Consider the following 51,061-nt stretch of genomic DNA (forward strand, 5'->3'; position numbering starts at 1 on the left):
CGTCGAGGAGAAGGCCATCGTCGGTGCGCCCGTTGACGCCCTCGTCGACCTCGCCGAAGAGGTCAAGGCCGACCTGCTGGTCGTCGGCAACGTGGGGCTGAGCACCATCGCAGGCCGCCTGCTGGGATCGGTGCCCGCCAACGTGGCGCGACGCTCCAAGTCCGACGTGCTGATCGTTCACACTTCCTGATCCACGCGCTCGTGTAACACTCGCGCTGACGAGGGAGTCAATGATGACGCCAACAGTCAGTCGGACCGGCATTGCGCGGCGCGACAACGGCGCGCCACCCCCAGACGTCCCGCTCGATGACATCGATCTCGGGACCATCGACTTCTGGGAGTGGGACGACGACCACCGCGACGGTGCGTTCGCGACGCTGCGGCGCGAGTCGCCCGTCACGTTCTTCGAGGTTCCCGAGTTCGCCGGCTTTCCGACGGGGGCCGGCCATTGGGCGTTGACGTCATTCGAGGACGTCCACCACGCCAGCCGTCACCCCGACGTGTTCAGCTCGAGCCCGACCAGTACGTCGCTGAACGACGTGCCCGTCGAGATCGCCGAGTTCTTCGGGTCGATGATCACGCTCGACGATCCACGGCACCTTCGGCTCCGGTCGATCGTGAACCGGGCGTTCACGCCGTCGGTGCTCACCCGGATCGAACAGAGCGTCGCCGACCGGGCCCGGCACCTCGTCACCGAACTGGTGGCCGCTCACCCGGATGGGCACGCCGACTTCGTCGCCGAGGTGGCCGCGCCGCTGCCGCTGCAGATCATCTGCGACATGATGGGCATCCCGCACGAGGACGAACAGAAGGTCTACCACTGGACGTCGGTGATCATGGGCGCCGGCGACGACGAAGCCTCCGGTGGGATGGACGAAATCACCGTCGTGGCAACCGAATTGGCCGCGTACGGGATGCAGCTCGCGGAGGACCGTAGGGCGCACCCCGCCGAGGACCTCACCACGAACCTGGTCCTGGCGGAGGTCGACGGAGAACGGCTGACGTCGGCGGAGATCTCGTCGTTCTTCATCCTGCTGTGCGCGGCCGGGAACGAGACAACGCGCAACGCCATCAGTCACGGCATGGTCGCCCTCACCCGTTACCTCGACGAGCGGGAAAAGTGGTGGGCCGACTTCGACGGCGTGGCCAACACGGCCGTCGAGGAGATCGTGCGGTGGGCCTCGCCCATCATCTTCATGCGTCGCAACCTGAATCAGGACGTCGAAATGAGCGGCGTCCGAATGAAGGCGGGAGACAAGGTGTCCATGTGGTACAACTCCGCCAATCGCGATGAGCGAAAGTTCGGCAACCCGTGGCTCTTCGATGTGACGCGCTCGCCGAACCCGCACATCGGTTACGGCGCGGGCGGTGCGCACTTTTGCCTCGGCGCCAACCTGGCGCGGCGCGAGATCCGGGTGCTGTTCCGCGAATTGCACCGGCAGCTCCCCGACGTCGTCGCGGTCGAGGAACCCGCGATCCTGCGGTCGGCGTTCGTCCACGGGATCAAGCGGCTCGCAGTGGAGTGGACGCCGCGCACCTGAGCGTCACCAGCCGCGTGCGCGCCACTCCGCGAGGTGCGGCCGCTCGGCGCCGATCGTCGTGTCGTCGCCGTGGCCCGGATAGACCACGGTCGAGTCGTCGTAGACGTCGAACACCTTGGCCGTGACGCCGTCGAGCAGGCGCTCGAAGTCGCCGTCGCGCCACGTCTTGCCGACGCCGCCAGGGAACAGGCAGTCGCCAGTGAACAACTGCACCGCGTCGCCCGCCGCAGGCCCGCTCAACGCCAGCGCGACGGAGCCCTCGGTGTGGCCCTGCAGGTGGATGACGTCGAGGCTGAGGTCGCCGACGGTGATGGTGTCGCCATCGGCGAGGATCCGATCCGGTGTGACCGGCAGCGGCTCGGCGTCCAGTTGGTGCGCGGCGGTCGGCACGCCGGTGGCCTTCGCCACCTCCTCGAGGGCCAGCCAATGGTCGGGATGCTGGTGGCTGGTGACGATGAGCGACAGCTTGGGGGCCTGCTTCGCGATGAGGTCGAGCAGGATCGATGCGTCGTTCGCCGCGTCGATGAGTAAGGACTCGCCGGTGCGGGAACAAGAGATGAGGTAGGCGTTGTTGTCGTGCGGGCCCACTGACACCTTCACGATCGACGCTCCGGGAAGAACGCGACGGGCGGCGGTGCCTGGCTCGACATGGCCTGAGTAGTTGTCGTCGACGTATTTCATGCCTCGACTCCCGCTCGCTCCGGTCCTCGCTCGTGCCTCGCTGCGATCCTCACTCGTGCTCGTCTTCGGGTGGTCATGTCCGTCACGGTATCGGGCTCGGCTGGGGCTTGTCGGTGGGGCGACATAGCATGGGCGCGGACAGCGTTCCGCTGGTTCGGACCAGGAGAGTAGTTAGTTGGCTGACCGCCTGATCATCAAGGGTGCGCGCGAGCACAACCTGCGCAGCATCGACCTCGAACTGCCGCGCGACGCGTTGATCGTCTTCACGGGTTTGTCGGGTTCGGGCAAATCGTCGCTGGCGTTCGACACGATCTTCGCCGAGGGCCAGCGGCGCTACGTCGAGTCGCTGTCGGCGTACGCCCGTCAGTTCCTCGGGCAGATGGACAAGCCGGACGTCGACTTCATCGAGGGCCTGTCCCCAGCGGTGTCCATCGACCAGAAGTCGACCAACCGCAACCCGCGCTCAACCGTCGGCACCATCACCGAGGTCTACGACTACCTGCGCCTGCTCTACGCCCGCGCCGGCACACCACATTGCCCAGTGTGTGGTGAGCGCATCGCCAAGCAGACGCCGCAACAGATCGTCGACCAGGTGCTGGCCATGGACGAGGGCATCAAGTTCCAGGTGCTCGCCCCGGTCGTGCGCACGCGCAAGGGGGAGTTCGTCGACCTGTTCGACAAGCTCAACACTCAGGGCTACAGCCGCGTCCGCGTCGATGGGATCGTGCACCCGCTCACCGACCCGCCGACGTTGAAGAAGCAGGAGAAGCACGACATCGAGGTGGTCGTCGACCGGCTCACCGTCAAGGCCAGCTCCAAGCAGCGCCTCACCGACTCCATCGAGACGGCGCTGAACCTCGCCGACGGCATCGTGGTGCTGGACTTCGTCGACGAACCCGAGGATTCACCGCACCGCGAACAGCGGTTCTCCGAGAAGCTCGCGTGCCCCAACGGTCACCCCTTGGCCGTCGACGACCTCGAGCCACGGTCCTTCTCGTTCAACTCGCCCTACGGCGCCTGCCCGGAGTGCGCCGGCCTCGGCATCCGCAAGGAGGTCGACCCCGACCTCGTCGTGCCCGACCCCGACCTCACGCTCGCTCAGGGCGCCATCGCCCCGTGGGCGATGGGACACACCGCCGACTACTTCACCCGCATGCTCGAAGGTCTGGGGGAGGCACTCGGCTTCGACGTCGACACCCCGTGGCGCAAGCTGCCGGTCAAGGCGCGGAAATCGATCCTCGAGGGCTGCGACGAGCAGGTCCACGTGAAGTACAAGAACCGCTATGGTCGCACCCGGTCCTACTACGCCGACTTCGAGGGCGTCATGGCGTTCCTCTCGCGCCGGATGGAACAGACCGAGTCCGAGCAGATGAAGGAACGCTACGAAGGCTTCATGCGCGACGTGCCGTGCCCCGTCTGCGAGGGCACGCGGCTGAAGCCGGAGATCCTCGCGGTGACGATGGAGGCGGGCCACTACGGTGCCAAGTCCATCGCCCAGGTCACCGAGCTGTCCATCGCGGACTGCTCGAAGTTCCTCAACGCGCTCACGCTCGGTATCCGTGAGGCGGCCATCGCCGGTCAGGTGCTCAAGGAGGTGCAGTCGCGGCTCGGCTTCCTGTTGGACGTCGGCCTGGACTACCTGTCTCTGTCGCGGGCGGCTGGCACGTTGTCGGGCGGTGAGGCACAACGCATTCGGCTCGCCACGCAGATCGGCTCGGGCCTCGTCGGCGTGCTGTACGTGCTCGACGAGCCGTCCATCGGCTTGCATCAGCGCGACAACCGCAGGCTCATCGAAACCCTGGTGCGGCTGCGCGACCTCGGCAATACGTTGATCGTCGTCGAGCACGACCTGGACACCATCGCGCACGCCGACTGGGTGGTCGACATCGGCCCGGCCGCGGGTGAACATGGCGGCCAGATCGTCCACAGCGGCTCCTATGCCGACCTGTTGACCAACCCCGAATCCATCACCGGCGCTTACCTTTCCGGCAAGGAGAGCATCGAGGTCCCCGCGATCCGCCGTCCGTTCGACCGCAAGCGACAACTCACCGTGGTCGGCGCCCGCGAACACAACCTTCACGAGATCGACGTGACGTTCCCGCTCGGCGTGCTGACCTCCGTCACCGGCGTTTCGGGCTCCGGAAAGTCGACGCTCGTCAACGACATCCTGGCGTCGGTGCTGGCCAACAAGCTCAACGGCGCACGTCAGGTGCCCGGGCGGCACACCAGGATCAACGGCGTCGACCAGCTGGACAAGCTGGTGCGGGTGGACCAGTCGCCGATCGGTCGGACGCCACGGTCCAACCCGGCCACCTACACGGGGGTGTTCGACAAGATCCGGACGTTGTTCGCGGCCACCACCGAGGCAAAGGTCCGCGGTTACCAGCCGGGCCGATTCTCGTTCAACGTCAAGGGCGGTCGCTGCGAGGCCTGCTCGGGCGACGGCACCATCAAGATCGAGATGAACTTCCTGCCCGACGTCTACGTGCCGTGCGAGGTCTGCCACGGGGCGCGCTACAACCGCGAGACGCTCGAGGTGCACTACAAGCACAAGACCATCTCCGAGGTGCTCGATATGTCCATCGAGGAAGCCACCGAGTTCTTCGAGCCGATCTCGTCGATTCACCGGTACCTCAAGACGCTCGTCGACGTCGGGCTGGGCTACGTGCGGCTCGGCCAGCCGGCGCCCACGCTGTCCGGCGGTGAAGCGCAGCGCGTGAAGCTCGCCGCCGAGCTGCAGAAGCGTTCCACGGGGCGCACCATCTACATCCTCGACGAGCCCACCACCGGCCTGCACTTCGAGGACATCCGCAAGCTACTCAAGGTCATCAACGGCCTGGTCGACAAGGGCAACACCGTGATCGTCATCGAGCACAACCTCGACGTGATCAAGACGTCCGACTGGATCGTCGACATGGGTCCCGAGGGCGGTGCCGGTGGCGGCACCGTCGTCGCGGAAGGCACGCCGGAGGACGTCGCGGCCAGCCCGGACAGCTACACCGGTCAGTTCCTCGCCAAGATGCTCGACGCGCCCGCTCCGAAGAAGCGGCGCCGCAAGGTCAGCGCCTAACCAGACTTCGACAGCGGGGACGGGAACCTCGGGGCGATCCGCACGCCGCCGAGCCACTCGGTGAGCTCATCGGCCTTGCGCGCCAACGCCTTCGCAGCGGACCGGCCCACGTCCTCGAGCAGACGCAGCGATACCTTGGTGTCGGCATCCTGTACCCAGGCGCCGACGACCCTGCCGTTCACCCACGCCGTGGGGCCGGCATTGCCGCGGTTGTCGAACACCATGGCCCGGTGTTCGCCGAGGTACCAATCGCGTTCCTGCCAGCCCATGGTCGTCACGTCGAGGCCCGGCAGCAGTGCGCACCACGGGTCGACCGCGGGTTCGGCCTCGAGGTCGTCGGGCATCGCGACGCCGGGGCTGCCGTGCAGGTCGACCTCGACGGCGCCCGCTGCACGCAACGCCTCCCTGGCCCACGTCAGGGTGTGGCCGAACCACCACTTCACGTCGTTGACCGTCGCGGGACCGAACGTGTGCAGCCAGGTTCGCACCAGGTCGGCGCTGGCCTCGCCGTGGTCGGCGGCAGTGCGCTCCGTCGCCAACCAGTCCGCGGCGGCCACCCAGCGCGGTCGCGACGTCGTCCACGACCCGTCGTTCGGACCGCGTAGCAACTCACCACGCGCATCCAGCACGGTCAGGACTCGCGGGCCGATGGGTGTCGGTCCACCCCAGGGCCTTCCGGGTGCAGGGTCGTAGTGACCGGCGAGTTCGGGTAGCGCGGTGCGCAATTCGCGGGCGCTGGCGTGGCCGTGCTCGGCGAGATGACGCAGCACGGCGGTGCTCGCGCGTTCCAGCCACACGTCGCCGTCCGGGGCGATACCCGCCTTCACCACGTCGGCGGCGAGCTTCTTGTGCTCGGACGCCGCGACACGGTCGCTCGACGCCACCTGCACGGCGGACACGTCCGCGGTGTCGACGACCCAGAGGGTCCTTCGCATCGCGAGGGATCTCACCACCGTGCGTGACGTGTAGAGCGCATCGTCGAGGTCGGTGCGCGTGAACCCGTTCAGGCGCGCCCACAGCGTCAGATAGGGCGTCGCCGGATCGGTGGCGTGCAAGCCCACGAAGTGGTGCGCGACCTCGGCCACCGATGCGTGGGGCGGGTCGGCGAGGAAGTGGCGACGCGCGAGCCGGGCCCGTCGCTCTTCGACGGTGAAGGAGCGCACCACTCAGGTGTTGTCGGACGCGTCGCCGTGCATCGACTCGCGGATCTGCGCCAGTCGTTCCGCAGCCGCCTTCTGGCGGGCCTCGTACTGCTCCTCGACGGTGCGGCCCTCGGGCGTCTCCGACGCAAGTTCGTGCGCTCCGATCGCGGTGCCGTACCGCGTCTCGATCTTCTCGCGCGCGTAGTCGAAAGTGGGCACCCCACTGGCCGTGTAGCCCGTCTCCTCCGGGGCAACGGGCAGCGGGGTGACGGGCGTGGCGGTGGCCGGAACCGATTCCGGCTCGGCGGGCACCAGGTCGTGCAGCGCTACGTCGTCGGGCGTGACCTCGCCTGAGGTGGGCACTTTGGGCTCTTCGTCGGGCACGTTGCCAACGGTACTCCCGGCGATAGTTGGGATCGGTAGCGATTCGCACTGGCTCTACTTGCTTCACGACGACGCCATCGGGGCGACGCGAAAATGAAGGGAACACCATGAAGCGAGTAGTCACGGCGGGTGTCGGCCTGGCGGCGATTGCCCTGGCATTGGTCGGATGTTCGGACGACAAGGGTTCGACGACGTCGAGTTCCTCGAGCACCAAGGCCGAAACCGGTAGCTCCGAGGTGAGCACCGGCGGTGGCAGCACCTCGGTGAAGGTGGAGGGCAGCGACCTCCAAGGCCTCGACCTGAACTCGGTGACCTGCGTCAAGGCGGCGGGGAAGATCAACATCGCCAGCGCTCCGATCGGTGGCGGCGCCCAGGGGCTCGGCGTCGTGATGACCGACGAGGCCACCCCGAAGGTGGAGTCGCTCGGCCTGGTGTACGACGGCAGCGCGCTGGCGGTCTCCGAGATGGGCGGCATGAAGACCGGTTCGGCCGACGTGTCCGTCGACGGCAGCAGCTACACCATCAGCGGTGAGGCGCAGGGCGCCGACATGAAGAACCCGATGGCGGGAATGATCACGAAGAAGTTCGAGATCAAGGTGACCTGCAACTGACGGTCCCCTCCGCGGGCGGGGGACGCGCACGGCGCGACCGCCGCTTTCGGCCGTCCATGGTGCGCTCGACCTATGATTTGGCCGTGTCCATCCCCGGCGAGCTGGAGCGGGCCCGCCACCTCATCCACGCAGACTCCGAGGAGGCGGCCAAGCGGCTGCTGCTGAAGCTGCTGGACGAGGTCGACCGCGATGACTGGCTGCTCGAGGCGCTCGCCCAACTCGGCGAGTTGTACCTCGCCCGGACGGCATACGACGGCGTGCGAGAGGCCGTGCGCCGCATTCGCGAATGCCTCTCGGTTTACACCGCAACCCTCGATGGCACGGCGCCACCCGACATCGCAGCGGAGTCCACGTTCACCGAGGCCGAGACACGCCAGCTGGTCTGTCGGTACTCGCGTCGCGCTCAACACCTGGAAACCGGACTGGCCGCCGCGATCGGCGACCACGAGGGTGCTGCCGTGGCGTTGACCGTCCTCGACGGAATGACCGCAGACCATCCGGATCTCGCCGACGAGTTCGTGTATCTCCGCACCCACGCGCGGGTGATGTGCGCGGGGGCGCTCTGCGAGGACGACCTCCACGTGCGCTCGGTTCCGCTGTGGCAGAACGTCATCGCCGAGTTGGAGGCGCCATCGACCGGCACCGAGGCCGCCGACCGCATCCGGGTGATCGGGGGACTGGGCTACGCCAGGTTCTGCATCGAGACGGGCCGCCGCGCCGAGGCCGACCCGTGGTTGCGGCGCGCAGGTGCCCGCGCCGCGGAGCGCGGATGGGAACTGATGAGCGCGCGCACGCTGCTGGAGCGGGCCACCGCGCGCTGGGCGGCAGGGGATCGCAGCGGTACCGAGGAACTGGTCAGGGAGGCCTACCCGGTGATCGCGGAGTACATGAGGGCCAATGACGTGTCGAGGTGCTGGCTCTACTTCGGACTGACCAGGATGGCGGCGGGCGGGCTCCAAGTCGCCGACGAGTGCTGGGGGCACGCCGAACGGCACTGGCGTGAGCTCGGTCGGCCACTCCACATTCACCGCATCCTGTTGCAGCGCAGCTGGATCGCCATCTTCCGCGGCCGGTATCAGGACGCGATCGACATGATCGAGCAGGCCAGGGACTGCCTCGACTCCTCGCCGCGCAGCAGCTGGCTGGCGTACGCCCGCCTCGACGATCACCTCGGCAACGTCTGGCGCGCACACGCGCTCGCCGACCTCGGGTTCGACGGCGCAGGAGATCCCGAGGAGGACTGGGCGGCGGCCGAGCGCCGCTACGGCTCGGCACTGGGCGTCACGAACGCCGAGCCCGGCAGCCCGGGTCATCGCGATGCGATGGACAAGCTCACCAAGGCGGCCGACCTGAAGATTCCGGCCGCGCTCGCCGTTGACTCGGTGCGGTACTCGATCGTCGACGCCGAGGCGCGCGCGCAGTGGGCGACCTGCGTGTCCGCGCCGCTGCTCGCCTCGGCGTTCGCCGTGGCTTGGGAGTCGGATCGCGACGATCTACTCGGCGAGCTCATCGAATATCACAGCGCGCGGGGCACTTTCAGCGCAGAGCCACCGTCCGCGTCGGGATTGGAGTTCGCCCGCGTGGCAACGGCGCCCGCGCCGATCGAGGATCTCGATCAGCTGGCGATGGTGGCGGGCGGACCTGCGCCCGAGTCGGGCCCCTCCTTGATTCGTCTTGGTCCACTGCCGCCGCTGAAGATGGATCCGACCCTCGGCGAGCTGCTGAACGAGTACCGCGCTCTCGCATCCGCGCGGTATGGCCAGCACGTGACGTCGGACGAGCCCGCCTGGTCTACGTGGCCGTGACCGACTCCCAGCCGCCAACGCTGGTCCTTCGCTTCGCGGACCTGGGGACGGCCACGTACGGGAGCCTTCGCGTCGTCGGGCAACCAGCTCGCACCGTCTCTTGGGTCGTCGAGGAGCCGCTGCTGCTCGCTTCGCTGGCCGAGCTCGACGCCGCGCTTCCGGAACCGCGGCCGGGGGAATCCGTCACCGACGCACTGGCCCGGGCCCTCGCGGTGGGACCGTTCGCGACGCCGGCGACCGAGCTCGTGCTGGCGTATCGACTCGGCGTGCTGTTGCTCTCCGATGCCGCGTGGCAGCTGCTGCTCGACCTCGTGGCGTCGCCGCGGGCGGTGTTGTTCGTCTCGCCGAGCGCACGGTTGGCGCGGGTTCCGTGGGGGCTCTTGGCGTTACCCGCGGTGCGACCTCCGGCCGAGGAACTGATTCGGGCGCGGGTGGCGGCCGTGACGCAAGAGGGTCCGACCGCGGCCCGGATTCCCTGGCCGAGTGACGACATCGGCGCGCTGACCGAGGGCTACCGACTGATCGAGTTGGTGGACGTGTTGATGGCCGTGCCCGCCAACATCGCCAACGGCGCACGTACACCCGTCGCGTGGGCGCGCCGCGCCGACCGGCCCCCGTTGCTCGTGCTCGATCCGCGAGTTCCGAACCAACGCCCAGACTCCGCGCTCGGCTCGGTCCTGGGCCGCCCCTCGCCAGATACGCCGTTGGCGAAGCACTTCGAGCGGCTGGTGGCGGGTGGCACCGTTCGGCCAGCCGTCGCCACCGCGGTCGAGCTGTTCCGACGTACCGACGCCGATGGGGCCTGGCTCGCGAGCATGCTCGCGGACGCGCCGAGCCGATTGCTCTTCGTCGGCCACGCCACGGCCGACGACGCAGGCCGGGCGGACCAGGCCGCGCTGCACGTCGCCGACGACCGGCCGTTGACGGCGTCGGACCTCATGTCGCTGCGCATGTCGATGCCTCCGCGAGTTGCGCTGCTGGCCTGTGCTTCTGGCGGGGACTACCGCTTCGACGAGGCCACTGGGCTGGTGGCGGCGGTGGTGCTGGGCGGAGCCGAGCTGGTCACCGCGACCCTCTGGGCGCTGCCGACCACTGCGGGGCACCGCCAGTTCGCCCACGCGCCCGCCGGCGACCCGATGGCCGACGTCATCGTCGCGGTGGACGAGGCGCATCAGTCCAGCGAGGCGGGCCGAGCGGTCAATGCGTGGCAACGCGCGCAGATGCGACGCTGGCGCGACGGCGACGCGGAGGCCAGCCCGGTCTACTGGGCGGCGCTCGTCACGTACACGGTCGACGGTGCCAGGTAAGCCCTCAGCTGGGCGGCACGCACACCGCGACGGCGGATTCGTCGTCGCGCCAGTAGTACGTGTCGATGACGCTTCCCGGCGCGACCTCGGTCAGCGACGACGCGGGCACCAGGGCGGTCTCGTGGGCGGGGAATTGCCCGCCCTCGGGTCTGCGGACCATCAGGTCGAGCTCGACCTCGCGGTAGTCCTCACGAGCGTCTCCCGTCGCCCTCATGGCCGTCACCACGCCACTGGCCTTGATGCCGAACCGAATCAGCTCGAGTTGCTCAGCGGTGACCAGGCCCTTGCGAACCAACATCTGATCGAAGGCGGACCGAACCGCCGCGATGTCGTCAGCCAGGGTGAGTTGTTCCCGGGCGGCCGGATCGAACGCCACCAGGAGGACCACCCCGGGCTGCAGCTCGGACACCGCCGGGCCGTCGCCGTCCCGGCGCAGGCGACCGACGAAGCGGTGACCAGACACGCTCTCGACGTCGACGGTGATCGGCGCGACGGTGCGGACGGTCCCGATCGCAACGGCCGAGGTTCCTCCGGTGGGCGCTTTCGGGTACTCCCGGCCACGCAGCCGGCGGGTCAGCGGCCCGCCCAACGCCGCGCCGAAGGCGACGCTGACGAGGAAGACGAGGGCGATGGACGCGGCATCGGGCATGTTCACAGCTTCGGCCAGAGCGTCGGCTACCGAACCCAACTTTCCGTGCGTCCTATCCTTGGCTGATGGACACGGGGCCGCAGCTGGTGGCGAGGGTGGCCGCCGCCGCACCGCGCCGCGCGGTCCTCGACCATGCCTGGCGCTCGATCGGACCTGGAGTCGAGCTGCTCAGCGGCACCGACGGCGGTCCGCTCCGACGCACCGTCAAACGCATTCTCGACCCGCTGGTACTACGGCTGAGGTCCAACCCGCAGTACTCCGCACCGGTGCTCGCGCCGGACGTCGCGGCCGCCATGTGCGACCTGATCGGCGCCCATGCCGACCAGCTGCGTGCCGCAGCAGGCTGGTTCGCGCTTCTGAAGGCCGAGCGGAGGCGGCTGCGGATCACCACCGGCAACGCCCAGGAGTTGTACTTCCCGGTGTGCTTCGAACTCGCAGTCACTAGGGGAGCGCCGTCACCCGACGACCAGCGCACGGCGGAAACGGTATTGCGGGACCTTCACGACGACCGGGACCGCACCGCCATCGAGCACCTGAACCGTTATGTGCGGGATGGTCGGGTGATCGACGCGCTGGCCGGACAACTCGAGCGGAGCTGGCGCGACGTCAGCGCCGGGACGGCCATTTCGGGCCCGTTCATGGCCGGCCTCACCACCGTGCTCGGCCCCGCGGAGGGGCACAACGCGCGGACGGCGCGTCAGCGGGTCTGGTCTGCGCTCATCGCCGATGCGACGCCGTACAACATCGGCGCGCGCGCCCGGATCGAGTTCGCGGACCTTCCGTGGTCGATCGTCGAAGTGGGACTGAGTTCCATTGCACCGCAACAGAAGCCACAGGTGGTCGGCGGGACCGACCGTGACCGGCCGCTGGACCGGAGCGTGGTCGATCGGGTGCGAGCGACGTTGCGGCGGGCCATGGATCGTGGCGACCTTCCCGACATTCCGCTGCTGTGTTCGGAGGAGGTCGACCGGGCCTGTGCTCCGTGGGGGTTGCTCGCCGAGGACAAACAGGCGACGTTGGTGGCGGGCATGGAGGTGGCCGTCGAACTTGCACCGCTGCGCGAATCAGCCGTCGCCCGTTACGAATTGGCCAGGCTCATCCAGGCGCGACTGCGCAAGGAGGCCTACGTGTTGCACGCGCGGCGATACCTGGCCGAGGGCGCTCCGCTGCACCCACGTCAACGCCAGGTCATCGACGATCTCACCGCCTTCGCCCGCCCGTACACGATCCGGCTGTGGGCGCGGCTGCACGGACGCGACGTGTGGCAGGAGTCCTGCGCCGACGTCGACGACATCCGGTCGCTGCTCGAGGGAGTCGCCAGATCGGTCAGCCTGGACCACCGTCAGCGCATCAAGGCCATGCTGGAAATCGAGGTGACGCAATGAAGTTGGTCGCCGAATCCGGGTTGTGGACCACGGGACCCGCGGTCGCGGCGGCGCCCGCCGTCGCGGTGCTGGAGGTCAGTGGGGCCGTATTCGCATGGACGGTCGACGACCCGTCGGCTGAAGCGGTTCACGTCACGTTCACGAACATCGCTGCCGCAGAATGGCTTTGGCGGGTGGTTGGAGAGGACGGCCACGTTCGCCTGCTCGCGGCATTGGATACCGTACCCGAAGCGGTTGCCGCGCTCGACGTGCCGGAGGCCGAGCTCTCGCCCGCAGCGCTCGCTCCGCTTCGCCAGCTCGCCGTTGGCCATTGGCTGCGGCGATGGTGGCCTGCGAGCGCCCGCGACGGCATCGTCGGGCTGGACCCGGTGGTGCTGGACGGCGAGCTCGCGCTGCTGACGTCGGCAGCTCAGGACTTCTTCACCGAGGACACCTTCGATTCGGACGTCGCGGAACTCCTTCGCCCGCACCGGGCGGAGCTGGCCGAGCGGATGCGCAACGACGATCCCAAGGTCGCCGAGCTCGCCGAAGCGTGTGCCGAGCTGGCCGACGAGTTCGGGGTGCCGAGCGCTGACCTCGCGGTTTCACTGCCGAACGGGCTTGGTCGGCGGGACGACTACGCGCTGGCGGCCGGATCGGACGGGGCCCCCACGTCGAAGGAGTCGATCGCCACGGGCGTCGGATCCGTCAACTGGGTCGCAGTACCGCCGGGCATGTTCGACGCCGCCGACCGCACGGTCGACTGGACCGTCGAGCGGGCGGGGTCATCGGCCGTCGCGGCGGTGCGGGTGGCCACCAACGCGTCCGCAGGCGGCATCGAGGTGCGACTGCGCTCCGGGACCTTCAGCGCGGCAGGCGTCCTCGACGCGGACGGGCGTGCGACGTTGCCGTTGTTCGGGTCGGACCAGCGGCCGGTGTCCGAAACCCAGGCGTGGGACCATGATTGGCGCTCGGTAACGGTCACCGTCGGCGCCGACGTGGTGGACTCCGCCGAAGCCGCCCAGCTACGGGCCCGGCTGCGCGACTTCGCCCGCGCCCGGCTGGCCCGACCGGGTGAGGACGCCTTACTGGCCGAAGTCCTCGCCGCCGAATCCGACTACTGAGCAGGCGTCACTTGCCCGCTGCTTGTGCGGTGGGCGGGGGCGCAGCGGATGCGGGCAGTCCCACGGGCTGCACTCCGGGGGTACCGAGTTGACTGGACAACCAGGGCAGCGCCGCGGCGAATGCGTGCGCCGCGAATGGCCAGTCGTGCTTGCCGGGCTGTGACACCACCGCGCACGAGATGCCGTTGGCGGTGCCCGTGCCGCACAGCGACGTCGCTGCCGACGTCTGATCGCTGGTCCGGCCCGCGGGGTCACGCCCGCCGAGCCCGCTGCCGCCGTTGTTGTTCGCGTTCACCACAGTTGGACCGTTGGTGACCGACGCCGTTCCGCTGATGTCGAACCAGCCCGCGACGCCGGTGTACGGCCCGTGCTGGGTGATCACGGCCGTCGGGTCGAAGCGCGCATAGGCCGTCTTGTCGCCGCCGAACAGCCGGTCGATCGTCTGTTGCGGAGTGCCGGAGTTCGGGGCGAGATCCCCGGCGATGTCCTCGAACGTGCTGAATTCGTTGGGGTGCATCACGGCAAGGTCGACCGCGCAGGTGCCGCCCATCGACCAGCCCACGACGCCCCAGTTGGCCGGGTTGGCGCTCACCCCATACGTGGACTCCATGAAGGGCGGCACGTCCTTGGTCAGGTGGTCGGCGGCATTTCCGCGGGTGCCATTGACGCATTCGGTGTCGTTGTTGAACGCGCCGCCGGAGTCGACGAAGACCATGACGGGAGCGTTGCCGCCGTGCCCGGCGGCGAAGTCGTCGGCGGTCTTGATCGCGTTGCCCGCCCGCAGCCAGTCGGCGGGCGTGTTGAACTCGCCGCCGATCATCATCACGGTCGGCAGCTTCGGCGGCGGGTTGCTGGCGTACCAGGCGGGCGGCAGGTAGACGAGCTCGCCGCGGTGCTTGAAGCCCGACGCCACGGAGCTGATGGTCACCGGGACGACGGTGCCCTTCGCCGGGATCTGGCGGGATTTCTGCATCGAGACGACGGTGGCCTGGTCGGTCTGGTCGGGCAGCGGCCCGGCAGTGAGCTGGTTCCAGGCCGTCTGCACGGTGGGGAAGTAGCCCACCCAGAGGTTCAGCGCCAGGGCCGCGCACAGCAGCGCCAGCGGCACTGCGACCACGGACGCGCCGCGCCGCCACCAACGGGCGCCGCGCCAGCCCGCCACCAGCACCACCAGCGTGGCGCCCGTGACCGTCGTCCAGATCCACAGCAGATTCGGAGCAGGGTCGCCCGCGAGCCCCTCCGACGAGACGTACCAGTAGGCGGTCGCCGTCAGGATTCCGCCGACCGCGATGGCCGACGGCAGCCAGAACCGTCGCCAGGTCCGGCTGCGCCAACCGACCGCGACGATGATGACCACCGCAGCGACGGCCTGCACGGCGAGCGGTACCCACCCGTGCATCAACGAAAGATGTTGTTGGCGAAAATCTCCCGCAGCGCTCACCAATGAGGTCACGGCAACATGGTGGATGCCCTACCTCGTGGCAACCTGTGAGTTCGGTCTAGCGTGGCTTCGCCAGCGGGAACGGCAGGGTCTCACGGATGCTCCGTCCGGTGATGAGCATGACCACGCGGTCCACGCCGACGCCCAGCCCGCCGGTGGGCGGCATGGCGTACTCCATCGCCTGCAGGAAGTCCTCGTCGAGCTCCATCGCCTCGGGATCGCCGCCCGCGGCGAGCAGCGACTGCTCCTCGAGCCTGCGCCGCTGCTCCACCGGGTCGGTCAACTCGCTGTACGCGGTGCCGAGTTCGACTCCCCACGCCACCAGGTCCCAGCGTTCGGCGACCCCAGGAAGGCTGCGGTGCGGCCGGGTCAGCGGAGACACCGACGTCGGGAAGTCCTTGTAGAACGTCGGACGTTCGGTCTGGCCCTCGACCAGCCGTTCGTACAGTTCGAGCACGACGGCGCCCGCGTCCCAGTGGGTGAGGTAGGGCACTCCGGCCCCGTCGCACAGAGAACGCAGTTTGGCGAGGTCGGTGTCCGGGTCGATCGGCTCGCCCAGCGCCTCGGACACCGCGCCGTGCACGGTCTTCACGGGCCACTCACCGGAGATGTCGACGGCGAGCAGGGCTCCGTCGGGTTCTCCGGGCCGCATGACCACCTGGCTGCCGTTGGCGGCCTGCGCGGCACTCTGGATCAGCTCGCGGCACCCGTCGATCCACACGTGGTAGTCGGCGTGCGCCTGGTAGGCCTCCAGCAGGGTGAATTCGGGGTTGTGACTGAAGTCCACGCCCTCGTTGCGGAAGGCGCGGCCCAGTTCGAAGACGCGCTCCACGCCGCCGACGCAGAGCCGTTTCAAGTAGAGCTCCGGTGCGATCCGCAGGTAGAGGTCGAGGTCGTAGGCGTTGATGTGGGTCATGAACGGTCTGGCGTTGGCACCGCCGTGGATCTGCTGCAGGATCGGCGTCTCGACTTCGAGGAAACCCTTGCCGACCAACGTCTCCCGAATGGAGTGCAAGATTCTGCTGCGGGCCGTGATGAGGTCGCGGGACTCGGTGTTGATGGCCAGGTCGACGTAGCGCGTGCGGACCCGCGCCTCCGGGTCGGTGAGGCCCTTCCACTTGTCGGGCAGTGGGCGCAGGCACTTGCCGATCAGGCGCCAGCTGTCGACCAGTAGCGATGGGGTACCGGACTTGCTCGTCCCCATCGATCCGGTGACCTCGATCAGGTCGCCGAGGTCGATCGCGTTGGTGAAGTCGGCGGTGCGGCCCTCGGTGAGTCGGGAGTTGTCCAGCAGCAGCTGAACTTCGCCGGACCAGTCCCGAAGTTGCGCGAAGAGCACGGCTCCGTAGTCGCGCATCCGCAGCACGCGCCCGGCGACGCTGAGGGTGATCCCGTCGGTGTCGACGGCCTGCGCGACGGTGTGGCTGGGGGCCTGTCCCACGGGGTAGGCGTCGACGCCGTTGGCCTGCAACGTCTTCAGCTTGGCCATGCGCACCCGCACCTGTTCGGGTAGCCGGGCGGCAGCGGCGTCGTCGTCGGCGATGGCGAGGGCGCTGAGATCGGGCGCGCTGCCATCGTCGTGAAGGAGGCCCGTCTTGACCAGGGTCTCCGGCACCGAGGAGTGGTGACCCGTGTGCTGCTTGGCGCGACGGCTGAACGGCAGCACCAGGAAGCCCTCGGCGATGACCGACGCGATACCGACCCGCGGGATGAGCCGAGCATCCTCGTAGCACGCGAAGCGAGGCACCCATTCGGGCTGGTACTTCATGTTCGACCGGTACAGCGTCTCCAGTTGCCACCAGCGGGAGAAGAACACCAAAAGGGCGCGCCACAGCCGCGCGATCGGGCCAGCGCCGAGTTGGGCGCCCTCTTCGAAGGCGGACCGGAACATCGCGAAGTTCAGCGAGATGCGGGTGATGCCGATGTCCTCGGCTTGCAGGCACAGCTCGCTGACCATCAATTCGTTGGTGCCGTTGGGGGATTGGGGCGAGCGGCGCATCAGGTCAAGCGACACCCCGTTGGTGCCCCACGGCACCAGGGACAGCATCGCGACGACCTCCGACTCACCCTGCACCGCCTCCGCCAGCAGGCAATCACCGTCGGCTGGGTCGCCCAGCCGGCCCAGCGCCATCGAGAAGCCGCGCTCGGTCTCGGTATCGCGCCAGGCGTCGGCGCGCTTGGTCACCTCGGCCATCTCGTCGGTGGACAGGTCCCGGTGACGACGCAGCCGCACCGTGAGTCCGGCGCGTCTCGCCCGGGTCACGGCCTGGCGCACCGGCTTCATGTCGGGTCCGGAGAGCTTGAAACGGTCGGGGTACAGAATCGCCTCGTCGCCGAGTTCGAGCGCATTGAGGCCGGCTTCGCGGAATGCTTGTGCGGCAGCCGAACTCGCGCCCATCACGCCGGGCGCCCAGCCGTAGGATTCGCACAGTTTCAACCAGGCGTTGATGGCCGCCGGCCAGGACTTCGGGTCGCCGACCGGGTCGCCGCTGGCGAGGCAGACCCCGACCTCGACGCGATACGTCACCGCGGCGCGTCCGTTGGGGGCGAACACCACCGACTTGTCGCGGCGGGTCGCGAAGTACCCCAGTGAGTCGTTCTTGCCGTACATCTCGAGCAGGCCCCGGATGGCGGACTCGTCCTCGCCGGTGAGCGCGTTCTCGGCCCGCTGAGATCGGAACAGGACGATCGCCGCGACCATCAATGCGAGCGCTCCGAACAAGCCGAGGAGGGCGTTCACGAAGACGTGCGGATGGCCGGTGAAGTTGTTCGAGTCCGCACCGGCGAAGGCGAGCACGCGGTTCAGTGCGTACAACGGACGGTCCGACTGGGCAAGGGATCCGGGGAAGAGTTCGAGCAGACCCCACCCGGTCAGGGTGCCGATCGCCATGCCCGCAACGAGCGCGAGCGCGGCCTTGATCAGGGCGCCGCGGCGTACCTTCGCCCAGAACTCGCCGCGGGCAAGGATCAGGAACGCGATCGCGGCGACGTGGAAGACGAGGCCGATGACCTCCCCGATGTCCTCCATGACCGACTCGTCGCCGGTGAGCAGGTCCACGACGTTCCATCCGACGGCCGCGACCATGTAGAGCACGAGAATCCACCACGCGACGCTCTTGCGGGCGGCCAGGGCTGCCGCGAGCAGCGCCAGGACGAACGCCCACGCGAAGCTGGTGTCCGGGAAGTTGAAGACGTAGTCGTTGACGAACTCGCGGGGAATCCTGATCATCCAGCGCACCGCTGGCGACACACTGGCGACGAGTGACAGCGTCGCGATGACGCCCACGGTCCAGCCCGACGCGGCAGGCACCCACCAAAACGTGGAACGCCGCTGCTGATGCCTGGTAACCGCGGTCAGAGTCATAGGCCGCGAGGATATGCGTTCCGGCCGCGAAATGGGTGAGAGTGAGGGGCTACCAGACCGGTCCGGTGTACTTCTCGCCCGGACCGTGCCCGGGCTCGTCCGGAGCGGCACTGGACTCGCGGAACGCCAACTGCAGACTCTTGAGGCCGTCGCGGACGGGCCCGGCGTGCGGGCCGAGGTACTCCGCCGAGGCGGCGACGAGGCCGGCGAGCGCGGTGATCAGGCGGCGGGCTTCGTCGAGATCGCGGTGCGGACTGTCGTCGGGGTCCTCAGCCGACAGGCCCAGTTTCTCGGCGGCGGCGCTCATCAGCATGACGGCCGATCGCGTGATGACCTCGACGGCGGGAATCTCGGCCAGTTCACGGATGTTAGGAGGATCGGTCATGGCTGGTAGACTCCCATGCGCGACCGTCCCGGCATACGCCAGGACAGCAAGTGGAGTCCCACTCCCACCGTTGACCGTACAGGTTCAGCGGTCCGGTCACGGACATCGTGAGATGCCCGTTCTGCGTTTTGCGCAGGCGGCTGCTGCCGTGATCGGTCGGCATTGGGCCCTGCATTGAGCAGGGCTTTTCTGCTGATGGCGTTGGACTCCTCGAAGACGACATAGGAGGCCCCATCAGCACTGAGACACGCATCAACGAGCGCATACGCGTACCTGAAGTCCGCCTGATCGGACCGGGCGGTGAACAGGTAGGCATCGTGCGCATCGAAGATGCACTCCGCGTCGCCGCGGACGCCGATCTCGATCTCGTCGAAGTAGCCCCAGACGCCAGACCCCCGGTCTGCAAGATCATGGACTACGGCAAGTTCAAGTATGAGACGGCCCAGAAGGCGCGCGAGTCTCGCAAGAACCAGCAGCAGACCGTCGTCAAGGAACAGAAGCTCCGTCCCAAGATCGACGACCACGACTACCTGACCAAGAAGGGTCACGTCGTTCGCTTCCTCGAAGCCGGGTCGAAGGTCAAGGTGACGATCATGTTCCGCGGACGCGAGCAGTCGCGGCCCGAGTTGGGCTACCGCCTGTTGCAGCGGCTGGGCGCCGACGTCGCCGAGTACGGCTACGTCGAGACGTCCGCCAAGCAGGACGGCCGCAACATGACGATGGTGCTGGCGCCGCACCGCGGTGCGAAGACTCGCGCCAAGGCGGCGCACGATGCCGATGCACCGGCCGCGCAGCGTGCGGTACCGGCCCCCGCGGAGCCCGCGGCGGCGCCACCGAGCGAAGCGCCACCAGCTCCATAACTGAACTGATCCACCACGAGAACTGAGGATTCATGCCCAAGGCCAAGACTCACAGCGGAGCGTCGAAGCGCTTCCGGAAGACCGGCACCGGAAAGATCGTGCGGCAGAAGGCCGGCCGGCGACACTTGCTCGAGCACAAGGCCAGCAAGCGCACCCGCAGGCTCGACGGTCGCACCACCGTTGCAGCCAACGACACCAGCCGCGTGACCAAGATGCTGAACGGCTGACTTGCCGCCCCACTGACCGCACGAGAATAAGGAACATCCCATGGCACGCGTGAAGCGCGCAATCAACGCCCAAAAGAAGCGGCGCACTGTCCTCAAGGCCTCCAAGGGCTACCGTGGCCAGCGCTCTCGGCTCTACCGCAAAGCCAAAGAGCAGCAGCTGCATTCGCTGACCTACGCCTACCGCGACCGGCGCGCCCGCAAGGGTGAGTTCCGCAAGCTGTGGATCTCGCGGATCAATGCTGCGGCCCGCGCCAACGACATCACCTACAACCGACTGATCCAGGGGCTCAAGGCCGCTGGGGTCGAGGTGGACCGCAAGAACCTCGCCGAGATCGCCGTCAGCGATCCCGCGGCGTTCACCGCGCTGGTCGACGTGGCCCGCAAGGCCCTGCCGGACGATGTCAACGCTCCGTCCGGAGAGGCCGCCTGAGTTCGGCTCCGCTCACTGAGCGATCGGACCGCGTAGCGGCCGCGCTCAAGTTGCAGCGCACCGTTGGACGACGCCGCGCCGCACGCTTTCTCGCCGAGGGTCCCAACCTCGTCGAGGCAGCGTTGCGGCGCGGTTTGGTGTCCGACGTGCTCGTCACCGAGGCGGCCAACGCCAGATTCACCGACCTGCTCAGCGGCGCGCCCGTCCACGTGATCACCGACAAGGCCGCCAAGGCGTTGTCCGAAACGGTCACTCCGGTCGGGCTGTTCGCGGTGTGCACGCTGCCCGAGACTCGACTGGCCGACGTGCTCGGTGCCGCGCCCCGGCTGGTACTCGTCGCGGTGGGCACGTCGGAGCCCGGCAACGCGGGCACGCTCATTCGGATCGCCGACGCCCTTGGCGCCGACGCGGTCGTGTTGGCCGGCGATGGTGTGGACCCCTACAACGGCAAGTGCCTGCGCGCCTCAGCGGGAAGCATCTTCGCGCTGCCGGTGCTGGAGGCGCCCGACGTCGACGCGTTGGTGACGGCGCTGCGACAGGCCGGGCTCGCGATCTTGGCGACCACGCTCGACGGAGAGGTCTCCCTCGACGACGCCGACCTGAGTGGGCCGACCGCATGGTTCTTCGGCTCCGAGGCACACGGATTGTCCGGGGAGGTCGCCGCGCTGGCCGACGCCCGCGTGCGCATTCCCATGAGCGGCAGCGCCGAGAGCCTCAACATCGCCGCCGCGGCCGCGATCTGCCTGTATCAGAGCGCCTCACGATTCCGAGAATCTTAGGCCAGCTCGGGTGTACCCTTCGGCGATACGAATTGGATGGCATTTGTAACGTCCTTGAGCCGAACCGAGGAATTGATGGCTGGCTACGACTACATCGTCGCGGGTGCGGGATCGGCGGGATGCGTGTTGGCGAACCGCCTGTCGGCCGACCCCCGCAATAGGGTGCTCCTCATCGAGGCCGGTGGCCCGGACCGCCATCCCATGTTTCACGTGCCCAAGGGCGGCGGGCTGTTGATGGAGAACGAGAAGTACGCGTGGCGATACGCGACCACTCCATTCGGGCCCAACCAAAGATCCGAGTTCTGGGCGCGGGGCAAGGTCATCGGCGGGTCGAGCTCGATCAACGGCATGGTCTACAACCGAGGCAATCGGGCCGACTACGACGAGTTGGAGCGTCGTGGCAACAAGGGCTGGGGTTGGAACGACATCCTGCCGATCTTCAAGTCGTTCGAAGACAACGAGTTCGGCCCTTCGCCGACTCGGGGTTCCGGTGGGCCACTGCATATTTCGGCTGGCCATGGACCGGACCCATTGTGCCGGGAGATCATCGGCGCCGGCACCAACGCCGGGCTCCGTGAACTTCAGGACATCAACGAATCAGACGACCCGCGCATCGGATACGCCACCGCGACGATCCGGAATGGTCGCCGAGTCAGCGCTGCCGATGCGTTCCTGAAGCCCGCGCGACGTCGCGACAATCTGGATGTGATCACGCGTACCACCGTTCAGCGCCTGATCGTGGAACACGAGCGCGCCGTCGGCGTCCAGGTCAAGACGGCCAACGGCGCCAACGCCGAGTTCCGCGCGGCGCGTGAGGTCATCTGCGCGCTCGGCAGCCTAAACAGCCCACAGTTGCTGCAGCTGTCCGGCATCGGCCCGCGCGACGTGCTCGAGAGTGCAGGCGTGCCCGTCCTCGTCGAGCGGGAACACGTCGGGCGGCGGGTTCACGAACACCGGTGCTTCGCACTCAGATTCAGGTTGAAGGAGAACCTGGGGTACAACCGCCAGCTGTCCTCCAGCCGCGGTCAGGCTGCCGCCGCGGCCCGGTATCTGGCGACGCGAAGGGGTACGTTGGCGACGCCGACGTTCGAGGTTCTGGCCTTTCTGAAGTCGGAACCGCACGTCGAACGCGTCGACGGGCAGTTGCTGCTCGGGCCCTTCACGATCCCCAAGTACCAGGCCGGTGAGCCGATGTCCATCGAGCGAGAGCCGGGCATTTCGTGTCTGGGCTTTGCGCTGCGTCCGACGTCGGACGGCAGCGTCACGATCACCTCCGCCGATCCCAACGCGCCACTTCGCATCGAACCGAACTATCTGACCAGCGACTACGACCGCACCGTCACGGCCAACCTGATGCGCAGGGCGCGAGAGCTGTTCGCACAGTCCCCGATCGCGGACCGCATCGACCACGAAATATCCCCTGGGCTCAACGTCCAGAGCGACGAGGAATTGATCGACACCGCGTTGGACGACGGCTACACCGGTTACCACGCCGTCGGCAGTTGTGCGATGGGACCCAGCGACGACGACGTCGTCGACGGGCGACTCAGGGTCAGGGGAGTGGACGGGCTGCGGGTCGTCGACTGTTCAGCGATGCCGATCATGTTGGCGGGCAACCTGAACGGACCGGTGATGGCGATGGCGGCCAGGGCGTCGGAGTTCATCCTGGAGGACCAGTAGCGGCCCACCAAACGCGGGCCGGGTGTGGGTCACGACCCAGGTGCAGAACTCGGTGTGGAGGTCGTCGAATTCTGCACCAAGGCTGTCGGCGGCGTCGAATCGCAACCATATTGCAGAAATGGTCGCGTGTTCGGCGGCGCGCGCTTCAGCCGCTGAGCAGGCCCCGTGCCACGTGGGTGATCTGTACCTCGTTGCTTCCCGCGTAGATCATCAACGACTTGGCGTCGCGGGCCAGCTGCTCCACGCGGTACTCCGTCATGTAGCCGTTTCCGCCGAACACCTGCACCGCCTCCATCGCGACGTCGGTGGCCGCCTGCGAGCTGTACCACTTCATCGCAGAGGCTTCGGGCAGTGAGATCGACGTCCCGCTCTGGGCGGCTTCGATGACGCGAAAGAGCATGTTGCGCACGTTCATTCGTGCGACTTCCATATTCGCCAACTTCAGCTGGATCAGTTGGAACTGGCCGATCTCCTGGCCCCATAGCGTTCGGGTCTTCGCGTAGTCGGTGCACAGCCGCAGACACTCCTCGATCACGCCGAGCGCCATGGACACGACACCGATCCGTTCGGCGGAGAAGTTGGACCGTGCGCTGTCGCGCCCGTCGCCCGCGCCGTTGTCCTCGGTCTCGCCGAGCAATCGGTCGCGGCCAAGGCGTACGTTGTCGAAGAAGAGTTCACCCGTGCGGGAACTGTGAATCCCCATCTTGCGGAACGGCTTCGACTGAACGAAGCCCTCCATGCCGCGGTCGAGCACGAAGGTGAGCACCTTGCGGTTGCGCTTGTCGACGCTCGGATCACCCTCGTCCAGCTTGGCGTAGACGACCACGACGTCGGCATCGGGTCCGTTGGTGATGAACGTCTTCTGGCCGTTGAGCAGATAATCGTCGCCGTCGCGCGTCACGTATGACTTCATGCCGCCGAACGCATCGGATCCCGAGTCCGCCTCGGTGATGGCCCAGGCCCCGACCTTCTCGTAGGTGACCAACTCGGGCAGCCAGCGTTCCTGTTGGGCGAGGGTGCCGCGGGAGGCGATGGTCGGAACGGTGAGCCCGAGGCTGACCCCCATTCCGGTGACGACACCCATGCTGACCCGGCAGAGTTCGCTGACCACGACGAAGCCCATGCCGGCCTGTTCGCCGCCGCCACCGAACATTCCGCCCGACGAACCGCCTCGCGACTCGTCGCCGTCGCGCAACTTGGCGAGGCGCTTCTGCAGCGACTCCCTGGCCATCACGTCGATGCCGAACGTCGAGAACAGCTTTCGGATGATGGGGTAGGGCGCCAGCTCGCCACTCTCGAGCTCGTCGAGATGCGGACGGATTTCCTTGTCCACGAAGTCGCGGACGGCATCGCGCACGGCAATGTCGACGTCAGACCATTCGAGCATGAATCAGGCTGCCTCTCCGGGCTTTTGCCGACCGCGCGCGGGGCGCAGGCCGGCCAGTGAGAACGTCGTGTGCACCAGTGACCCGGCGCGTTCGATCAACGACTTGCCCTGAGGGACGTAGTGCATGGGCAGCTCCCGGCGGTCGCGCGGCGGTGCCATGAACGCGGGCGCCTCCACGAGCGGCGCGTCCCCGGGAATCCGGCCGGCTGCCCGCTTGTAGGCGGCTATCGCGCGAGGGTGCAGTCGGATCTCGTCGGGCACCACCAGGAAGGCGAGCTCGACGGCCTTGCCGAACAGTCGGAGCAGCACCTCGTCGCTAGGGGTCCAGCGCATGCCCGCCTTCTCGCGGACTGCGGGGTCGAACAGTCCGGCAGCGATCCAGCGCTGCCCGGCGACCATCGGTTTGAACAGCTGATCCCACACCGGCGTCGGCATCAGCACGAACCACGGCTTCGGAATCCGGATCGCGAAGATGTCGAGGGTGGCCCGGTTCATTTCGAGCTCGTCGCGGCAGGTCCGTTCCCAGTACTCGCAGAAGTCCTCCCATGTCTGCGGCACCGGACGCATGCTCATGCCGTACATGCGATACCACTGGACGTGCTCGTCGAACAGCTGGCGCTTCTCGGCTTCGGTGAGGCCGCCGCAGAAGTACTCGGCGGTCTTCAGGATCAGCATGAAGAACGTGGCGTGAGCCCAATAGAACGTCTCCGGGTTCAGCGCGTGGTAGCGACGACCCGCAGCGTCGACGCCCTTGATGGTTTCGTGGTATCCCCGGATCTGCGCACCGGTTTGCGCGGCGCGCTCGCCGTCGTAGACGACGCCCATGATCGGGAAGACGGAGCGGGCCACCCGTTGCAGCGGCTCACGCAGCAGGATCGAGTGGTCCTCGACGCCCGCGCCGAGCTCCGGGTACATGTTCTGGATCGCGCCGATCCACACGCCCAACATTCCGGTGCGGAGGTCGCCGAAGTACTTCCATGTCAGCGAGTCGGGGCCGAGGGGATCGGTCGGCCGCTCGGCGGTCTTGGCGCTCGTCCTTGAGCTCGCGGTCATGGTGTCCTCGCTGAGTGTCAACCCACGGGTGTTCGGCCACGATAAGCGTGACAACACGCGTTGTCCACAACCCCTCGGCGCGTCGGAAGCAGAAGTTATCCGCCGGCCATCGAGCCGCTACACCGCCGTGATCGGTCGCACCAGGTCGGCTCGCCGCATTGTGACGAACATCGTGCGTGTCCTTTCAAGATCGGCGTGACCAGCGCGTTCGCGGGCCGTGGCCCGCCGCGTCGTTGCCGCTCGTTCGAAGTGCCACCTAGGGTGGCGTTGTGGATGCCGAATCGTTCGAAGAACGGTCCGGCGGGCATGGTCAGGAGCGCAGCGACTTGGGCGTCGGCCCGGGCGGACCGTTGGGGTGGCTGAAGTCCGGCAACCACAGTCCCGCGGTGATCGCCTTCATCAGGCGCGCGCGCCGCGCGCTGCCAGGAGACCCGGACTTCGGTGATCCGTTGTCCGCGGACGGCGTTGGCGGACCGCGGGCAGCAGCACGGGCGGCCGACCGGCTATTGGACCGCGACGCAGCCACGCGCGAGGTGAGCCTCGCCGGGCTGCAGGTGTGGCAGGCGGTGACCGAACGGGTGTCGGGTCGGCCGGCGCACCGCGAGGTGACGCTGGTATTCACCGACCTCGTCGGGTTCTCGGACTGGTCGTTGCGAGCCGGTGACGACGCGACGCTGACGCTGTTGAGGCGCGTGGCCCAGGTCACCGAGCCGCCGCTTCTCGCGGCAGGTGGGCACATCGTCAAGCGGATGGGCGACGGCACCATGGCGGTGTTCCCCGACGCCGCCACCGCAGTACGTGCGGTGCTTGTCGCGTTGGAGGCCGTGAAAACCGTTGAGGTAGGCGGGTATACGCCGCAGATGAGGGCGGGTGTCCACACTGGGCGGCCGCAGCGCATCGGTTCGGACTGGCTGGGCATCGACGTGAACATCGCCGCTAGGGTGATGGATCGTGCCACCAAGGGCGGGCTCGTCGTATCGCAGACCACGCTGGACCGCATCGCCCACGAGGACTTCGAGGCGCTCGGAGTGACGACGAAACGGGTTCGCAAACAACTCTTTTCGCCGAAGATCGCGGGAGTTCCCGGCGACCTCGCGATGTACTTCGTGAAGATTCGCAGGGATTTGCCAGGTGGCGCTCCGGAAGACGGAGACGAGCCGCAGGCATAGTCGTAGTCGATGGTGTACGCGGCGCTCTCCCGGTTGGCGAGGTTGCGCGTGACCGTGGGGTACGGCGCGATCCTGGTATGCGTCAACACCACGTTGTTGGCGCTGCGACCCGCCCTGCAGGACCAGGTGATCCGCCATGCCAGCACGAACCTGCACAACTTGAGCCGTGGCCACCTCGGGACGCTCTTCAGTAGCGCGTTCGTCGTGGACGCCAGCCCCGTCGCGCTGTGGTTGCCCGGGCTGCTCTGCCTCCTGGGGCTGGCCGAGTTGCTGTGGCGTAGTACCCGTTTGGTGGTGGCCTTCGTGGTCGGTCACGTCGGCGCGACGCTTCTGGTGGCCATCGGCCTCACGGCGGGCGTCAGTTGGGGCTGGCTACCGGGTACGGTCACGCGGGCGACCGACGTTGGCATGAGCTACGGGGCGATCGCGGTGCTGGGTGCGCTCACGCCGGCGATCCCGCGCCGTTGGCGGCCAATCTGGGTGGGTTGGTGGCTGGCGGTCGGCGCCGCGGTGACCGCCGTCGATCGCGACTTCACCGACGTCGGACACGTCGTGGCGTTGGCGTTGGGCATGGCGGTCGCCTTGCGCTTCGGGACGCCTGGGCCATGGACGCCGCCGCGGGTGGCGCTCCTGGTCGTCGGGTCGATCTTCGGCTTCTTCGTCGTCGCCGAGTCGTTCGGTGCGCTCGCGGCGCCCTGTGGTCTGGCCGGGGCGTTGTTCGCCGCCCTGTTGACGCGACTGTGGACCGCAACTCGGGCGCGTCCCGGCGTCGGCCCGGTCGGAACCGAGTTGCCGGCCATTCACGCGTGAGTCACGACATCTCTTCAGGACGCGTCAACAAATAACAAATGATGACGGCGCCGAGACCAAAGCCCAGAGGGGCAGGCCGTCACGTCGGCGCGACAGCCGCAATTGTGCGAGCTAGGCGGCGGGCGCGGTCCGTCACCGGAATTCTTCGGCGCTCGCCTCGATCCAGTCCGACAGCCACGACTCGGGGGGATCGTCCAGCAACTCACCCGGCATCAGCCACTCGTAGATCTCGGCGTAGGTCAGCGTGCGTTGCCCCTCGATGCGCCGGTTCAACATCGCCGGGGACAGCTCGTGGAATCCGGTCAGGCCCATGGACGCAACGATCTGGGCGGCACTGGCGACGGTGGCGGCCTGATAGTTGAACACCCGCGTCGTCTTGTCCGGTACGTCGAGTGCACGCGAACGCGCAGGATCCTGAGTGGTGACGCCCGTCGGGCAGTGGTTGGTGTTGCACTTGAGCGCTTGGATGCAGCCGACGGCGAACATCATCGCCCGCGCCGACATCGTGAAGTCCGCGCCCTGACAGACGCGGCTGACGATGTCGACGCCGCTAGCGACCTTCCCCGACGCGCCAACGCGAATCCGGTCGCGCAGCCCGGTGCCGACGAGGCAGTTGTGCACCAGCATCAGTGCCTCGGTGAGCGGCATCCCGACGTGGTCCTCGAACTCCTGCGGCCCGGATCCCGTGCCGCCCTCGCCGCCGTCGACGATGACGAAGTCGGGCGCGATACCCGTGGCGATGACCGCCTTGCAGATCGAGAGGAACTCGGTGCGGGCGCCGATGCACAGCTTGAACCCGACGGGCTTGCCACCGGACAGTCTCCGCAGCGTCGCGATGAAACCCATGAATTCGGCCGGGGTGCTGAACGCGCTGTGCGACGGCGGCGACACCACCGTCCGGCCGATCGGCACGCCCCGGGCGGCCGCGATCTCCGCGCTCACCTTGGCCCCGGGCAGCACGCCGCCCAAGCCGGGCTTGGCGCCCTGCGAGAGCTTCACCGAGATCGCCTTGACCGATGCGAGTTGCGACTTCTCGGCGAACGCCACCGGATCGAAGCGGCCGTCGGCGTCTCGGCACCCGAAGTACCCGGACCCGACCTCCCAGATCAGGTCACCTCCAGCGCGCAGGTGATACGGGCTGATGCCGCCTTCGCCGGTGTCGTGCGCGAAGCCGCCCCGCGCGGCGCCGCCGTTGAGTGCCTCGATCGCCTGCGCGGACAGGGCGCCGAAGCTCATCGCCGAGACGTTGAGCATCGCAATGTCGTACGGCTGCGTGCAGTCCGGGCCGCCCAGCCGGACCTTGGGCGCGAGGTTCTCGGCGAAGTGGGCCCGGATGGAGTGCCGCAGGAATTCGTAGCCGATGGCGTAGACGTCGCGCTCCGTGCCGAACGGCTCGTCGCCCTTGGTGGCCTTCGCGCGTTCGTAGACCAGGTCTCGGGTCTCCCTGTCGAACGGCGATGCCTCGGTGTTGGATTCGATGAAGTACTGGCGGATCTCCGGACGGATGAGCTCCATGAGGAACCGGACGTGACCGAGGATCGGATACACCCGCAGGATCGTGTGCCGCGTCTGCAGGAGATCCCAAGTGCCCAGGCCCGCCAAGCCGAGCAGGACGACGGCTAGGGCCACCCACCACCAGGATGCGGTCACCGCCGCCAGCGCGGCGAGTATCCCGGCCAACCAGACTGCTGCGACGATCATGGGCCGCACGATCACCGCGTGACTGTATCGCGAGTCACACGTGCCCCATAGCTATGATCGCCGGGTGGCTGATCAGCCCGTGGAAAAGCCGGGATTGTCCGAAGAAGCGCTGACCGAGGCGGTCAGCGCGGCTCGTCGCGCGTTCGATCAGGCCGCCGACCTCGACGGGCTGGCCCCAGCCAAGACCGAGCACCTCGGCGACAAGTCGCCCATCGCCCTGGCTCGCCAGTCGCTGGCCGCGCTGCCGAAGGAGGCGCGCGCCGACGCGGGCCGCCTAGTGAACGTCGCCCGCGGTGACGCCCAGGCCGCGTACGACGAGCGGCTCGAGGTGTTGCGCGCCGAGCGCGACGCGGCCGCGCTGGAGGCCGAGCAGATCGACGTGACGTTGCCGTCGACCCGCCAGCCGATCGGCGCGCGCCACCCGATCACGATCCTCGCCGAACACGTCGCAGACACGTTCATCGCCATGGGGTGGGAGCTGGCCGAGGGGCCCGAGGTCGAGACCGAGCAGTTCAACTTCGACGCCCTGAACTTCCCGCCGGACCACCCCGCGCGTAGCGAGCAGGACACGTTCCACGTCGCGCCCGACGGGTCGCGCCAGGTGCTGCGCACCCACACCTCGCCGGTGCAGATCCGCGCCCTGCTCGAACGCGAGCTGCCGGTCTACATCGTGTCGATCGGGCGAACGTTCCGCACCGACGAGCTCGACACCACCCACACCCCGGTGTTCCACCAGGTGGAAGGTCTCGCCGTGGACCGCGGCCTGACCATGGCGCACCTCAAGGGCACGCTGGACGCGCTTGCCCGGGCCGAATTCGGGTCGCAGGGTCGCACGCGCTTTCGTCCGCACTTCTTTCCCTTCACCGAACCGTCGGCGGAGGTCGACGTGTGGTTCGAGAACAAGAAGGGCGGACCCGGCTGGGTCGAGTGGGGTGGCTGCGGCATGGTCAACCCGAACGTGCTGCGCGCCTGCGGAATCGACCCCGCGGTGTACTCGGGCTTCGCATTCGGTATGGGGTTGGAGCGAACCCTGCAGTTCCGCAACGGAATTCCCGACATGCGCGACATGGTCGAAGGCGACGTGCGGTTCTCCCTTCCGTTCGGGGTCGGAGCCTGATGCGCCTTCCCTACAGCTGGCTGCGCGACGTCGTCCGGGCCGGCGCACCAGACTGGGACGTCTCACCCGAAGAACTCGAGCAGACGTTCATCCGCATCGGCCACGAAGTCGAGGAGATCATTCCCGCCGGACCGGTGTCGGGTCCGCTCACCGTCGGCCGGGTCGTCGAGCTCGAGGAGCTCACCGAGTTCAAGAAGCCCATCCGGGCGTGCAAGGTCGACGTCGGCGAGCCAGAGCCCCGTGACATCGTCTGCGGGGCAACCAACTTCGCCGTCGGCGACCTGGTCGTCGTCGCACTGCCCGGCACCGTGTTGCCAGGTGACTTCACCATCGCCAAGCGCGAGACCTATGGCCGCACTTCCGACGGAATGATCTGCTCGGCCGCCGAACTCAACTTCGGCACCGACCACGCCGGAATCATGGTGCTGCCGCCGGGCACCGCCGAGCCGGGCGCCTCGGGCATCGAGGTGCTCGGGCTCGATGACGTGGTGTTCCATCTGGCGATCACCCCGGACCGCGGCTACTGCCTTTCCGTCCGGGGCATGGCCCGCGAGCTGGCGTGCGCCTATGACCTCGAGTTCGTCGACCCGGCCGACGTGGCGCCGCTTCCCGTCGAGGGCGAGGCCTGGCCGCTGACGGTGCAACCCGGCACAGGTGTGCTGCGCTTCGGGCTACGCCCAGTCACCGGAATCGACCCAACGGCGGTGTCGCCGTGGTGGCTTCAGCGTCGGCTGCTGCTCAGCGGCATCCGGGCCATCTCGCCTGCCGTCGACGTCACGAACTACGTCATGCTCGAACTCGGCCATCCCATGCACGCCCACGATCGCAGCCTCATCACCGGTGGCTTCGACGTGCGCTTCGCGACACCGGGGGAGAAGGTCGTCACGCTCGACGACGTGGAACGCAAGCTCGATCCCGGTGACGTGCTCATTGTCGACGACGTCGCGACCGCGGCCATCGGTGGTGTGATGGGCGCCGGGACCACCGAGGTGCGCGACACCACCACCGACGTGCTGCTGGAAGCCGCCGTATGGGATCCGGCCGCCGTGTCACGCACGCAGCGCAGGCTGCACCTCGTCAGCGAGGCCAGCCGCCGGTACGAGCGCACTGTCGATCCGGCCATCTCGGTTGCCGCACTTGACCGTTGCGCGGCGCTGCTCGCCGAGATCGCGCACGGAACCGTCGAGCCGACGCTCACCGACTGGCGTGGCGATCCGCCGCGCGAGGATTGGTCGCCTGCGCCGGTGAGCATGCCGTCCGATTTGCCCGACCGGACCGCGGGCATCGACTATGCCGCCGGCGTGACAACTCACCGGCTTACCCAGATCGGCGGCCGCGTGTCGGAGACCGACGGCGTCGTCACCATGGTTCCCCCGAGCTGGCGACCGGATCTCAAGCAACCAGCAGACCTCGTCGAGGAAGTGCTCCGGCTGGAAGGGCTCGATCTGATCCCGTCGGTGCTTCCGCTCGCCCCGCCGGGGCGCGGCCTGACTGCCGGTCAGAGTCGTCGCCGCGTCATCGGGAAGTCCTTGGCGCTCAACGGATTCGTCGAAGTGCTGCCCACGCCGTTCCTGCCTGCCGGTGTGTTCGACCAGTGGGGGCTACCCGCCGACGATGCGCGCCGTGCGACGGTGGCGGTGCTGAATCCGTTGGAGTCCGATCGACCGCAGCTCGCGTCGACCCTGCTTCCCGGTTTGTTGGAGGCGTTGTCCCGCAACGTGTCCCGCGGTGCCGTCGACGTCGCCTTGTTCGGCATCGAGCAGGTGGTGCTGGCGACTGCGCAGACGCGCGCCGTCGAGCCCATCGCCGTCGACCGGCGGCCCACCGATGCCGAGATCGCCATGATCGACGCCGCGCTTCCTAGTCAACCGCTGCACGTTGGCCTGGTGTTGACGGGGTTGCGCGAGCCTGCAGGCCCCTGGGGGCCGGGACGTCCCGTCGACGCCGCGGACGCGTTCGAGGCCGTCCGCATCATCGCGAGGGCGTGCAGGGTCGACGTCACCCTGCGGGCGGCTCAGCTGCTGCCGTGGCATCCCGGGCGGTGCGCCGAGGTGCTCGTCGGCGACGTGGTCGTCGGGTACGCAGGCCAACTGCATCCCGCGGTCATCGAACGGATGAGTCTGCCGAAGGGCACCTGTGCGGTGGAACTCGACCTCGACGCGGTACCGATCGTGGAGCCGCTGCCGGTGCCCGCGGTGTCGCCGTTCCCTGCGGTGTTCCAGGACGTCAGCCTCATCGTCGGTGACGACGTGGCCACGCAGTCCGTGGTCGACGCGGTGCGCGACGGCGCGGGCGAACTGCTCGAAGACATCCGACTGTTCGACGTCTACGCCGGTCCGCAGATCGGCGAGGGCCGCAAGTCGTTGACGTTGGCCCTGCGGTTCCGCGCCGCCGACAGGACGCTCACCGAGGACGAGGCCAGCGCGGCTCGGGATGCCGCGGTCGCGGTTGCGGCCCAGCGGGTCGGCGCCGTCCAGCGCCGCTGACCGCACCTGCCACATAATTCATTTGCATCGGGATGCATAACCATGCAGAATCAGCCGGTGACTTCGATAGCGGTGGCCGGTGCCAGCGGCTACGCCGGCGGCGAGATCCTGCGGCTGTTGCTGGGCCACCCGGCCTACGCCGACGGGCGCCTGACGATCGGTGCGGTGACGGCCGCCGCCAGCGCGGGTACCACTCTCGGTGAGCACCACCCGCACCTACTGCCGCTCGCGGCGCGCGTGCTGGAGGACACCACCGTCGAGGTGCTCGCCGGCCATGACGTGGTCTTCCTTGGATTGCCGCACGGCCACTCCGCGGCGCTGGCCGAACAACTTGGCCCCGACACGCTGATCGTCGACTGCGGCGCCGACTTCCGGCTCACCGACGCGGGGGACTGGGAGCGGTTCTATGGCTCCCCGCACGCAGGCACGTGGCCCTACGGCCTGCCCGAACTGCCCGGCGGGCGCGACGCACTCAAGTCGACCAAGCGCATCGCGGTGCCCGGGTGCTACCCGACGGCGGCGCTGCTGGCGCTGCTCCCCGCGGTCGGGGCCGACCTGGTGGAGCCTGCCGTGACCGTCGTCGCGGTCAGCGGCACCTCGGGCGCGGGCCGGGCGGCCAAGGTCGACCTGCTTGGCTCAGAGGTCATCGGTTCGGCGAGGGCGTACAACGTCGGTGGGACACACCGGCACACGCCCGAGATTGCCCAAGGCCTGCGGACGGTCACGGACAAGGACGTGTCCGTGTCCTTCACACCGGTGCTGATTCCGACCTCACGCGGCATCCTCGCGACCTGCACCGCCAGGACGACGGCGTCGCTGTCCGAAGTCCGCGCCGCATACGAAAAGGCCTACGGTGACGAGCCGTTCGTGTACCTCCTGCCCGATGGCCAGCTGCCGAAGACTGGCGCGGTGATCGGCAGCAACGCCGCCCAGGTGGCGGTGGCGGTCGACGCGGACGCGGGCGTACTCGTGGCGCTGTGCGCCATCGACAACCTGGTGAAGGGTACCGGTGGCGCAGCGGTGCAGTCGATGAATCTTGCGCTGGGTTGGCCGGAGACGGAAGGACTTTCGATCGTGGGGGTAGCACCGTGACAACGACATTGCGACTGGTTCGCGACCAGGGCGTCACGGCGCCGGCCGGTTTCCGGGCCACCGGAATCGCTGCGGGCATCAAGGCCTCGGGTGCGCCCGACCTGGCATTGGTCTTCAACGAGGGCCCCGACCACGCCGCGGCCGCCGTCTTCACCCGAAACAAGGTGAAGGCCGCACCCGTGCTCTGGACCCAGCAGATGATCACTACGGGCCGGGCGCGGGCCGTCATCCTCAACTCGGGCGGAGCCAACGCCTGCACGGGACCAGGCGGTTTCCAGGACACCCACGCGACCGCCGAGGCCGTCGCCGCAGCGCTGTCGCAATGGGGCACCGAGACCGGAGCCATCGAAGTCGCGGTCTGCTCAACGGGTTTGATCGGCGACCGGCTGCCCATGGACAAGGTGCTCGCCGGGGTCGAGACCGTCGTGCACGAGATGGCTGGCGGGCTGTCCGGCGGGGCCGACGCCGCGCAGGCCATCATGACCACCGACACCGTTCCGAAACAGGTTGCGCTGCACCACTCGCCAGAATCCGGCGCCAACTGGACCGTCGGCGGCATGGTCAAGGGTGCGGGCATGCTCGCGCCGTCGTTGGCCACCATGCTGTGCGTGCTCACCACCGATGCCGTCGCCGACGCGGCCGCACTCGACCAGGCGTTGCGCAACGCCGCGGCACGGACGTTCGACCGGCTCGACATCGACGGGAGCTGCTCGACGAACGACACGGTGTTGCTGCTGGCCTCGGGGGCAAGCGAAATCGCGCCAAGCCAAGCCGAACTCGACGAAGCCGTGCTGGCCGTGTGCAACGACCTCTGTGCCCAGCTGCAGGCGGACGCCGAGGGCGTCACCAAGCGCGTCGCCGTGACCGTCACCGGCGCAGCGAGCGAGGCCGACGCGGTCGTCGCCGCCCGGGTCATCGCCCGCGACAGCCTGGTCAAGACCGCATTGTTCGGATCGGACCCCAACTGGGGCCGGGTGCTCGCGGCGGTCGGCATGGCACCGGTCGAACTCGACCCCGACCGGATCAACGTGCTGTTCAACGGAACTCCGGTGTGCGTCAACGGCACCGGTGCACCGGGGGCGCGCGACGTCGACCTGTCCGGCCCCGACATCACCGTCGTCGTCGAGCTCGGCGTCGGCACCGCCGACGCCACGATCCGCACCACCGATCTGTCCCACGCCTACGTCGAAGAGAACTCGGCCTACTCCTCGTGAGCGCCGATACCCAGACCAAGGCGGCGGTGCTCGCCGAGGCGCTGCCGTGGCTCAAGGCACTTCACGGCAAGATCGTCGTCGTCAAGTACGGCGGCAACGCCATGACCGACGACGTGCTGAAGGCGGCGTTCGCCGCCGACATGGTGTTCCTGCGCAACTGCGGCATCCATCCCGTCGTCGTCCACGGCGGCGGTCCGCAGATCAGCGCGATGCTCAAGCGGCTCGGCATTGCGGGTGACTTCAAGGGCGGATTCCGGGTCACCACACCGGAAGTGCTCGACGTCGCACGCATGGTGCTGTTCGGCCAGGTGGGACGCGAACTGGTCGGGTTGATCAACGCGCACGGCCCGTACGCCGTCGGGATCACCGGTGAGGACGCCCACCTGTTCACCGCGATTCGCCGCAGCGTCACCGTCGACGGCGTCGCCACCGACATCGGCCTCGTCGGCGACGTCGAGCGTGTCAACACCGCGGCGGTGCTGGATCTCATTGCCACCGGCCGCATTCCGGTCGTCTCGACCATCGCTCCCGACGTCGACGGCGTGGTCCACAACATCAACGCCGACACCGCGGCCGCCGCCCTGGCGGAGGCGCTCGGTGCGGAGAAGCTGCTGATGCTCACCGACGTCGAAGGGCTCTACACACGGTGGCCCGACCGCGACTCCCTGGTGAGCGAGATCGACGTCGCCACGTTGACCGGGCTGTTGCCGGGCCTCGAGTCCGGCATGGTGCCGAAGATCGAGGCGTGCCTGCGGGCCGTGGCAGGCGGAGTGCCGAGCGCTCACGTCATCGACGGTCGCGTGGAGCACTGCGTGCTGGTCGAACTGTTCACGAACGAGGGCTCCGGGACCAAGGTGGTGAGTGCGTGACATCCAGCGGGCAGGAGCGAAGCGACAGGGGAATGTCACAGACTGAAGCGCTGCAAGAACGTTGGCAGGCCGTGATGATGGACAACTACGGCACTCCGCCCGTCGCACTGGTCAGCGGCGAGGGCGCCGTGGTGACCGACGCCGACGGCAAGTCGTACGTCGACTTTCTCGGCGGTATCGCCGTGAACGTGCTCGGCCACCGCCATCCCGCGATCATCGAGGCGGTCACCCGCCAGCTCAACACGCTTGGTCACACGTCCAACCTGTACGCGACCGAGCCGGGCATCGCGCTCGCCGAGGCACTCGTCGCACACCTCGGCACCGACGCCGAGGTTCGGGTGTTCTTCGGCAATTCGGGCACCGAGGCCAACGAAGCGGCCTTCAAGATCACCCGGCTGACGGGGCGCACCAAACTCGTTGCCGCCGAAGGCGCGTTCCACGGCCGCACCATGGGGTCGCTCGCATTGACCGGGCAACCGACCAAGCAGGCGCCGTTCGCGCCACTGCCCGGCGAGGTCACCCATGTCCCGTACGGCGACGTCGACGCGCTCGCCGCCGTCATCGATGACGAGACGGCGGCGGTGTTTCTCGAGCCGATCATGGGGGAGGGTGGCGTCGTCACCCCGCCCGCCGGCTACCTGGTGGCGGCTCGCGAGCTCACGACCAGGCACGGGGCGCTGCTCGTGCTCGACGAGGTGCAGACGGGGATCGGGCGCACCGGTACGTTCTACGCCCACCAGCACGACGGCATCACCCCCGACGTGGTCACGCTCGCAAAGGGTTTGGGCGGCGGACTACCGATCGGTGCGTGCCTGGCCATCGGCGACGCCGCCGGACTGCTCACTCCTGGGCTGCACGGCAGCACGTTCGGCGGCAACCCGGTGTGCACCGCGGCGGCGCTGGCCGTACTGAAAACGCTCGCCGACGACGACCTCATCACCCGTGCCGACGTGCTCGGAAAGACGTTGAGCCACGGAATCGAAGCCATCGGGCACCCGTTGGTCGACCACGTCCGCGGGCGTGGTCTTCTGCGCGGGGTCGTGCTGACCGCGCCGCACGGCAAGGCCGTCGAGACGGCTGCCCGCGACGCGGGCTTCCTCGTCAATGCCGCCGCGCCCGACGTGGTCCGGCTCGCGCCGCCGCTCGTCGTCACCGACGCGCAGGTCGACGCCTTCCTGGCCGCGCTGCCTGCCGTCCTCGACACCGCCATGGAGCCACAGTGACACTCAGACACTTCCTGCGCGACGACGACCTCACTCCCACCGAGCAGGCCGAAGTGCTCGCGCTCGCCGCGGAGCTCAAGAAGGCGCCGTTCAGCCGCAGGCCACTCGAGGGCCCCCGCGGCGTCGCCGTCATCTTCGAGAAGAACTCCACCCGGACCCGGTTCTCGTTCGAGATGGGCGTCGCGCAGCTCGGCGGCCACGCCGTGGTGGTCGACGGCCGCAGCACGCAGTTGGGCCGCGAGGAGACCCTTGAGGACACCGGCCAGGTGTTGTCGCGCTACGTCGACGCGATCGTGTGGCGGACCTTCGCCCAGGAGCGGTTGGGCGCCATGGCATCTGGATCCACGGTGCCGATCGTCAACGCGCTGTCCGACGAGTTCCACCCGTGCCAGGTGCTGGCCGACCTGCAGACGCTGGCCGAACGCAAGGGCGCGCTGACCGGACTGCGGCTGACGTACTTCGGCGACGGCGCCAACAACATGGCGCACTCGCTGATGCTCGGCGGAGTGACCGCCGGAATCAACGTGACCATCGCCGCCCCAACCGGTTTCGAACCTCATCCGATGTTCGTGGCAGCGGCGCAGAAGCGGGCCGACGACACCGGGGCGACGGTGACCGTCACCGCCGATCCGCGCTCGGCCGCGGACGGCGCCGACGTCCTGGTCACCGACACGTGGACGTCGATGGGCCAGGAGAACGACGGACTCGACCGGGTGCGGCCGTTCCGCCCGTTCCAGGTCAACGGCGGGCTGCTGAGCCTCGCCGACCCCGACGCCGTCGTGCTGCACTGCCTGCCCGCACACCGCGGACACGAGATCACCGACGACGTCATCGACGGTCCCAAGAGCGCGGTGTGGGATGAGGCCGAGAATCGGCTGCACGCCCAGAAGGCGCTGCTGGTATGGCTATTGGAACGCTCGTGACCGCCGCGACTCGGGTCGGACGGCAGGCGCGCATCATCGCGCTGCTGTCGTCGCACTCGGTGAGCAGCCAGAGTGAACTGGCCGCGATGCTGGCCGAGGAGGGCATCGACATCACCCAGGCCACCCTGTCGCGTGACCTCGAGGAGCTCGGCGCGGTGAAGTTGCGCGGTGCCGACGGCGGCGTCGGCGTGTACGTGGTGCCCGAGGACGGTAGCCCGGTGCGGGGGGTCAGCGGCGGCACCGAGCGCATGTCGCGGCTGCTGGGCGACCTGTTGGTGTCCACCGACGCCAGCGGCAATCTCGCCGTGCTGCGCACGCCACCCGGTGCGGCGCACTACCTGGCCAGTGCCATCGACCGCGCGGCGCTGCCCTACGTGGTCGGCACCATCGCCGGTGATGACACCATCCTCGTGGTGGCGCGCGAACCGATGACGGGTGCGGAACTCGCCGACACCCTCGAAAACCTGCAGTAGACCCAAGAACAAGGAGATCGATTCAATGTCCGAACGCGTCATCCTGGCGTACTCCGGTGGTCTGGACACTTCGGTGGCGATCAGCTGGATCGGCAAGGAGACCGGCCGCGAGGTGGTTGCCGTGGCCATCGACCTCGGCCAGGGCGGCGAGGACATGGAGGTCATCCGGCAACGGGCGCTCGACTGCGGCGCCGTCGAGGCGGTGGTGGTGGACGCCCGCGACGAGTTCGCCAACGAGTACTGCCTTCCGACCATCAAGAGCAATGCGCTCTACATGGACCGCTATCCGTTGGTGTCGGCGATCAGCCGTCCGCTGATCGTCAAGCACCTGGTGGAGGCGGCGGGCGAGCACGGCGGCGGCATCGTCGCCCACGGCTGCACCGGCAAGGGCAACGACCAGGTGCGCTTCGAGGTCGGATTCGCCTCGCTGGCACCCCATCTCGAGGTGCTGGCGCCGGTCCGCGACTACGCCTGGACCCGCGAGAAGGCCATCGCGTTCGCCGAGGAGAACGCCATCCCGATCAACGTCACCAAGCGCTCGCCGTTCTCGATCGATCAGAACGTCTGGGGTCGAGCGGTGGAAACCGGCTTCCTCGAGCACCTCTGGAACGCCCCCACCAAGGACGTCTACGACTACACCGAGGACCCGACGGTCAACTGGAGCTCGCCCGACGAGGTGATCGTCGGCTTCGAAAAGGGCGTGCCGGTGTCGATCGACGGGAAGCCCGTCACCGTGCTGGAGGCCATCGTCGAGTTGAATCGCCGTGCGGGCGCCCAAGGCGTCGGGCGGCTCGACGTGGTCGAGGACCGATTGGTCGGCATCAAGAGCCGCGAGATCTATGAGGCGCCAGGCGCAATGGTGCTCATCACCGCCCACACCGAACTCGAGCACGTGACGCTGGAGCGCGAACTCGCGCGATTCAAGCGGACCACCGACCAACGCTGGGGTGAGCTCGTCTACGACGGGCTCTGGTATTCGCCGCTCAAGCGTGCGCTGGAGACGTTCGTCGACCACACCCAGGAGCACGTCACCGGCGAGATCCGCCTTGTGCTGCACGGCGGGCACATCGCGGTCAACGGTCGTCGCAGCAGCGAGTCGCTCTACGACTTCAACCTGGCCACCTACGACGAGGGCGACACCTTCGACCAGTCCAGTGCCAAGGGTTTCGTGCACGTGCATGGGCTGAGCTCCAAGATCGCGGCGCAACGAGACTTCCGCTCGTGACCACCAACGAGGGCTCGCTGTGGGGCGGCCGGTTCTCCGACGGTCCCTCGGAAGCCCTTGCCGCGCTGAGCAAGTCGACCCACTTCGACTGGGTGCTCGCACCGTACGACGTGAGGGCGTCGAAGGCGCACGTCCGCGTGCTCTTCTCCGCAGGCCTGCTGACGGAAGAGCAGCGCGACGGGCTGCTGGTCGGGCTGGACAGCCTCGGTGACGACGTTGCGGACGGCAGCTTCGGACCACTGCCCACCGACGAGGACGTCCACGGTGCACTCGAACGCGGGCTGATCGACCGCGTCGGCGACGAGCTCGGCGGCCGGTTGCGGGCGGGTCGCTCGCGTAACGACCAGGTGGCCACGCTGTTCCGGATGTGGTTGCGCGACAACATGCGCGACGTCGGCAACGGCGCACTCGACGTCGTCGCCGCGCTGGCCACGCAGGCCGCGAGCCATCCGACGGAGATCATGCCGGGCAAGACGCACCTGCAGTCGGCGCAACCGGTGCTGCTCGCGCACCACCTGCTGGCACACGCGCATCCGCTGTTGCGCGACGTCGAGCGCATCGTCGACTTCGACAAGCGGGCCGCGGTGTCGCCCTATGGATCCGGCGCGCTCGCGGGCTCGTCGCTGGGACTGAACCCCGACGCCATCGCCGAAGAACTCGGATTCACGGCGGCAGCCGACAACTCGATCGATGCGACGGCCTCGCGTGACTTCGCCGCCGAGGCGGCGTTCGTGCTGGCGATGATCGCCGTCGACCTGTCTCGGCTGGCCGAGGACGTGATCCTCTGGAGCACCACCGAATTCGGCTACGTTACGCTGCACGACTCCTGGTCGACCGGCAGCTCGATCATGCCGCAGAAGAAGAACCCGGACATCGCCGAGCTCGCACGAGGCAAGTCGGGCCGGCTGATCGGGAACCTCACCGGCCTGCTGGCCACGCTCAAGGCTCAGCCGCTGGCCTACAACCGGGACCTGCAGGAAGACAAGGAGCCGGTGTTCGACTCCGTGGCACAGCTCGCACTGCTGCTGCCCGCCGTCGCCGGACTGATCAGCACGCTGCGCTTCGACGCCGACCGGATGGCCGAGCTCGCGCCGCTCGGCTACACGCTGGCCACCGACATCGCGGAATGGCTGGTGCGGCAAGGCATTCCGTTCCGGGTTGCGCACGAGGCGGCGGGCGCCGCCGTTAAGGCGGCCGAGGCCCGCGGCGTCGGACTCGAGGAGCTCGCCGACGACGAACTCGCGGGTATCCATCCCGGGTTGACGGCCGAAGTGCGCGACGTGCTCACGATCGCCGGCTCGGTGAACTCGCGCGACGCCCGCGGCGGCACCGCACCGGTTCAGGTGGCCAAGCAGCTTGGCGTGGTGCGAGACACCGCGGATCGACTCAGGATCGGCCTACGGCCCTAGTCCTCGGCCAGCGTCAGCCACTCCTCCTCGAGTGCTTGCTGGCGGGCATGCAGCTCGCGTAGTTCGGAGTTGAGCTCGCTCACCCGCACGTGGTCGGATGCCGCATCGGCCATCGTGGCGTGCAGGGTCGCGATCCGCTGATCGACCTTGCCGAGCTGACTCTCGATGCGCGCCAACTCCTTTCCCGTACGCCGCTCGCGGGCTGACGACGATTCCCCGCGCTCGGCCGGACGCACGGCCACCGGTGCCTCGGCGGCGGCGCGGTCCGCCAGGTACTGCTCGATGCCGCCGGGCAGCAGCACGCAACGTCCGCCGCCGGGTAGCGCGTAGGTGACGTCGGCGACCCGCTCGAGAAAGTAGCGATCGTGCGTCACCACGATCAGCGTGCCTGGCCATCCGTCGAGATAGTCCTCGATGACGTTCAGCGTGTCGATGTCCAGGTCGTTGGTCGGCTCGTCGAGCAGCAGCACGTTCGGCTCGTCGAGCAGCAGCCGCAGGAACTGGAACCGCCGCCGCTCTCCGCCGGAGAGGTCGGCCAGGCGCGTGGTCAGTTTGTCGCCGGTGAACCCGAAGTCCTCCAGAAGCGTCGCCGTGCTGACTTCCTTTCCGCTGGCGACTTCGGTGATTCGCTTGGCACTTTCGACGGCGTCGAGCACGCGGTCGTTGGCGTCCAACTCGACCAGGGCCTGACTGAGATAGCCGATCTTCAGCGTCTTGCCGCGCTTGATGGTGCCCGAGGTCGGGGGCAGTTCACCGACCAGCAGGTTCAACACCGACGACTTGCCGGTTCCGTTGACGCCGACGAGGCCGATGCGCACGCCAGGCCCGATCGACCAGTCGAGCTTGTCCAGCAGAACCTTGCCGCCCAGCTCCAGCACGACGCGATGCAAGTCGAACACGTCCTTGCCTAGCCGAGCCGTGGCAAAGCGCTGCAGCGCGAGCGAGTCCCGCGGCTCCGGTTCGTTGGCAATCAGGTCGTTGGCGGCTTGAATGCGGAACTTCGGCTTCGACGTGCGCGCCGGTGGGCCCCGGCGCAGCCAGGCGAGCTCCTTGCGCATGAGGTTGCGCCTTCGCGCCTCGGTGCCCGCCGCGATGCGCATACGTTCGGCCCGGGCGAGCACGTACGCCGCGTATCCGCCCTCGTAGGCATCGACGCTCCCGTCGTGGACCTCCCACGTCCGCGTGCACACGGCGTCGAGGAACCAGCGGTCGTGGCTGACGACGACCAGTGCCTTCGAACGTTGCGCGGCCAGATGCTCGGCCAGCCACGCGATGACCTCGACGTCGAGGTGGTTCGTCGGTTCGTCGAGCACCACCACGTCGTGGTCGGCCAGCAGTACGAACGCGAGCGCGACCCGGCGCCGTTCACCGCCGCTGAGGCTGCCGACGGCGCTGTCGAGATCCAGCTCACCCAGCAGATGCGAGACCACGGCTCTGGTATCCGCGTCCGCCGCCCAGATGTGGTCGGGTTGCCCCGCGACGATCACGTCGCGGACGGTCGCATCGGCGGCGAAGTCGTCCGCCTGCCGCAGGTAGCCCACCGACGACCCGGAGGTCTGGGTGACGCGCCCCGAGTCAGGCGTGCGGGTTCCGGTGAGGACCTCCAACAACGTGGTCTTGCCGTCGCCGTTGCGCCCGACGACGCCTATCGCGTCGCCTTCGTCCACGCCGAGGCTGACCCCGTCGAGCAGGGTGCGCGTACCGAAGCTCACGGAGGCGCGTTCGAGGTTGATCAGGTTGGCCATCAGGCGCTGATCATAGGGTGCGCGGCGACGGCCGCCGTCCGCCCAATCCCGGCGGGACGACCAGCTCGCTGTGCCATGATGACGTCGGCAATCGGGGGATTCGAGATCGCAAAAGGGGAGCCCAGTGGTCGATTTCTCGGCATTCACCCGGCCGGTCGGGCGGCTCGTGGCGACCGCTCAGAACGGGCTCGAGGTGCTGCGCTACGGCGGTCTGGAGACCGGCGCGGTGCCCTCGCCGTTCCAGATCATCCAAAGTGTGCCGATGTACCGGCTGCGGCGTTACTTCCCGCCGGACACCCGGCCGGGCGCCACGCCCGCGGGACCGCCCGTGCTGATGATTCACCCGATGATGATGTCGGCCGACATGTGGGACGTCACCCGACACGAAGGCGCCGTCGGCATCCTGCATGCCGCAGGCATCGACCCGTGGGTCATCGACTTCGGGTCGCCCGACCAGGTCGAAGGCGGCATGGACCGCAACCTGGCCGATCACGTCGTGGCGCTGAGCGACGCGATCGACACCGTCAAGGAGGTCACGGGGCGCGACGTCCACCTGGCCGGCTACTCCCAGGGCGGGATGTTCGCCTACCAGACCGCGGCGTTCCGGCGTTCGAAGGACCTGGCCAGCATCGTCGGCTTCGGGTCGCCCGTCGACACGCTGGCCGCACTGCCGATGAACCTGCCCCCCAATCTCGCCGTGGGCGTCGCGGACTTCATGGCCGACCACGTGTTCAGCCGCATCGACATCCCCGGGTGGTTGGCGCGCACCGGCTTCCAGATGCTCGACCCGATCAAGACCGCCCAGTCGCGGCTGGACTTCGTGCGCCAGCTGCACGACCGCGAGGCCCTGCTGCCGCGCGAACAGCAGCGTCGGTTCCTGTCGAACGACGGGTGGATCGCCTGGTCGGGGCCGGCCATCGCCGAACTGCTCAAGCAGTTCATCGCCCACAACCGGATGATGAGCGGCGGCTTCTCCATCCACGGTGACCTCGTCACTCTCAGCGACATCGACTGCCCCGTGCTCGCCGTGATCGGGGAGGTCGACGACATCGGCCAGCCGGCGTCCGTGCGCGGCATCAAGCGCGCCGCACCGCAGGCCGATGTGTACGAATACCTCATCCGCACAGGACATTTCGGCCTCGTCGTGGGGTCCAAGGCCGCGATGCAGACGTGGCCGACCGTCGCGGCGTGGGTCAAGTGGCTCTCGGGCGACGGTGACCTGCCCGGTGACGTCGTCCCGATGGCGCTGCAACCCACCGAACCCAGCGAGAGCGGGGTACCGCTCGCCTCCCGCATCGCGCACGGCGCCGCAGCGGCGACCGAAATGTCCTTCAGCGTGGCCCGTTCGGCCGCCGACGCGTTCGTCGCGGCCAACAAGTCCGCCCGCGCACTCGTCATCGAGACCGCCCGCACGCTGCCCCGACTGGCGCGCCTCGGCCAGATCAACGACCACACCCGCATCTCGCTCGGCCGCATCATGAGCGAGCAGGTCGACGCGACGCCCGACGGCGAGTTCCTGCTGTTCGACGGGCGCGTCCACACCTATGAAGCCGTCGACCGACGCATCAACAACGTCGTCCGCGGGCTCATCGACGTGGGGGTGCGGCAGGGCGCGCACGTCGGCGTGCTGATGGAAACCCGACCCAGCGCGCTGGTCGCCATCGCCGCGCTGTCTCGGCTCGGTGCGGTCGCGGTGCTCATGCCACCCGACGCAGATCTGGCCGAAGCGGCCGTGCTTGGCGGCGTGTCCGACGTCATCGCGGACCCGAGCAATCTCGCAGCGGCAAGCCGACTTCCACTGCGGATCCTCGTGCTTGGCGGCGGCGAGAACCGCGATCTGCACCTGCCCGGCGACGCCGACGTCGTCGACATGGAGCAGATCGATCCCGACGTCGTCGCACTGCCGGGCTGGTATCGCCCCAACCCCGGGTACGCCAAGGACCTCGCCTACATCGCGTTCGCGACCGTCGGCGGCAAACTCGTCGCCCGCCAGATCACCAACTTCCGGTGGGCGCTGTCCGCGTTCGGCACGGCGTCGGCGGCCAACCTCGGCCGCGGCGACACCGTCTACTGCCTCACGCCGCTCCATCACCAATCCGGCCTGTTGGTGAGCCTCGGCGGCGCCGTCGTCGGCGGTACGCGCATCGCGCTGTCACGCGGCCTGCGCCCCGACCGGTTCGTCCACGAACTCCGGCAGTACGGCGTCACCGTCGTCTCCTACACGTGGGCGATGCTGCGCGACGTCATCGACGACCCGTCGTTCGTGCTCAACGGAAACCATCCCGTGCGGCTCTTCATCGGGTCGGGCATGCCGACGGGCCTGTGGAAGCGCGTCGAGGAGGAGTTCCAGCCTGCGCACATCGTCGAGTTCTTCGCGACGACCGACGGACAGGCCGTGCTGGCCAACGTCTCCGGCGCGAAGCGTGGCAGCGAGGGCCGCCCCCTGCCCGGCGGCGGACACGTCGAACTTGCCGCGTACGACGTCGACGACGACCTCATTCTCGAAGACGAGCGCGGCTTCGTCCGCCTCGCCGCACCCAACGAGGTCGGCGTGCTGTTGGCCCATCCGCGCGGTCCCATCGACCCGACGGCGTCCGTCAAGCGCGGGGTGTTCGCTCCTGCGGATACCTGGGTGTCCACGGAGTACCTGTTCCGTCGCGACGAGGACGGCGACTTCTGGCTCGTCGACAACCGCCGTTCGGTCATCCACACCGAGCGCGGTCCGGTGTTCAGCGCCGCCGTCAACGACGTCGCAGGACGGGTCGGCGCCGTCGACCTCGCCGTGACGTACGGCATCGAAGTGGGCGGCAGGCAGCTGGCCGTGACGGCCGTGACGCTCTGCCCTGGGGGCAGCGTCCCGACGGCCGACCTCAATGCGGCGTTGGCCGAGTTGCCGGTGGGCAACCGGCCCGACATCGTGCACGTCGTGCCGGACATGACGCTCGGAGCGTCGTACCGGCCGCTGCTGGGACCGCTGCGTGCCGCGGGGCTGCCCAAACCGTCGCGCTATGCGTGGTACCTCGACGACGAAACGGGCGTGTTCAAACGCCTGACCGCGGCCGTTCGGGCCGAACTGGCCGGTGGAGACGGAGACGAATGAGCCCGTGCGTCACTCGCGTCACACTGTTAGGCTCCCGCTGGCGGCAGGTCGCCGTTCGGGTCGGGGAACCCCGCGCAATGGAGGATCGATGACATCGCAAACCAGCAGCATCACGGGCTGGCGGCGCGCCGTCACGACGGCCTTGGCAGGCGGCGCGCTCGCCGCTGGACTGGTGGTGGGCGCGGCCCCCGCGCTGGCCGACCCCGCGACTCCGAGCACTGAGGCAGACGCTCCCGCGGCGGGCGAGCTCTCGCCGGACATGACGGCCGACCAGGCCCTCGCCATCATCGCCACGGACTACGACACTGGTGCCGGCGGTGGCCAGGTCTCCGTTCTGATCCACAAGATCATGACGCTCCGTTCGCAGGGATACATGGCGTCGGCATCCAACCGCGCGGCCATCGTGGACGCATTGGAGAAGCGGCCCAACCAGGCCCCGTTGGTCGAGGCGCTAGAGGCCACCCTTAAGTTTCAGATGAGGAACAAGATGCGTGCCGCGTCTCAACCCCAGCAACCCACGACCTTCGGGGTCACTCCCGGCGGCGTTCCCGGCAACAACGGCGCGATCATGGTCCCGATCGCCCCCGGTCAGTAAGTCGACGTGCTGTCCGAACGGCTCCAGGCGATTCTGGTGTGCCCGGAGGACCGCGGCCCGCTCCTGCTCATTGAGGACGAGGCGTTGTACAACCCGCGGTTGCGACGGCTCTACCGCATCGAAGACGGGATTCCCGTGCTGCTGGTCGACGACGCGGTGACGATCACCGACGACGCCGAACACGAACGCCTGCTCGAGCGCGCGAAGGCCTAGCCGAGTCCCGGTAGGTCACCGGTGAGATAGCGCTGCAGGTTGGGTGCGATGGTCTCGGCGATCTGATTGACCGGCAGCGACTTGAACGGCTCTAGTTCCAGGATGTAGCGCGCCATCACGACTCCGACGAGCTGGGATGCGACGAACTGCACGCGAATCCGCCCGGACCCCGGGGGATTGTCGACGCGGCTGCCGACTTCTATTGCAATCACTTCCTGCAGGAAAGTACGGATCAGCGAGACGTCGCTGCCCGACAGCAATGACCGCAGGGTCGCGATGAACCCGGACCCCATTTCCGAGTCCCACAACGGCAGCAGCAGCGACGGCAGCGTCAGTCCGAGTTCGTCGACCGGAGTGGTGCGCATGGGGCCGATGACCAACATCGGGTCGATGGGGATGTGGATGGCCGCGGCGAAGAGTTGTTCCTTGATGCCGAAGTAGTGGTGCACCAGCGCGGGGTCGACGTCGGCGGCGGTGGCGATCGCCCGGATCGACGTCTTGTCGAACCCGTTGCGCGCGAAGAGTTCTCGCGCACACGCCAGGATGCGTTCGCGGGTGTCCGACGTGCCAGGGGGGCGGCCGGGCCGCTTGCGCCGACTGCGGGAATGCGAGGCCGTCACGGCGTGCGGCGCCGCAAGGTGGCCGCGGCCAGTGCGAGTGCGACCACGGCGAATCCGATGACGATGGCGATGTCCCGAGCCGCCGTAGCGGTCAGGTCGGGATAGGCGCCGACCTGCCGGAGTGCCTCGAGTGCGTAGCTGGCGGGCATGGCGTTGCTGATCCACTGCAGCCACTCGGGCAGCACGGCGCGGGGGACGATGATGCCGCACAGCAGCAGCTGCGGCACGATGACCACCGGCATGAACTGGACCGCCTGAAACTCGGTGCGCGCGAACGCGCTACACAGCAGGCCCAGTCCGACGCCGAGCACGGCGTTGATGATCGCGATCACGAACACCAGGATCGGGCTGCCCGCGGTGTCCAGACCCAGGAGCCAGAACGACACCACACAGGCCAGCGTCGCCTGCGCGGCCGCAGCGATCGAGAAGGCGGTGCCGTAGGCGGCCAGCAGGTCGAGCCTGCGCAGGGGAGTGGTGAGGATCCGCTCGAGCGTGCCGGACACCCGCTCGCGCTGCATCGTGATGGACGTGATGAGGAACATCACGATCAGCGGGAAGACTCCCAACATGATCAGACAGGCGTTGTTGAACGGCGACGGCACCCCGGGTGGGTGCGGCACGTCCTGGAACATGAAGTACATCAACGTGATGACCAAGCTCGGGACGACGAGGATCATCGCCACGCTGCGGTGATCACCGGCGAGCTGCCGCAGTATTCGGACCGTGGTGGCGACGTACGCCTGTGGGCTCAGCCTGCTGCGACTGCGGTGCTGTGCCGGATGACGGACAGAAACGCTTCCTCCAGTGACGTGCATTCCGTGTCCTCCCTGAGTCGACGTGGCGTGGTGTGCGCGAGGAGGTGACCCTCCCGCATCAGTAGCAGGTCGCCGCAATGGTCGGCCTCATCCATGACGTGGCTCGATACGAGCAGGGTCGTTCCGCGGCGGGCGAGCTGGTCGAACTGATCCCAGAGGTCGACCCGCAGCACCGGGTCGAGCCCGACGGTGGGTTCGTCGAGCACCAGCAACTCGGGGTTCGATACCAGTGCGCATGCCAACGAGGCGCGGGTGCGCTGACCGCCGGAGAGGTTGCCGCACAAGGCTGTTCGGTGATCGGTGAGACCGACGGCCGAGACGGCCTCATCGGCGGCGGTGGCCTCCGATCCGTACAACGAGGCGAAGTAGCGCACGTTGTCGATCACCCGCAGGTCGTCGTAGATGGTCGCGTCCTGGGTGACGTAGCCGACGCGGCTGCGCAATTCGGCGGAACCGGCAGGTTGGCCGAGCACCGTCACCGTCCCCGATGCGATCACCTGGGTGCCGACGACACAGCGCATCAACGTGGTCTTGCCGCAGCCCGACGGGCCGAGTAGTCCCGTGATGGTGCCTCGGGCGATGCGCACCGTGACGTCGTCGAGTGCTTTGCGCTTGCCTCGGATCACTGTCAGCTGCTCTACCGAAACGGCGGGTTCGGCGCCTCGCCGGATTAATTCATCACTCGATGAAGTCATCATGCGATGAATAATGCGCCCGGCCGACAGCGGTGTCAAGACCACCGGGCACAATCGCCGTATGAGTCCCGGGCCGCTTGCGGTGGATCCCGTCGAGGCCGCCAACCGCCTGCTCGGAGCCCGTCTCACGGGTCGGGCGGCGTCCGCGACGATCGTCGAGGTGGAGGCCTATGGCGGCCCGGCCGACGGACCGTGGCCCGACGCTGCATCGCATTCGTTCCGGGGGCGTGGCGGCCGCAACGTGGTGATGTTCGGCCCCGCCGGACGGCTCTACACCTATCGCAGTCATGGCATCCACGTGTGCGCCAACGTCGTGTGCGCATCCGTCGGTGTTGCGGGCGCGGTCCTGATCCGTGCTGCGGCGATGCACGACGGCGTCGACGTGGCGCTGTCCCGTCGAGGGCGGCCGCTGCCCACCAGGGCGCTCGCCCGCGGTCCCGGCAACCTGTGCCAGGCCCTCGGAATCACCATGGACGACAACGGAATCGACCTCTTCGCATCAGACGGCCCCGTCACGCTGACCCTCGCCGACCCGCCTGCCGCACGGTGCGGTCCCCGTGTCGGCGTGAGCCAAGCCGCGGATCGACCGTGGCGGTTCTGGCTGCCCGACCACCCCGAGGTGTCGTCGTACCGACGTAGTCCGCGGGCACCCGCACCGGGCGACAGCGATTGATACGGGAAGATCGACGCATGGGCATCCTCGAGGAGCTGGATTGGCGTGGGCTGATAGCTCAGTCGACCGATCGCGACGCGCTAGCGGCGGAGCTCGCCGCGGGGACCATGGCCGTGTACTCGGGATTCGACCCGACCGCACCGAGCCTGCACGCAGGCCATCTGGTGCCCCTGCTCACCCTGCGACGCTTCCAGCAGGCAGGTCACCGACCGATCGTGCTCGCGGGCGGCGCGACCGGGATGATCGGCGATCCCCGCGATACGGGGGAACGGACCCTCAACACCGCTGACACCGTGGCGGATTGGTCATCGCGCATCCGCGGCCAGCTCGAACGGTTCGTCGAGTTCGACGCGTCGTCCACCGGTGCCATCGTCGAGAACAACCTGTCGTGGACCGGGGAGTTGTCGGCGATCGAGTTCCTTCGCGACGTCGGCAAGTACTTCTCCGTGAACGTCATGCTCGACCGGGACACGGTGCGGCGCCGGCTCGAGGGCGACGGCATTTCGTACACCGAATTCAGCTACATGCTGCTGCAGGCCAACGACTACGTCGAGTTGCACCAGCGCCACGGTTGCGGGCTTCAGATTGGCGGCTCCGACCAGTGGGGAAACATCGTCGCAGGCGCGCGGCTGGTGCGACAGAAGCTGGGCGCAACCGTGCATGCGATGACGACGCCGCTGGTGACCGACTCCGAGGGCAAGAAGTTCGGCAAGTCCACCGGCGGCGGCAACCTGTGGCTCGACCCCGCGATGACCAGCCCGTATGCCTGGTACCAGTACTTCGTCAACACCACCGACGCCGACGTCGTCCCGTACCTGCGGTGGTTCACCTTCCTGCCGGCCGAAGAGGTTGGTGACCTCGAGCGGGCGACCGCCGAACGCCCGCATGAACGGGCCGCGCAGCGCAGGCTCGCTCAAGAGCTCACCTCCCTGGTCCACGGCCAGGCCGCCACCGATTCCGTCGAACACGCCAGCGGCGCGCTCTTCGGCCGTGGCGAGCTAGCCGACCTCGACGAACCGACGCTGGCCGCCGCGCTGCGGGAGGCCGCCGTCGCCGAACTCCCTGCTGGGGGACCAGACGGGATCACCGACCTCCTGGTGGCCACCGGACTGTCGCCGAGCAAGGGTGCGGCGCGGCGAACGATCGCCGAGGGTGGGGTTTCGGTCAACAACGCCCGCGTCGAGAGCGACGAGTGGGTGCCCCAGCCGTCCGACTTCCTCCACGGCCGATGGTTGGTGCTCCGTAGGGGCAAGCGGAATATCGCGGGGGTCGAACGCGTTGGATGAATGGTACGGGAGTACCGATGTGCCGAAAGCGCCCTCTACCAGGCGATTTGACTCGCTGTTATCCCTGACGTAACTTAACCAAGTCGCTGCGACACGGGCCAAAACCCGGAGAGCGCGGCGGCATCCCAGAGGGAAGCCCACTTCGGTGGGTGTCCTCTTCTGTCCGCACTACGACTAGCGGTTTAAGCCGCGGGGTCGTTGCGCGGTCGGAGCGGGTGTGTTGTTTGAGAACTCAATAGTGTGTTTGGTGGTTTTTGTTTGTTTGTTTTTTGCCATGCTCTTTTTTCTCGTTTAGGGGTGTGGTTGTTTTATTGAAGATGCCAG

Annotated in this window: 44 protein-coding genes (1 of these 44 only partly in view); 30 read left to right on the top strand and 14 right to left on the bottom strand. The window is 68.2% G+C overall.

The window, feature by feature from the left end; translation table 11 throughout:
• A protein-coding gene (locus SLQ33_RS13335; protein ID WP_319454304.1) for a universal stress protein crosses the window boundary here: on the top strand, positions 1–190 show its 3' end. Its footprint begins 254 nt before the window's first position; only the last 190 of its 444 coding nucleotides appear in the window; its start codon lies off the left edge, out of view; its stop codon occupies positions 188–190.
• A 40-nt stretch (positions 191–230) separates the two neighbouring features.
• Positions 231–1,541 (top strand): cytochrome P450, encoded by a 1,311-nt coding sequence (locus SLQ33_RS13340; RefSeq protein ID WP_413467640.1) that lies wholly within the window; start codon positions 231–233, stop codon positions 1,539–1,541.
• Between the two features lie 3 nt (positions 1,542–1,544).
• Here the strand turns inward: SLQ33_RS13340 and SLQ33_RS13345 are convergent, their stop codons facing one another.
• Positions 1,545–2,222 carry an MBL fold metallo-hydrolase gene (locus SLQ33_RS13345; RefSeq protein ID WP_319454306.1) on the bottom strand — a complete coding sequence of 226 codons (678 nt, stop codon included), beginning with the start codon at positions 2,220–2,222 and terminating at the stop codon, positions 1,545–1,547.
• Positions 2,223–2,397: 175 nt separating this feature from the next.
• Between SLQ33_RS13345 and uvrA the strand changes: the two genes are divergently transcribed.
• Positions 2,398–5,292, top strand: a complete 2,895-nt coding sequence (gene uvrA, locus SLQ33_RS13350; protein ID WP_319454307.1) for an excinuclease ABC subunit UvrA — start codon at positions 2,398–2,400, stop codon at positions 5,290–5,292.
• Here uvrA and SLQ33_RS13355 read toward each other — a convergent pair.
• The gene (locus SLQ33_RS13355; protein ID WP_319454375.1) at positions 5,289–6,455 is read right to left on the bottom strand and encodes a winged helix DNA-binding domain-containing protein; all 1,167 of its coding nucleotides are present in this window, start codon (positions 6,453–6,455) and stop codon (positions 5,289–5,291) included. The genes uvrA and SLQ33_RS13355 overlap by 4 nt on opposite strands.
• A 3-nt stretch (positions 6,456–6,458) precedes the next feature.
• The gene (locus SLQ33_RS13360) at positions 6,459–6,695 is read right to left on the bottom strand and encodes a hypothetical protein (RefSeq protein WP_319454376.1); all 237 of its coding nucleotides are present in this window, start codon (positions 6,693–6,695) and stop codon (positions 6,459–6,461) included.
• Between the two features lie 230 nt (positions 6,696–6,925).
• Here SLQ33_RS13360 and SLQ33_RS13365 point away from each other — a divergent pair, with 230 nt between their 5' ends.
• The 3 genes from SLQ33_RS13365 (at position 6,926) to SLQ33_RS13375 (ending at position 10,541) form a co-directional block, all read left to right on the top strand.
• Positions 6,926–7,429, top strand: coding sequence for a lipoprotein LpqH (locus SLQ33_RS13365; protein WP_319454308.1), 504 nt, complete (start codon positions 6,926–6,928; stop codon positions 7,427–7,429).
• 83 nt (positions 7,430–7,512) lie between these two features.
• Entirely contained in the window at positions 7,513–9,234 is a 1,722-nt protein-coding gene (locus tag SLQ33_RS13370) for a hypothetical protein (RefSeq protein WP_319454309.1), read from the top strand.
• Complete coding sequence (locus tag SLQ33_RS13375; RefSeq protein WP_319454310.1) at positions 9,231–10,541, top strand: CHAT domain-containing protein; 1,311 nt, start codon at positions 9,231–9,233, stop codon at positions 10,539–10,541. The genes SLQ33_RS13370 and SLQ33_RS13375 overlap by 4 nt, the downstream gene beginning before the upstream one ends.
• A 4-nt stretch (positions 10,542–10,545) precedes the next feature.
• Here the strand turns inward: SLQ33_RS13375 and SLQ33_RS13380 are convergent, their stop codons facing one another.
• Complete coding sequence (locus tag SLQ33_RS13380; RefSeq protein WP_319454311.1) at positions 10,546–11,190, bottom strand: hypothetical protein; 645 nt, start codon at positions 11,188–11,190, stop codon at positions 10,546–10,548.
• A 65-nt stretch (positions 11,191–11,255) separates the two neighbouring features.
• Here SLQ33_RS13380 and SLQ33_RS13385 point away from each other — a divergent pair, with 65 nt between their 5' ends.
• Entirely contained in the window at positions 11,256–12,575 is a 1,320-nt protein-coding gene (locus tag SLQ33_RS13385; RefSeq protein WP_319454312.1) for a hypothetical protein, read from the top strand.
• Positions 12,572–13,678: a hypothetical protein gene (locus SLQ33_RS13390; RefSeq protein WP_319454313.1), complete on the top strand. Its 1,107-nt coding sequence runs from the start codon at positions 12,572–12,574 to the stop codon at positions 13,676–13,678. The genes SLQ33_RS13385 and SLQ33_RS13390 overlap by 4 nt, the downstream gene beginning before the upstream one ends.
• A 7-nt stretch (positions 13,679–13,685) precedes the next feature.
• Here SLQ33_RS13390 and SLQ33_RS13395 read toward each other — a convergent pair whose 3' ends face one another.
• The 3 genes from SLQ33_RS13395 to SLQ33_RS13405 all read right to left on the bottom strand — a co-directional run bounded on the left by SLQ33_RS13395 (position 13,686) and on the right by SLQ33_RS13405 (position 18,868).
• Positions 13,686–15,077, bottom strand: coding sequence for an alpha/beta hydrolase (locus tag SLQ33_RS13395; RefSeq protein WP_319454377.1), 1,392 nt, complete (start codon positions 15,075–15,077; stop codon positions 13,686–13,688).
• A 100-nt stretch (positions 15,078–15,177) separates the two neighbouring features.
• Complete coding sequence (gene lysX, locus SLQ33_RS13400; RefSeq protein ID WP_319454314.1) at positions 15,178–18,483, bottom strand: bifunctional lysylphosphatidylglycerol synthetase/lysine--tRNA ligase LysX; 3,306 nt, start codon at positions 18,481–18,483, stop codon at positions 15,178–15,180.
• Positions 18,484–18,532: 49 nt separating this feature from the next.
• A complete protein-coding gene (locus SLQ33_RS13405; RefSeq protein WP_319454315.1) occupies positions 18,533–18,868 on the bottom strand; it encodes a DUF1844 domain-containing protein in 336 nt (111 codons plus the stop codon).
• 233 nt (positions 18,869–19,101) lie between these two features.
• Between SLQ33_RS13405 and infC the strand changes: the two genes are divergently transcribed.
• The 5 genes from infC to SLQ33_RS13430 all read left to right on the top strand — a co-directional run bounded on the left by infC (position 19,102) and on the right by SLQ33_RS13430 (position 22,844).
• Positions 19,102–19,728, top strand: coding sequence for a translation initiation factor IF-3 (gene infC, locus SLQ33_RS13410; RefSeq protein WP_319454378.1), 627 nt, complete (start codon positions 19,102–19,104; stop codon positions 19,726–19,728).
• 32 nt (positions 19,729–19,760) lie between these two features.
• A complete protein-coding gene (gene rpmI, locus SLQ33_RS13415) occupies positions 19,761–19,955 on the top strand; it encodes a 50S ribosomal protein L35 (protein WP_319454316.1) in 195 nt (64 codons plus the stop codon).
• A 40-nt stretch (positions 19,956–19,995) separates the two neighbouring features.
• A complete protein-coding gene (gene rplT, locus SLQ33_RS13420) occupies positions 19,996–20,385 on the top strand; it encodes a 50S ribosomal protein L20 (RefSeq protein ID WP_319454317.1) in 390 nt (129 codons plus the stop codon).
• Complete coding sequence (locus SLQ33_RS13425; RefSeq protein ID WP_413467647.1) at positions 20,382–21,164, top strand: TrmH family RNA methyltransferase; 783 nt, start codon at positions 20,382–20,384, stop codon at positions 21,162–21,164. The genes rplT and SLQ33_RS13425 overlap by 4 nt, the downstream gene beginning before the upstream one ends.
• 75 nt (positions 21,165–21,239) lie before the next feature.
• Positions 21,240–22,844 carry a GMC family oxidoreductase gene (locus SLQ33_RS13430; protein WP_319454319.1) on the top strand — a complete coding sequence of 535 codons (1,605 nt, stop codon included), beginning with the start codon at positions 21,240–21,242 and terminating at the stop codon, positions 22,842–22,844.
• Positions 22,845–22,989: 145 nt separating this feature from the next.
• On the opposite strand, the gene SLQ33_RS13435 is transcribed toward SLQ33_RS13430, so the two are convergent.
• Positions 22,990–24,231 carry an acyl-CoA dehydrogenase family protein gene (locus SLQ33_RS13435; RefSeq protein ID WP_319454320.1) on the bottom strand — a complete coding sequence of 414 codons (1,242 nt, stop codon included), beginning with the start codon at positions 24,229–24,231 and terminating at the stop codon, positions 22,990–22,992.
• A gap of 3 nt (positions 24,232–24,234) precedes the next feature.
• Positions 24,235–25,284: an oxygenase MpaB family protein gene (locus SLQ33_RS13440; protein WP_319454321.1), complete on the bottom strand. Its 1,050-nt coding sequence runs from the start codon at positions 25,282–25,284 to the stop codon at positions 24,235–24,237.
• Positions 25,285–25,553: 269 nt separating this feature from the next.
• On the opposite strand from SLQ33_RS13440, the gene SLQ33_RS13445 reads away from it, so the two are divergent.
• Positions 25,554–26,453: an adenylate/guanylate cyclase domain-containing protein gene (locus SLQ33_RS13445; protein WP_413467641.1), complete on the top strand. Its 900-nt coding sequence runs from the start codon at positions 25,554–25,556 to the stop codon at positions 26,451–26,453.
• A gap of 9 nt (positions 26,454–26,462) precedes the next feature.
• Positions 26,463–27,263, top strand: a complete 801-nt coding sequence (locus tag SLQ33_RS13450; RefSeq protein WP_319454322.1) for a rhomboid-like protein — start codon at positions 26,463–26,465, stop codon at positions 27,261–27,263.
• 132 nt (positions 27,264–27,395) lie between these two features.
• On the opposite strand, the gene SLQ33_RS13455 is transcribed toward SLQ33_RS13450, so the two are convergent.
• A complete protein-coding gene (locus SLQ33_RS13455; RefSeq protein ID WP_319454380.1) occupies positions 27,396–28,976 on the bottom strand; it encodes an FMN-binding glutamate synthase family protein in 1,581 nt (526 codons plus the stop codon).
• A 52-nt stretch (positions 28,977–29,028) separates the two neighbouring features.
• Here SLQ33_RS13455 and pheS point away from each other — a divergent pair, with 52 nt between their 5' ends.
• The 10 genes from pheS to argH are packed head-to-tail and all read left to right on the top strand — an operon-like array spanning position 29,029 to position 40,995.
• A complete protein-coding gene (gene pheS, locus SLQ33_RS13460; RefSeq protein WP_319454323.1) occupies positions 29,029–30,081 on the top strand; it encodes a phenylalanine--tRNA ligase subunit alpha in 1,053 nt (350 codons plus the stop codon).
• Positions 30,081–32,567 carry a phenylalanine--tRNA ligase subunit beta gene (gene pheT / locus SLQ33_RS13465; protein WP_319454324.1) on the top strand — a complete coding sequence of 829 codons (2,487 nt, stop codon included), beginning with the start codon at positions 30,081–30,083 and terminating at the stop codon, positions 32,565–32,567. The genes pheS and pheT overlap by 1 nt, the downstream gene beginning before the upstream one ends.
• Before the next feature lie 42 nt (positions 32,568–32,609).
• Positions 32,610–33,659 (top strand): N-acetyl-gamma-glutamyl-phosphate reductase, encoded by a 1,050-nt coding sequence (gene argC / locus SLQ33_RS13470; RefSeq protein ID WP_319454325.1) that lies wholly within the window; start codon positions 32,610–32,612, stop codon positions 33,657–33,659.
• Positions 33,656–34,873 carry a bifunctional glutamate N-acetyltransferase/amino-acid acetyltransferase ArgJ gene (argJ, locus tag SLQ33_RS13475; RefSeq protein ID WP_319454326.1) on the top strand — a complete coding sequence of 406 codons (1,218 nt, stop codon included), beginning with the start codon at positions 33,656–33,658 and terminating at the stop codon, positions 34,871–34,873. The genes argC and argJ overlap by 4 nt, the downstream gene beginning before the upstream one ends.
• Complete coding sequence (gene argB / locus SLQ33_RS13480; RefSeq protein ID WP_319454327.1) at positions 34,870–35,742, top strand: acetylglutamate kinase; 873 nt, start codon at positions 34,870–34,872, stop codon at positions 35,740–35,742. The genes argJ and argB overlap by 4 nt, the downstream gene beginning before the upstream one ends.
• Before the next feature lie 32 nt (positions 35,743–35,774).
• A complete protein-coding gene (locus SLQ33_RS13485; RefSeq protein WP_319454328.1) occupies positions 35,775–36,965 on the top strand; it encodes an acetylornithine transaminase in 1,191 nt (396 codons plus the stop codon).
• Positions 36,962–37,888, top strand: coding sequence for an ornithine carbamoyltransferase (gene argF, locus SLQ33_RS13490; protein ID WP_319454329.1), 927 nt, complete (start codon positions 36,962–36,964; stop codon positions 37,886–37,888). The genes SLQ33_RS13485 and argF overlap by 4 nt, the downstream gene beginning before the upstream one ends.
• Complete coding sequence (locus SLQ33_RS13495) at positions 37,867–38,361, top strand: arginine repressor (protein WP_319454330.1); 495 nt, start codon at positions 37,867–37,869, stop codon at positions 38,359–38,361. Before argF ends, SLQ33_RS13495 begins: the two co-directional genes overlap by 22 nt.
• 25 nt (positions 38,362–38,386) lie before the next feature.
• Positions 38,387–39,586, top strand: coding sequence for an argininosuccinate synthase (locus SLQ33_RS13500; protein WP_319454331.1), 1,200 nt, complete (start codon positions 38,387–38,389; stop codon positions 39,584–39,586).
• Positions 39,583–40,995 (top strand): argininosuccinate lyase, encoded by a 1,413-nt coding sequence (gene argH, locus SLQ33_RS13505; RefSeq protein ID WP_319454332.1) that lies wholly within the window; start codon positions 39,583–39,585, stop codon positions 40,993–40,995. Before SLQ33_RS13500 ends, argH begins: the two co-directional genes overlap by 4 nt.
• On the opposite strand, the gene SLQ33_RS13510 is transcribed toward argH, so the two are convergent.
• Positions 40,992–42,740, bottom strand: coding sequence for an ABC-F family ATP-binding cassette domain-containing protein (locus tag SLQ33_RS13510; RefSeq protein WP_319454333.1), 1,749 nt, complete (start codon positions 42,738–42,740; stop codon positions 40,992–40,994). The two genes, argH and SLQ33_RS13510, sit on opposite strands and share 4 nt — an antisense overlap.
• 124 nt (positions 42,741–42,864) lie before the next feature.
• Between SLQ33_RS13510 and SLQ33_RS13515 the strand changes: the two genes are divergently transcribed.
• The 3 genes from SLQ33_RS13515 to SLQ33_RS13525 all read left to right on the top strand — a co-directional run bounded on the left by SLQ33_RS13515 (position 42,865) and on the right by SLQ33_RS13525 (position 46,648).
• Positions 42,865–45,840, top strand: a complete 2,976-nt coding sequence (locus tag SLQ33_RS13515) for an acyl-CoA synthetase (RefSeq protein WP_319454334.1) — start codon at positions 42,865–42,867, stop codon at positions 45,838–45,840.
• Between the two features lie 88 nt (positions 45,841–45,928).
• On the top strand, positions 45,929–46,435 hold the full coding sequence (locus SLQ33_RS13520) for a hypothetical protein (protein ID WP_319454335.1): 507 nt from the start codon (positions 45,929–45,931) through the stop codon (positions 46,433–46,435).
• A gap of 6 nt (positions 46,436–46,441) precedes the next feature.
• Positions 46,442–46,648, top strand: coding sequence for a Trm112 family protein (locus SLQ33_RS13525; protein WP_319454336.1), 207 nt, complete (start codon positions 46,442–46,444; stop codon positions 46,646–46,648).
• Here SLQ33_RS13525 and SLQ33_RS13530 read toward each other — a convergent pair.
• Genes SLQ33_RS13530 through SLQ33_RS13540 form a run of 3 tightly spaced genes read right to left on the bottom strand, consistent with a single transcriptional unit; the run spans position 46,645 to position 48,781 of the window.
• Positions 46,645–47,268: a TetR/AcrR family transcriptional regulator gene (locus tag SLQ33_RS13530; RefSeq protein ID WP_319454337.1), complete on the bottom strand. Its 624-nt coding sequence runs from the start codon at positions 47,266–47,268 to the stop codon at positions 46,645–46,647. The two genes, SLQ33_RS13525 and SLQ33_RS13530, sit on opposite strands and share 4 nt — an antisense overlap.
• Positions 47,265–48,083 carry an ABC transporter permease gene (locus SLQ33_RS13535; protein WP_319454338.1) on the bottom strand — a complete coding sequence of 273 codons (819 nt, stop codon included), beginning with the start codon at positions 48,081–48,083 and terminating at the stop codon, positions 47,265–47,267. The genes SLQ33_RS13530 and SLQ33_RS13535 overlap by 4 nt, the downstream gene beginning before the upstream one ends.
• Positions 48,017–48,781 carry an ABC transporter ATP-binding protein gene (locus SLQ33_RS13540; protein ID WP_319454339.1) on the bottom strand — a complete coding sequence of 255 codons (765 nt, stop codon included), beginning with the start codon at positions 48,779–48,781 and terminating at the stop codon, positions 48,017–48,019. Before SLQ33_RS13540 ends, SLQ33_RS13535 begins: the two co-directional genes overlap by 67 nt.
• Before the next feature lie 58 nt (positions 48,782–48,839).
• Here SLQ33_RS13540 and SLQ33_RS13545 point away from each other — a divergent pair, with 58 nt between their 5' ends.
• Complete coding sequence (locus SLQ33_RS13545; RefSeq protein ID WP_319454340.1) at positions 48,840–49,451, top strand: DNA-3-methyladenine glycosylase; 612 nt, start codon at positions 48,840–48,842, stop codon at positions 49,449–49,451.
• Between the two features lie 17 nt (positions 49,452–49,468).
• The gene (gene tyrS, locus SLQ33_RS13550; protein WP_319454341.1) at positions 49,469–50,737 is read left to right on the top strand and encodes a tyrosine--tRNA ligase; all 1,269 of its coding nucleotides are present in this window, start codon (positions 49,469–49,471) and stop codon (positions 50,735–50,737) included.
• Positions 50,738–51,061 lie beyond the last annotated feature (324 nt).

The sequence above is a fragment of the Mycobacterium sp. RTGN6 genome (assembly GCF_033804605.1).
Lineage (GTDB): Bacteria > Actinomycetota > Actinomycetes > Mycobacteriales > Mycobacteriaceae > Mycobacterium.

Coding starts and splice junctions, on each gene's coding strand:
- SLQ33_RS13345 (WP_319454306.1), bottom strand. CDS start 2,222: ATGAAATACGTCGACGACAACTACTCAGGCCATGTCGAGCCAGGCACC.
- SLQ33_RS13535 (WP_319454338.1), bottom strand. CDS start 48,083: ATGCACGTCACTGGAGGAAGCGTTTCTGTCCGTCATCCGGCACAGCAC.
- SLQ33_RS13540 (WP_319454339.1), bottom strand. CDS start 48,781: ATGATGACTTCATCGAGTGATGAATTAATCCGGCGAGGCGCCGAACCC.
- SLQ33_RS13500 (WP_319454331.1), top strand. CDS start 38,387: ATGTCCGAACGCGTCATCCTGGCGTACTCCGGTGGTCTGGACACTTCG.
- SLQ33_RS13520 (WP_319454335.1), top strand. CDS start 45,929: ATGACATCGCAAACCAGCAGCATCACGGGCTGGCGGCGCGCCGTCACG.
- argC (WP_319454325.1), top strand. CDS start 32,610: ATGCAGAATCAGCCGGTGACTTCGATAGCGGTGGCCGGTGCCAGCGGC.
- rplT (WP_319454317.1), top strand. CDS start 19,996: ATGGCACGCGTGAAGCGCGCAATCAACGCCCAAAAGAAGCGGCGCACT.
- lysX (WP_319454314.1), bottom strand. CDS start 18,483: ATGACTCTGACCGCGGTTACCAGGCATCAGCAGCGGCGTTCCACGTTT.
- SLQ33_RS13405 (WP_319454315.1), bottom strand. CDS start 18,868: ATGACCGATCCTCCTAACATCCGTGAACTGGCCGAGATTCCCGCCGTC.
- pheT (WP_319454324.1), top strand. CDS start 30,081: ATGCGCCTTCCCTACAGCTGGCTGCGCGACGTCGTCCGGGCCGGCGCA.
- SLQ33_RS13385 (WP_319454312.1), top strand. CDS start 11,256: ATGGACACGGGGCCGCAGCTGGTGGCGAGGGTGGCCGCCGCCGCACCG.
- SLQ33_RS13340 (WP_413467640.1), top strand. CDS start 231: ATGATGACGCCAACAGTCAGTCGGACCGGCATTGCGCGGCGCGACAAC.
- SLQ33_RS13430 (WP_319454319.1), top strand. CDS start 21,240: ATGGCTGGCTACGACTACATCGTCGCGGGTGCGGGATCGGCGGGATGC.
- SLQ33_RS13545 (WP_319454340.1), top strand. CDS start 48,840: ATGAGTCCCGGGCCGCTTGCGGTGGATCCCGTCGAGGCCGCCAACCGC.
- SLQ33_RS13390 (WP_319454313.1), top strand. CDS start 12,572: ATGAAGTTGGTCGCCGAATCCGGGTTGTGGACCACGGGACCCGCGGTC.
- rpmI (WP_319454316.1), top strand. CDS start 19,761: ATGCCCAAGGCCAAGACTCACAGCGGAGCGTCGAAGCGCTTCCGGAAG.
- SLQ33_RS13380 (WP_319454311.1), bottom strand. CDS start 11,190: ATGCCCGATGCCGCGTCCATCGCCCTCGTCTTCCTCGTCAGCGTCGCC.
- SLQ33_RS13485 (WP_319454328.1), top strand. CDS start 35,775: ATGTCACAGACTGAAGCGCTGCAAGAACGTTGGCAGGCCGTGATGATG.
- SLQ33_RS13395 (WP_319454377.1), bottom strand. CDS start 15,077: ATGCACGGGTGGGTACCGCTCGCCGTGCAGGCCGTCGCTGCGGTGGTC.
- SLQ33_RS13365 (WP_319454308.1), top strand. CDS start 6,926: ATGAAGCGAGTAGTCACGGCGGGTGTCGGCCTGGCGGCGATTGCCCTG.
- SLQ33_RS13435 (WP_319454320.1), bottom strand. CDS start 24,231: ATGCTCGAATGGTCTGACGTCGACATTGCCGTGCGCGATGCCGTCCGC.
- SLQ33_RS13510 (WP_319454333.1), bottom strand. CDS start 42,740: ATGGCCAACCTGATCAACCTCGAACGCGCCTCCGTGAGCTTCGGTACG.
- SLQ33_RS13440 (WP_319454321.1), bottom strand. CDS start 25,284: ATGACCGCGAGCTCAAGGACGAGCGCCAAGACCGCCGAGCGGCCGACC.
- SLQ33_RS13450 (WP_319454322.1), top strand. CDS start 26,463: ATGGTGTACGCGGCGCTCTCCCGGTTGGCGAGGTTGCGCGTGACCGTG.
- tyrS (WP_319454341.1), top strand. CDS start 49,469: ATGGGCATCCTCGAGGAGCTGGATTGGCGTGGGCTGATAGCTCAGTCG.
- SLQ33_RS13495 (WP_319454330.1), top strand. CDS start 37,867: ATGGCTATTGGAACGCTCGTGACCGCCGCGACTCGGGTCGGACGGCAG.